Origin of the sequence: Streptococcus sp. 27098_8_91 (assembly GCF_041432385.1) — a bacterium.
Classification (GTDB): domain Bacteria; phylum Bacillota; class Bacilli; order Lactobacillales; family Streptococcaceae; genus Streptococcus.
The window spans coordinates 1-55923 of sequence record NZ_JAPVZN010000005.1 but is presented as its reverse complement, the minus strand read 5'-3'; the positions used below and the strand labels follow the sequence as shown (position 1 = coordinate 55923).

Sequence of the window (55923 nt, the reverse complement as noted above, 5' to 3'; positions counted from 1 at the left end):
AGAGATTTTCAGAGTTTTTTGAACAAACTTGTTATTAGTGAACAGATATGATAAACTATAGTAAATAAAAAAATTAGGGAGTAACTTATGATTAACGCATATAAAAGTTTTTTTAAAGGTTATGTAGATTTCACAGGCCGTTCAACACGTTCAGAGTATTGGTGGATTTGGCTAACAAACATACTACTTCTTATCCCTCTTTATTCAGCATACTTTAATGCTATATTTAGCGAAGGAGAAGAGGGTGCTTTTCTTGCCTTGGGTGGACTCGCTATTGTCTATATGATTTTCGGTCTTGCCCTAATCTTACCTATGTTAGCTTTGACAGTTCGCCGTCTCCGTGATGCTGGTTTTCACTGGGCTCTGATTTTTGTACATTTTATTCCCGTGGTTGGAGGAATTGCTTTACTAGTCTTGTTAGCTATGCCAAGCAAGGAAGTAGAGGTAGTAATCCTTAATAAAGCTGAAGAAGTTGAAGAAGTTGTGGAAGTTTCACCTTTCGAAGAACCAGACAACAAATAGGATAGTCAAACTTTACCATCTATTTAGCTGACTAGCCTTCTTCCTACTAGTAGGTAAATCACTAACACTCCCATATCCATTTGTGGATTGAGGAGTGTTTTATTTTGTAAATATTTGTGATTTCTAGCAGTATCTGATAGACTAAAATATACAACTAAACAATTAGGAGTAACTTATGATTCAAGCATATAAAAATTTCTTTAAAGGTTATGTAGATTTTACAGGCCGTTCAACACGTCCAGAATATTGGTGGGTTTGGCTGATGAATAATATTTTGTTCCTACCCCTGTATATATTCTATTTTCAAATGGCCTGGAATGATGCTGGAGAAACAGATCCTATTTTAGGAGTAGCAATCATAAGTATTTATATGATTTTAGGTATAGTGTTCTTTACACCAAGTCTTGCTGTAAAAGTTCGTCGGCTAAGAGATGCAGGCCTTCACTGGGCTTTCATCTTCCTTTACTTCGTTCCAATGGGTGGTATTGCTCTTTTAGTTCTGCTAGCCATGCCAAGTAAGGAAGTAGAAATAGTAACAATCAATAGATCTAAAGAAGTTGAAAGCGAAGAAGTTTCCCCTTTTGAATAATTGGACGAGTACGGGGAATGTCATTCTCCTCATTATGATCAGACAAAAAGCTCCCAAACCTAACTTTTAGGCTGGGAGTCTTTTGTTTAACGTTTTAATTGTAGATGCTGTAAAATGTCTGCCGGGTGGTGAGCAATCCAGTCAGGATTATAGCCCATGAGGTCTTTCTCCTCACCGAATCCCCAGGTTACCGCTAGTTTTTTAATGCCAGTTTCTTGGGCACCAATCATATCAAACTTGGTATCTCCGATAATAATGACTGTTTCGGGCGCTAGATGATGAGTTTCCAGAGCCTGACGAATGACATCAGCCTTGTGTAGGGCTTGAGGGCTTGAACCATAAATGCCATCAAAGAAGTGGTCAATCCCAAAATTGCTAGTCATATCAACTGCGGTTGGTGTATTCTTCGTAGTAGTGATATAAAGAGGATAATGCTCAGCTAGTTCTACAAGTAAATCTTTGATATGTGGAAAGAGTTGGGCTTCGTAAACACCCTTTTCCTTATAATAAGAACGATAGAGCTGGATGGCTTCCTCTATCTGCTCAGCTGGTAAACAACTAGCAAAGCTGGTTTCTAGTGGAGGTCCCATAAAACCTCGAATGGTTTTGGCACCAGGACTAGAAACTCCAAGTTGGTCAAAGGTATAGGTGAAACCATTATGGATACCGATAGAACTATCAACTAGCGTTCCATCTAAGTCAAAAAAGATAGCAGATATAGATGACATTGATTCTCCTCAAAATGATGAAATTATTCGCCGAAGATTTCTTTTTGAAGGCGACGACCTGTAGGTGTGGCAGCGAGCCCCCCTTCAGCAGTTTCACGAAAGGCAGTTGGTAAGCTAGATCCTACTTGATACATGGCGTCAATGACCTCATCAACTGGAATTTTTGATTCGATACCAGCCAGAGCCATATCGGCTGCGATGAAGGCAAAACTTGCTCCCATAGCGTTACGCTTGACGCAAGGAACTTCAACCAAACCTGCAACGGGGTCGCAAATGAGACCGAGCATGTTTTTGATAACGAAGGCGATAGCCTGGCTCGCTTGATAAGGCGTTCCGCCTGCAGCTAGAGTTAGGGCAGCGGCACTCATGGCTGAAGCTGAACCGACTTCGGCCTGGCAGCCACCTTCGGCTCCCGAGATAGAAGCGTTGTTAGCAATCACGAGTCCAAAAGCACCTGCAGCGAATAAGAAGTCTAGTTGTTGTTCATGAGTTAAATCCAACTTTTGGATAGCAGCAGTGAGAACGGCTGGAAGGCAGCCTGCACTACCAGCAGTAGGTGTTGCACAGACCAGTCCCATCTTGGCATTGTGTTCATTAACGGCGATAGCATTACGAGCTGCAGACAAGACAGTGAAGTCTGATAGGGTCTTTCCTTTTTTGATGTAGTGGTCAAGCTTGGCAGCATCTCCACCTGTCAAACCGCTACGAGATTTCTTTTCACTAAGACCAAGCTCAACTGAAGCTTTCATGACTTCAAGGTTGCGCTCCATGAGAAGGAGAACTTCTTCACGTTCACGACCTGTTAGCTCAAACTCGGTCGTAATCATGAGCTCAGCAACATTGCCTTGAAAATCAAGTTCGGCTTGTTCGACTAATTCTTTGATAGAGTAAAACATATTTTCTCCTATTGAAAGAAATTGACATTATGCAAATGAGGAATTTTACGAATCTCTTCGATAGATTCATCACAGTTGCGACTATCAACTTCGATAATCATAATGGCTTTCTCACCAGCTTTTTCTCGGGTTACATTCATTTGGGCGATGTTAATGTCAAAGCGAGAGAGGGCCTCTGTTACGTGAGCGATCATACCAGGAACATCCTGATGAACGATGATAATGGTAGGGGTGTTCATGTTGAGGGATACGGCAAAGCCATTGAGCTCTGTCACCTGGATGTTACCACCGCCGATTGAAATTCCTGTCACACTGATGGTCTTGTGCTCATTCTTAACAGTGATTTTCGTAGTATTTGGGTGAGGGGCGTTACTATCTTTCTGGATAGTCCAGACAATTTTGATGCCACGCTTGTGGGCAATTTCTAAACTATTTGGAATTTCTGGATCATCTGTGTCCATTCCCAGGATTCCAGCGACAAGGGCTAGGTCAGTTCCGTGCCCGCGATAGGTTTTTGCAAAAGAATTAAAAAGCTGGAACTCGACCTCGGTTGGAGTATCGTCAAAGATAGAAGAGACGATTTTACCGATACGAACAGCTCCTGCCGTGTGACTACTAGATGGGCCAATCATGACTGGCCCAATGATATCAAAGACAGATTGAAAACGAAGTGATTGCATCTGTTTCCCCTTAAAAAGATTCTTAACTCTATTATATCAAAGATTAGATGCAAGCGCTCAATTCCATGGTAAAATATCTAAAATCCCCATAAAGCCTATAAAATCAGGCCTTTTGTAACAAAAAGAGGCTGTTTAAGCGAAATAAAACATAGTCTTGTAACATTTCTACATAAAACCGTCAAGAAACAGTAATAATAGTAGGGTATGATGGAAATATAAGAAAGAAGGAGAATCTTTTAATATGAAATCAACAACTAACAAAATTAAAACAGGACTTGTAGGAGTAGCAGCAGCGCTTGCTTTCCTTGCACCATCACTTACTTTTGCACAAGAAACAACAACTTACACAGTAAAATCAGGTGACACTCTATCAGGAATCGCTGAAAAATACAATACAACTGTTGAAAAATTGGCAGAAAAAAATAAGATTAAAGATATTCATTTGATCTATGTAGACCAAGTATTGGTTATTGATGGTGAAGCACCAGCAACTTCAACTACTTCAACTGCGACAGCAGAAGCTCCAGTAACAGCACCTGCAGCTACTGAAACAACAACTTATGAAGCGCCAGCAGCAAGCGTAATTGTAGCAGAAGAAACTGTTGCTACAACAGAAACTTCAGCATCAACTTCAACTGTAAGCGGATCTGAAGCAGAAGCTAAAGAATGGATCGCTCAAAAAGAATCAGGCGGTAGCTACACAGCTACAAACGGACGTTACATCGGACGTTACCAATTGACAGATTCATACTTGAACGGTGACTACTCAGCAGAAAACCAAGAACGTGTAGCAGATGCTTATGTAGCAGGACGTTACGGTTCATGGACAGCTGCTAAGAACTTCTGGCTTAACAACGGTTGGTACTAAGAACTGACGAACAAAATAAGATGCAAAAGTCGAGGGATTTCCTCGACTTTTTTTATATTTCCTTTGCTTGATAACAGGTCTCTACTTCATTTTTGAGGTGAGATAGCATGGTTGTTTCATCAGTTAACTCCAGAAGGGAGAAGCCCTTTTGAATAAGATGTTCATTACTAGTACAAATACCTATTCGAGCATAAGTGATTGCTAAAATATCGTATCTTTTCTTTTTCTTAGCGTCCTCTAGTAAGGTGTAGCAGATTTGTTGACAGGTATTTTTATCTTGGTTGTACAAGTAAATGGTGGACAGATTGAGTAGGATTGCCATTCGTAATTCATATAAATGTCGATAGTTTTTATATTCTTCCAAGCGCTGCAAGATTTGTTCAGTGATGAGGTGGAGGTGTTCGATGGGAAAGCTAAAAAGTATGGTGTTGAGGATTTTTAGGTCGCTTTCATACCATGTATCTTGTTTTTCAATTTTTTCCCAAAGCTTTTTGACCGTTTGTTCCACTTGGATTGAAAGCTGTCCTGTTCCATGTTGACGGATATAAATAACAACTTCCAGCATATCTCTGATTTCCTCTATAGGGAGATCGTGATGGACCTTGAGATAGTCTTGGCATGTTTCAAATAAGTTGACTAGACTACTGGTACCAAAGATGGAACTCGTATTGAGATAGGTTTGCATGATTTCTGTTCGCTGGCTTGGCTGATAGAGATGGCAGATGTATTCAAACTCTTCAAAACTCATATTGACTTGATGGAGAAGAAACTCCATGTTTTCATATTTTGGAGTTGCCTTGCCACTTTCAAACTTGGAAAGACTGGTTCTTGAAAGGCCATTTCCACAGACCTCTTCTTGGGTCAATCCTTTTGACTCACGTATGTCTTTATATACTTTCCCGAAATCATAGCGCATGATGTTCTCCTTTTCGTGAAAAAAGTTAACAATAAATTGAATTTTATTAAACATATTGTATCATAAGAATATAGAAAGTAAATAAGAGGTATCATGTAGCTAGAAAATAATAGATTGGAGGTTGTTTCAATGCGTAAAAATAAAGATCTATTTCGGGTAATCATTGTCTTTGTGGCAGGGGTTATTTTGATTCTAGCAACACCAGTGTTATTTAGAGTTGTTATAGAACTACTGTCAAAATAAAATCTGCATTGATTAGATTCATTAGGATTTAAAATCATTACATGAGAGCTTCTGGATAAATTTAATTTGCTGTAAGATTTGCTTATTTCATCAATTGCTTTTAGTTAGAATCCTGATTTTTCATTTACCATATTTATATTCACAGAAGTTCTAATCAAGACATTAAAGTGGATATCATGAGAAGAAAATAAGAAAGGTGATTTTATCTATAGTAGGTAGAATCTAAAAAATAAATTATGACTCATTTAAAATTTTATATCAAATCCGTTCTTTGTTCATTGGTATTGTTTATCCTTTTAATTCTTTTTATTAAAAATATATATTACCCTGCTCTAAAGATAACTATTGAAGTTATTCTGTCATTTTCGATAGGTAGTCTTTGTTATTCCATTTTTTGTAAAACAAATCGAGCTGCTTTTCTGCCAATTTCGGTTGTTTTATTTTTGCTGACTCTTTATTTGCTGGGAGTATAGTGTTTTAGCAGGAACTTTGTCAGTTTGCATTTTTTCTTGGAGAAATTCTGTCCATTGAAATTTTAATGTCTTTAAGTGGAGTAAATTTGCTATCAAGATTTTTCAAAAAAAGAGAAGTCAATAGATTTGTTAGTGGATTATAAAGATGAAAGGTAAAATTGGGATATTTAAAATGAAACATTTTTTTGCAGGAATTGGTGAGATTCATTTTTTGTCACTTTTATTATATCTAGGCATGTCTACTAGCCCAATTATTGGACTAGTGATTGGACATACTAAAATAAATCTAATAAATTCTATTATTATAGCTCTTGGTATGATATTGACATTAATTTTGGTATTATCAAGAGTGTATAGAAAATATTTTTATAGAGACGATGATGACTAAAGTTTTTATCAATAAAATCAGAGGTTGGTAGATTATCAGCCTCTTTCTTGTCTTCTCCAACCAAGCATGTTATAATGAATACTGCTCAAGCGACCTTCAATCGTGAAGCACACACGACCTTCAATCGTGAATAAACGAATAGATGGGAGACTTATCATGAGTGATAACTCTAAAACACGTGTTGTCGTGGGGATGAGTGGTGGTGTTGATTCGTCGGTGACGGCTCTTTTGCTCAAGGAGCAGGGCTACGATGTGATCGGTATCTTCATGAAGAACTGGGATGACACAGATGAAAACGGCGTTTGTACGGCGACCGAAGATTACAAGGATGTGGCTGCGGTGGCAGATCAGATTGGCATTCCCTACTACTCTGTCAATTTTGAAAAAGAGTACTGGGACCGCGTTTTTGAGTATTTCCTAGCGGAATACCGTGCAGGGCGTACGCCAAATCCAGATGTTATGTGCAACAAGGAAATCAAGTTCAAGGCCTTTTTGGACTATGCCATGACCTTGGGGGCAGACTATGTAGCGACTGGGCATTATGCTAGAGTAGCGCGTGATGAAGATGGCACTGCTCACATGCTTCGTGGTGTGGACAATGGCAAGGACCAAACCTATTTCCTCAGCCAACTTTCGCAAGAACAACTTCAAAAAACCATGTTCCCACTAGGACATTTGGAAAAGCCCGAAGTTCGCAGATTAGCAGAAGAAGCAGGCCTTGCGACTGCCAAGAAGAAAGACTCGACAGGGATTTGCTTTATCGGAGAAAAGAACTTTAAAAACTTCCTCAGCAACTACCTACCAGCTCAGCCTGGTCGCATGATGACTGTAGATGGTCGCGATATGGGCGAGCATGCAGGACTTATGTATTATACAATCGGTCAGCGTGGAGGTCTCGGTATCGGTGGGCAACACGGTGGTGACAATGCCCCTTGGTTCGTTGTCGGAAAAGACCTGAGCAAGAATATCCTCTATGTCGGTCAAGGTTTCTACCATGACTCGCTCATGTCAACCAGCCTAGAGGCCAGTCAAGTCCACTTTACTCGTGACATGCCAGAGGAGTTTACGCTTGAATGTACGGCAAAATTCCGCTACCGTCAGCCTGATTCGAAGGTGACCGTCCATGTCAAAGGAGATAAGGCAGAGGTTATCTTTGCAGAATCGCAACGCGCCATCACACCAGGACAGGCAGTTGTCTTTTACGATGGCGAAGAGTGTCTCGGTGGTGGTTTGATTGACAATGCCTACCGCGATGGACAAGTTTGTCAGTACATTTAGATTGACAAATTTTCTCAATTTGCTACAATAATAAAAGCAATAGAAATGATGGTCAAAGCTCATGGATGTTGCAGGCTTTTTTGTCCTGCACTTCTTTGGAGTTTTGACTGTTTTTGTGTCGTTTAGAGGAAAGGATAAAAATGACTCAACAAGATTTTCGGACAAAAGTAGGAAATATAGTTTTTGGTGTTCGGGCGACAGCCTTGATTCTCCAAAATCGCAAGCTTCTAGTCACCAAAGATAAGGGCAAGTATTACACTATCGGTGGTGCGATTCAAGTCAATGAAAGAACGGAAGACGCAGTAGTCCGTGAAGTGAGGGAAGAACTGGGTGTCAAAGCTCAAGCTGGGCAACTAGCTTTCGTGGTTGAAAATCGTTTTGAACAGGAAGGTGTTTCCTATCACAATATCGAGTTTCATTATCTGGTGGACTTGCTTGAAGATGCCCCATTGACCATGCAGGAAGATGAGAAAAGGCAGCCCTGTGAGTGGATTGACTTGGATCAGCTTCAGGATTTCCAACTAGTCCCAGCCTTTCTAAAAACAGCCCTACCAGATTGGGACGGCCAACTAAGACACATCCATCTTGAGGAATAGGAGAGAAATATGACTTATAATTTTACTGAAGAATACGATATTATAGTTATCGGTGCGGGACACGCTGGGGTAGAAGCATCTCTAGCAGCTAGCCGTATGGGCTGCAAGGTCTTGCTTGCGACCATCAACATTGAAATGTTGGCTTTCATGCCATGTAATCCCTCTATCGGTGGTTCTGCCAAGGGAATTGTTGTGCGTGAAGTCGACGCTCTCGGTGGAGAAATGGCTAAGACCATTGACAAGACTTATATCCAGATGAAGATGCTTAACACTGGGAAAGGTCCAGCAGTTCGAGCTCTTCGTGCGCAGGCTGACAAGGAGCTTTACTCTAAGGAAATGCGCAAAACGGTTGAAAATCAAGAAAATCTCACTCTTCGCCAGACCATGATTGATGAGATTTTAGTAGAAGATGGCAAGGTTGTCGGTGTGCGTACAGCGACCCATCAAGAGTACGCTGCCAAGGCCGTTATCGTGACGACAGGGACAGCCCTCCGTGGGGAAATCATCATCGGAGACCTCAAGTACTCGTCAGGTCCTAACCACAGCCTAGCTTCTATTAACCTTGCTGACAATCTCAAGGAACTGGGGCTCGAAATCGGTCGTTTCAAGACAGGGACGCCTCCACGTGTCAAGGCCTCTTCTATCAACTACGATGTGACAGAGATTCAGCCAGGAGACGAAGCGCCAAATCACTTCTCATACACTTCACGTGATGAGGACTATGTCAAGGACCAAGTGCCATGCTGGTTGACCTATACCAATGGTACCAGCCATGAGATTATCCAAAACAACCTCCACCGTGCGCCTATGTTTACAGGTGTGGTCAAGGGAGTAGGGCCTCGTTACTGTCCGTCAATCGAGGACAAGATTGTGCGCTTTGCAGACAAGGAACGTCACCAACTCTTCCTTGAGCCAGAAGGGCGCAATACAGAGGAAGTCTATGTGCAAGGCCTCTCAACCAGTCTGCCTGAGGATGTCCAGCGTGAGCTGGTGCATTCTATCAAAGGTTTGGAAAATGCAGAAATGATGCGAACTGGTTATGCCATTGAGTATGATATGGTCTTACCACACCAGTTGCGTGCGACTCTGGAAACCAAGAAAATCTCAGGGCTTTTCACAGCTGGCCAGACAAATGGTACATCTGGTTACGAAGAGGCAGCAGGCCAAGGGATTATCGCAGGTATCAATGCGGCTCTGAAAATCCAAGGTAAGCCTGAGTTAATTTTGAAGCGCAGTGACGGTTATATCGGGGTTATGATTGATGACTTGGTGACCAAGGGAACCATCGAACCTTATCGTCTCTTGACCAGTCGTGCCGAATACCGTCTCATTCTCCGTCATGACAATGCCGATATGCGTTTGACTAAGATGGGACGTGAGATTGGGCTTGTGGATGATGAACGCTGGGCTCGCTTTGAAATCAAGAAAAATCAATTTGATAATGAGATGAAGCGCCTAGACAGCATCAAACTCAAGCCAGTCAAGGAAACCAATGCCAAGGTTGAGGAGATGGGATTCAAGCCGTTGACAGATGCAGTAACAGCCAAGGAATTCCTTCGCCGTCCAGAAGTCTCTTACCAAGATGTGGTTGCCTTCATCGGACCTGCTGCTGAAGAATTGGATGACAAAATTATCGAATTGATTGAAACGGAAATCAAGTACGAAGGATACATCTCAAAAGCCATGGATCAGGTTGCCAAGATGAAACGCATGGAAGAAAAACGCATTCCAGCCAACATCGACTGGGATGACATTGACTCTATCGCGACTGAGGCTCGCCAGAAGTTCAAACTCATTAATCCAGAAACCATCGGTCAAGCCAGCCGTATTTCTGGAGTTAACCCAGCAGATATTTCCATTCTCATGGTGTATCTAGAAGGTAAAAATCGAAGTATTTCAAAAAATCTAGAAAAAAAGGCTGACTAAAGACAAAGTGCTGAATTCTCTTTTAGGAATTCAGCTTTTTTGATAGAATCGTCCTCTATTTTCGAATAAAGAGAAAAGGAGGAATGATTATGCTGACGGTAGAAGAAAAAAATTTTTTAGATCACTATAAAAATGCTTCCTATCATCGTTTTTATGAGATTGAGCGCTTCACTAGTCTCTGTCAAAAGTTAGACAAATGGCCACCACAGGCTGACAAGCTTTAGACTTTTTGATATACTAGAACAAATTAAAACATAGGAGAGAATGAATGAACGTATATGGCAGATTAGAAGAGGAACCAACTCCATCTTGGACGGGAATTCAGGATGATTTAGTTGGGAGAGAGGAGCGCTTCGAGGATGAACCAAGTTCATTTGCTCCCTTACCATTATTTAAGATCCTAATCTGGAGCACTTTAGTTGTACTTGTATCTGTAGTTCTTCCTTTCTTGCTAGGACTAACTAGCCCAGAGCAGGCACAAGATTTTTATATGGGATGGGCGATGCACCAGGGGGGAGATATCTACACAGACTATTTTGGAACGAGTGGCCTTCTCTATTACTTTTTACAGTATCTAAGCAAGGGTAGTATTTTGTTTGCAGTCTTTACTTGGTTTGCTCTAGTGGGTGCTGGTATTTTTCTTTTCCGTTCAACTTATGCCTTGACGGAGGAGAACAAGCAGTCGCAACAAGTGTTGACCATCTTTTATCTTCTTGCTGGAGGACTTAGCTTTGGCGGTGGTTATGCCACCATTTTGGCCCTTCCATTCCTGTTTTACGCTCTTAGTTTAGTAACAAGGTATTTGGTAGAGTATAATCATGACAAAGGTTTCGTGCGTATTGGGATTAGCCTGGCTCTAGCATTTTTCTTTGCCCCTCTAGTTACAGCTCTATATGCTCTAGTCTTATTCTTTGCATTGTTAGCCTTTAATATTGGGCGTGGTCGCTTAGTTCATGGGCTCTATCAATTTTTTGCAGCTGGTCTTGGGTTCTCACTTTTCTTTTATTCAATTGGTTACTATACGGCTTATAATGGGAGTTTCGGAAGTGCTATCAGTCAAATTCTCTATCCAGTAGATAGTTTGAAGTTTATGTCCAATCCAGCCTTGCTGGACAACCTCCTTTTTTATGGATTATTAACAATTGGTCTTGGAGGATTAAGATTCGTATTTACAGGACTTTTCCAGTCTAAACCAAGTAAGCAATATGTCTTATCTATTTTTGCTTCAGTAGCTATCTTATTGTTACTAGGATTGGAAATTTTCTCTACAGAACCGATTCACGGTAGTCGTCTAGCTACTTTTCTTCCGTTCTTGTCCATTCTTCTATTGACTCACATTCGAACTGGGGAATTAGAAGGAGTCAATCGCCGTAGAAGACATCGAGAAGTACCCTCAATATGGGCAATATTTCTTCAGGGTAATGTCTATTTGCCAGTGTTAGCTTTGGCCTACCTATTTTTGGCTCCTCTGGTAGCCCGTTATGTTCTTCACTCAGAACAATATCTAGAACGAACTCGTATAGAAACTACGGTTAAAGGACAAACACAGGCAACAGATCGTATTTATATATGGGATGATCTTACTAATGGTTATAAGACTAGTGAACGTTTAGCAGCTAGTCAGTTGCTATCACCAAAATTATATACTGGCCTTGATGCAAATCGTAGCAAACTTGTCAATGATTTACGTGATAACCAGCCTAAAGTGATTGTGGTCAATACTAAAATAGCTCTCTGGACGGAAGTAGAACAGCTTCTAGCAGAAAGTTATCAACCAGTTCAAAGTGAATTCAAAGACTTTAAACTTTACAAATTAAAATAAAATAATCAATATCTAGTATAATTTTTATGAAAATAGGAATTTTAATACTAGATATTGATTTTTATTTTTTTAGTGATATAATATTTTTTAGATACTACTTTTAGAAAAGAGCCTGGATATGATTGTATTGGAAGAGAAAACAAACCCTGATCTAACCTTATTCGTCGAAAAGCGTGACGGTAGACGCGTCATTTTTGATGTAGATAAGATTGACAAAGCCTTGCATAAGGCTGCGGAAAAAGTCATGGATATAACCCCCTTGGTCGAAAAGCGTCTTAATACTCTAGTTGAACGTATTGTAGAAGAGATTCATAGTCGCTTTCCTCAAGGTGTAAAAATCTATGAAATCCAAAATATCGTAGAACATGAGTTATTGGAAGCTAAAGAATATGCCTTGGCAGAGGAATATATCACTTATCGAACTCAAAGGGATTTTGAGCGCTCAAAAGCAACAGATATCAACTTCAGTATCCATAAACTTCTCAACAAAGACCAGGCAGTTGTCAATGAGAATGCTAATAAAGATAGTGATGTTTTTAATACCCAGCGTGATTTGACGGCAGGAATTGTTGGGAAATCAATCGGTCTTCAAATGCTTCCTAAGCATGTGGCTAATGCCCACCAAAAAGGGGATATCCACTATCACGATTTGGACTATAGCCCTTACACTCCGATGACCAACTGCTGTCTGATTGATTTTAAGGGTATGTTGGAAAATGGTTTTAAGATTGGGAATGCTGAGGTAGAGAGTCCTAAGTCTATTCAGACTGCGACTGCTCAGATATCGCAAATCATCGCCAACGTTGCATCAAGTCAGTATGGAGGCTGTTCAGCAGACCGTATTGATGAAGTCTTGGCTCCTTATGCAGAAAAAAATTACCAAAAACACCTCAAGGATGCGGAAGAATGGGTGCTACCTGATAAGCGCGAAGAATATGCTTGGAAGAAAACCCAAAAAGACATCTATGATGCCATGCAATCTCTAGAGTACGAGATTAATACCCTCTTTACATCAAATGGACAAACACCCTTTACTTCCCTTGGTTTCGGTCTAGGAACCAATCGTTTTGAACGCGAAATTCAAAAGGCAATTTTAAACATTCGTATCAAGGGGCTTGGTTCAGAACACCGTACAGCTATCTTCCCTAAATTGATCTTCACTCTTAAAAGAGGACTTAATCTGGAGGAAGGTTCTCCTAACTACGATATCAAGCAGTTGGCCCTTGAGTGTGCAACTAAGCGCATGTATCCAGATGTCTTGTCTTATGATAAGATTATTGAGTTGACAGGTTCTTTCAAGGTTCCGATGGGGTGTCGTTCATTCCTTCAAGGATGGAAGGATGAAAATGGAGTAGAAGTCAATTCTGGTCGTATGAACCTAGGTGTGGTAACAGTCAATCTTCCTCGTATCGCCCTCGAGTCTGAAGGCGACCTGAACAAGTTCTGGGAAATCTTCAATGAGCGTATGAATATCGCTGAAGATGCACTGGTTTACCGTGTGGAGCGAACCAAGGAAGCCACTCCAGCTAATGCGCCTATCCTTTATCAATACGGAGCTTTTGGCCGTCGTCTTGGTAAAGAAGAAAGTGTCGACGAGCTCTTTAAGAATAGACGTGCCACAGTTTCGCTTGGCTACATTGGACTTTATGAAGTAGCGACAGTATTCTTTGGTAACAATTGGGAAACCAATCCAGAAGCTAAAGAATTCACCCTTGATATCATTCGAGACATGAAACATCGAGTAGAAGAGTGGTCAGACCAATATGGCTATCACTTCTCTATTTATTCAACACCGTCTGAAAGTCTGACGGACCGATTCTGCCGTTTAGATGCTGAGAAATTTGGTTCTATTCCAGATATTACAGATAAAGAATACTACACAAATTCCTTCCATTATGATGTTCGCAAAAATCCAACACCATTTGAAAAATTGGACTTTGAGAAAGTCTACCCAGAAGCGGGTGCATCAGGCGGCTTTATCCACTACTGCGAGTATCCAGTTCTTCAACAAAATCCAAAGGCCTTGGAAGCTGTTTGGGATTATGCTTATGACCGTGTAGGTTATCTCGGAACCAATACTCCAATTGACCGCTGTTACAAGTGTGATTTTGAAGGAGATTTTGAGCCGACAGAGAGAGGATTTGCTTGTCCTAACTGTGGGAACAACGATCCTAAAACAGTAGACGTGGTTAAACGAACCTGTGGTTATCTTGGGAATCCACAAGCTCGTCCGATGGTTAATGGTCGTCACAAGGAAATTGCTGCGCGTGTCAAACACATGAACGGTTCTACTATCAAAACAGCAGGACATGAAGTAAGAAGTTAGAAAGAGATAGCATGGGAAAATATCAATTAGATGATAAGGGCAAGGCCTTGGTTCAACGGTTCCACGAGAAACATTCAAAAGGTGGAGGCAATAAAAAAGACCGAGTGGCTAGCCTAAGAGAGCAATTTTTAAATAAGAATAAGAAAAAGTGAGAGTCCGCTCTCGCTTTTCTCTTAGTTGGAGGTAAAGATGATATTACGCAGACCAAGATTGGCAGATAAAGAAACAATTTTAGAGATGATGTCAGAGTTTGAGCAGACTCAATCAGCCCACAATGGAGGATTTTGGGATACTGAGAACTTTGACTATGAAAAGTGGTTGGAAACTAGCCATAATAAAGAAATGGGAATAGGATTGCTGGAAAATCGCGTTCCATCAATTCAGTTCGTATTGTTTGATGAATCAGGCCATGCTTTAGGTTTTTTAAATTTACGGTTGAGACTGAATGAGGGTTTACTGAATTATGCTGGCCATATTGGCTATTCTATCCGCCCTTCCGAAAGAGGCAAAGGATATGCCAAGGAAGCTCTCCGTCAAGGTCTACAAGTGGCTAAAGAAAAGAACATCCATCGTGCTCTGGTGAATTGTAGCGCGGAAAATCCAGCAAGCCGAGCTGTTATCTTAGCTAATGGTGGAGAGTTGGAGGATGTTCGAAATGGAACGGAGCGCTATTGGATAGAGTTGGAGTAGAAAGCATGACATGGAATACACCAAAACCAGGCGAGTGGAAGAGTGAGGAGCTTAGTCAAGGGCGTATCATTGACTATAAGGCTTTTAACTTTGTGGATGGAGAAGGGGTGCGCAATTCTCTCTATGTAGCCGGCTGCATGTTTCACTGTGAGGGCTGTTACAATGTAGCGACCTGGTCTTTCAATGCAGGAATTCCTTATACGCCAGAATTGGAAGAACAAATCATGGCAGACTTAGCCCAGCCCTATGTTCAAGGATTGACTTTGCTAGGAGGAGAGCCATTCCTCAATACAGGTATTCTTTTGCCCCTTGTAAAACGCATTCGAAAGGAATTGCCAGAAAAAGACATCTGGTCTTGGACAGGCTACACTTGGGAAGAAATGATGCTGGAAACTCCAGATAAGCTAGAGCTTTTATCTATGATTGATATCCTGGTCGATGGTCGCTATGATCGGAGCAAGAGAAATCTTATGCTTCAATTCCGCGGCTCTTCCAATCAACGAATTATCGATGTACAAAAGTCTCTCCAAAGTGGAAAGGTAGTCATTTGGGACAAGCTTAACGATGGAAAAGAAAGCTATGAACAGGTGAAGAGAGAATGAAGAAAAAAGAATTAATAGAAAGACTAGTATCAGAAATAGAGTCGGGAAAAGTAAAAACGCTGGGTATCTACGGTCACGGCGCTTCAGGAAAATCAACTTTTGCTCAAGAATTGTACCAAATATTGGATGCTGAAAAGGTAAATTTACTAGAGACAGATCCCTATATTACTTCGGGACGACATTTAGTAGTACCTAAAGAGATACCAGACCAAAAGGTGACAGCATGTTTACCGGTAGCGCATGAGCTGGCAAGTTTACAAAGAGATATTCTTGCTCTGCAAGCGGGTATGGACATCTTGACAATTGAGGAACCTTGGAAGGCTAGCGAGATCTTATCTGGAGCAAAACCAATTCTGATAGTCGAAGGGATGTCTGTGGTTTTTCTACCCAAGGAACTCTTTGACAAAACCATTTGTTTCTACACAGATGAGGAGACCGAATTAAAGAGACGTCTAGCTCGAGATACGACTGTGAGAAATGGCGATGCATCCATTATATTGGCTAGTCAGCAGATGAGACGAGAGCAGTATCTACAATACTATAAAGAAACCGAGTCAAGAGCTGATATCTTGGTAGATCAATCAGATGATAAATTTCAAATTAAAACTAACATTATATAGAAGAAAAGACAGATAATCTAGCACTTAAATATGAAAATTTATTAAAATGGAATAAGAAAACAGTTTCATCTAAAAAATTTAAAAAAACCTGTCAAATCCCTTGCAATCGCAGGGGCTTTGTGTTATTCTATTATGGTGCTGTAAATTACAGCTTTAGCTTTGATGCAAGAGGTTGCGACACGCTCGGTTGCATTGCCACGCAACGCGCGTCGGTTTTCTTGTGGAGCTAGCCTATTATCTTAAATAGACGAAAAGGAGAAAAAGATGGCAAACAAAAAAATCCGTATCCGTTTGAAAGCTTACGAACACCGTACGCTTGACACAGCGGCTGCAAAAATCGTAGAATCAGCTACTCGTACAGGTGCACAAGTTGCGGGTCCAATCCCACTTCCAACTGAGCGTAGCCTCTACACAATCATTCGTGCGACTCACAAATACAAAGACTCTCGCGAACAATTTGAAATGCGTACACACAAACGTTTGATCGATATCGTTAACCCAACTCAAAAAACAGTTGACGCTTTGATGAAATTGGATCTTCCAAGTGGTGTAAACGTAGAAATCAAACTTTAATTTAAAGCTTGATAACTTGAGCATAAAAAACGCTCGTTAAAAACTTTTTGAATAAAAAATATAGAAAAGGAACTATTTTCTCATGACAAAAGGAATCTTAGGGAAAAAAGTGGGAATGACTCAAATCTTCACTGAAGCTGGCGAATTGATCCCTGTAACAGTTATTGAAGCAACTCCAAACGTTGTTCTTCAAGTTAAAACTGTTGAAACAGACGGATACAACGCTATCCAAGTTGGTTTCGATGACAAACGCGAAGTATTGAGCAACAAACCTGCTAAAGGACATGTAGCAAAAGCTAACACGGCTCCTAAGCGCTTCATTCGTGAATTCAAAAACGTTGAAGGCTTGGAAGTTGGTGCTGAAATCACAGTTGAAACTTTCGCAGCTGGAGATGTTGTTGACGTAACTGGTACTTCTAAAGGTAAAGGTTTCCAAGGTGTTATCAAACGCCACGGACAATCACGTGGACCTATGGCTCACGGTTCTCGTTACCACCGTCGTCCAGGTTCTATGGGACCTGTTGCACCTAACCGCGTATTCAAAGGTAAAAACCTTGCAGGACGTATGGGTGGCGACCGTGTAACAATTCAAAACCTTGAAGTTGTACAAGTTGTTCCAGAAAAGAACGTTATCCTTATCAAAGGTAACGTACCAGGTGCTAAGAAATCTCTTATCACTATCAAATCAGCAGTTAAAGCTGGTAAATAATAAGGAAAGGGGAATACAGTCAAAATGGCAAATGTAACATTATTCGACCAAACTGGTAAACAAGCGGGCGAAGTTGTTCTTAACGATGCAATCTTTGGTATCGAACCAAACCAATCTGTTGTGTTTGATGTCATCATCAGCCAACGTGCTAGCCTTCGTCAAGGAACTCACGCTGTTAAAAACCGTTCAGCCGTTTCAGGTGGCGGACGCAAACCATGGCGTCAAAAAGGAACTGGACGTGCTCGTCAAGGTTCTATCCGCTCTCCACAATGGCGTGGTGGTGGAATTGTCTTCGGACCAACTCCACGTAGCTATGCGTACAAACTTCCTCAAAAAGTTCGTCGCCTTGCACTAAAATCTGTTTACTCAGAAAAAGTTGCTGAAAACAAATTTGTAGCCGTTGATTCTCTTGAATTTACAGCTCCAAAAACTGCTGAATTTGCAAAAGTTCTTGCAGCTTTGAGCATCGATTCTAAAGTCCTTGTTATTCTTGAAGAAGGAAACGAATTCGCAGCTCTTTCAGCTCGTAACCTTCCAAATGTGAAAGTTGCGACTGCTACAACTGCAAGTGTTCTTGACATCGCAAATAGTGACAAACTTCTTGTTACTCAAGCAGCTATCTCTAAAATCGAGGAGGTTCTTGCATAATGAATTTGTATGATGTTATCAAAAAACCTGTTATCACTGAAAGCTCAATGGCTCAACTTGAAGCAGGGAAATATGTATTTGAAGTTGACACTCGTGCACACAAACTTTTGATTAAACAAGCTGTTGAAGCTGCTTTCGAAGGTGTTAAAGTTGCAAATGTTAACACAATCAACGTAAAACCTAAAGCTAAACGTGTTGGACGTTACACTGGTTTTACTAACAAAACTAAAAAAGCTATCATCACACTTACAGCTGATTCAAAAGCAATCGAGTTGTTTGCTGCTGAAGCTGAATAATCTAAGGAGGAAATATCGTGGGAATTCGTGTTTATAAACCAACAACAAACGGTCGCCGTAATATGACTTCTTTGGATTTCGCTGAAATCACAACAAGCACACCAGAAAAAACTTTGCTTGTTGCTTTGAAGAACAAGGCTGGTCGTAACAACAACGGTCGTATCACAGTTCGTCACCAAGGTGGTGGACACAAACGTTTCTACCGTTTGGTTGACTTTAAACGTAACAAAGATAACGTTGAAGCAGTTGTTAAAACTATCGAGTACGATCCAAACCGTTCTGCAAACATCGCTCTTGTACACTACACTGACGGTGTGAAAGCATACATCATCGCTCCAAAAGGTCTTGAAGTTGGACAACGTATCGTTTCAGGTCCTGAAGCAGATATCAAAGTAGGTAACGCTCTTCCACTTGCTAATATCCCAGTTGGTACTTTGGTTCACAACATTGAGTTGAAACCAGGTCGTGGTGGTGAATTGGTTCGTGCTGCTGGAGCTTCTGCTCAAGTATTGGGACAAGAAGGTAAATACGTTCTTGTTCGTCTTCAATCAGGCGAAGTTCGTATGATTCTTGGAACTTGTCGTGCTACAGTTGGTGTTGTCGGAAACGAACAACATGGACTTGTAAACCTTGGTAAAGCAGGACGTAGCCGTTGGAAAGGTATCCGCCCAACAGTTCGTGGTTCTGTAATGAACCCTAACGATCACCCACACGGTGGTGGTGAAGGTAAAGCACCAGTTGGTCGTAAAGCACCATCTACTCCATGGGGCAAACCTGCTCTTGGTCTTAAAACTCGTAACAAGAAAGCGAAATCTGACAAACTTATCGTTCGTCGTCGCAACGAGAAATAATTTAAAACTAGTCGCTTAAGCAACTAGGAAATTCCGCCAGCTCGGTAGCGCTCCTTGTGAGCGCAAGCCGCTGTGGTACAAAATTTAAAGGAGAAAATATAAAAATGGGACGCAGTCTTAAAAAAGGACCTTTCGTCGATGAGCATTTGATGAAAAAAGTTGAAGCTCAAGCTAACGACGAAAAGAAAAAAGTTATCAAAACTTGGTCACGTCGTTCAACGATCTTCCCAAGTTTCATTGGTTACACAATCGCAGTTTATGATGGACGTAAACACGTACCTGTTTACATCCAAGAAGACATGGTAGGTCACAAACTTGGTGAATTCGCACCAACTCGTACTTACAAAGGTCACGCCGCAGACGACAAGAAGACACGTAGAAAATAAGGAGAACATAAATGGCAGAAATTACTTCAGCTAAAGCAATGGCTCGCACAGTACGTGTTTCACCTCGTAAATCACGTCTTGTTCTTGACAACATCCGTGGTAAAAGCGTAGCCGATGCAATCGCAATTTTGACATTCACTCCAAACAAAGCTGCTGAAATCATCTTGAAAGTTTTGAACTCAGCTGTAGCTAACGCTGAAAACAACTTTGGTTTGGATAAAGCTAACTTGGTAGTATCTGAAGCATTCGCAAACGAAGGACCAACTATGAAACGTTTCCGTCCACGTGCGAAAGGTTCAGCTTCACCAATCAACAAACGTACAGCTCACATCACTGTAGCTGTTGCAGAAAAATAAGGAGGTAAAATCGTGGGTCAAAAAGTACATCCAATTGGTATGCGTGTCGGCATCATCCGTGATTGGGATGCCAAATGGTATGCTGAAAAAGAATACGCGGATTACCTTCATGAAGATCTTGCAATCCGTAAATTCGTTCAAAAAGAACTTGCTGACGCAGCAGTTTCAACTATTGAAATCGAACGCGCAGTAAACAAAGTTAACGTTTCACTTCACACTGCTAAACCAGGTATGGTAATCGGTAAAGGTGGTGCTAACGTTGATGCACTCCGTGCAAAACTTAACAAATTGACTGGAAAACAAGTACACATCAACATCATCGAAATCAAACAACCTGATTTGGATGCTCACCTTGTTGGTGAAGGAATTGCTCGTCAATTGGAGCAACGTGTTGCTTTCCGTCGTGCACAAAAACAAGCAATCCAACGTGCAATGCGTGCTGGAGCTAAAGGAATCAAAACTCAAGTATCAGGTCGTTTGAACGGTGCAGATATCGCCCGTGCTGAAGGATACTCTGAAGGAACTGTTCCACTTCACACACTTCGTGCAGATATCGATTATGCTTGGGAAGAAGCAGACACTACATACGGTAAACTTGGTGTTAAAGTATGGATCTACCGTGGTGAAGTTCTTCCAGCTCGTAAAAACACTAAAGGAGGTAAATAACCAATGTTAGTACCTAAACGTGTTAAACACCGTCGTGAATTCCGTGGTAAAATGCGCGGTGAAGCTAAAGGTGGAAAAGAAGTAGCATTCGGTGAATACGGCCTTCAAGCTACAACTAGCCACTGGATCACTAACCGCCAAATCGAGGCTGCTCGTATCGCCATGACTCGTTACATGAAACGTGGTGGTAAAGTTTGGATTAAAATCTTCCCACACAAATCATACACAGCAAAAGCTATCGGGGTTCGTATGGGATCTGGTAAAGGGGCACCTGAAGGTTGGGTAGCACCAGTTAAACGTGGTAAAGTAATGTTTGAAGTTGCAGGTGTATCTGAAGAGATCGCTCGCGAAGCTCTTCGTCTTGCAAGCCACAAATTGCCAGTTAAATGTAAATTCGTAAAACGTGAAGCAGAATAAGGAGAAGGCATGAAACTTAATGAAGTAAAAGAATTTGTTAAAGAACTTCGTGGTCTTTCTCAAGAAGAACTCGCGAAGCGCGAAAACGAATTGAAAAAAGAATTGTTTGAACTTCGTTTCCAAGCTGCTACTGGTCAATTGGAACAAACAGCCCGCTTGAAAGAAGTTAAAAAACAAATCGCTCGTATCAAAACAGTTCAATCTGAAGCGAAATAATAGACTAGGGAAGGAGAAATTTCAATGGAACGCAATAATCGTAAAGTTCTTGTTGGACGTGTTGTATCTGACAAAATGGACAAGACAATCACAGTTGTAGTTGAAACAAAACGTAACCACCCAGTCTATGGTAAACGTATTAACTACTCTAAAAAATACAAAGCACATGATGAAAACAATGTTGCCAAAGAAGGCGATATCGTACGTATCATGGAAACTCGTCCGCTTTCAGCTACAAAACGTTTCCGTCTTGTAGAAGTCGTTGAAGAAGCGGTTATCATCTAATCAAACCTGAAAGGAGAAAACTGAAATGATTCAAACAGAAACTCGTTTGAAAGTCGCAGACAACAGCGGTGCACGCGAAATCTTGACTATCAAAGTTCTTGGTGGTTCTAAACGTAAATTTGCGAACATCGGTGATGTTATTGTGGCATCTGTAAAACAAGCTACTCCTGGTGGTGCGGTTAAAAAAGGTGACGTTGTTAAAGCAGTTATCGTTCGTACTAAATCAGGTGCTCGTCGTGCTGATGGTTCATACATCAAATTTGACGAAAACGCAGCAGTTATCATCCGTGAAGATAAAACTCCTCGCGGAACACGTATCTTTGGCCCAGTTGCACGTGAATTGCGTGAAGGTGGCTTCATGAAGATCGTGTCACTTGCTCCAGAAGTACTTTAATTTTCACAGAGCAAAAACAAACAAACACAGTCCCCTGGCTTAGCCAGGGTGCCCATTGGGCGTAAGAATAAAAGGAGAAAAAAATGTTTGTAAAAAAAGGCGACAAAGTTCGCGTAATCGCTGGTAAAGATAAGGGAACAGAAGCTGTTGTCCTTACTGCCCTTCCAAAAGTAAACAAAGTTATCGTTGAAGGTGTTAATATCGTTAAGAAACACCAACGTCCAACTAACGAACTTCCTCAAGGTGGTATCATCGAGAAGGAAGCAGCTATCCACGTATCAAACGTTCAAGTTTTGGACAAAAACGGTGTAGCTGGTCGTGTTGGTTACAAATTTGTAGACGGTAAAAAAGTTCGCTACAACAAAAAATCAGGCGAAGTGCTTGATTAATCACGAAGGAAAGGAGAAGTATAATGGCAAATCGTTTAAAAGAAAAATATCTTAATGAAGTAGTTCCTGCTTTGACAGAACAATTCAACTACTCATCAGTGATGGCTGTGCCTAAAGTAGATAAGATCGTTTTGAACATGGGTGTTGGTGAAGCTGTATCAAACGCTAAAAGCCTTGAAAAAGCTGCTGAAGAATTGGCGCTTATCTCAGGTCAAAAACCACTTATCACTAAAGCTAAAAAATCAATCGCCGGCTTCCGTCTTCGTGAAGGTGTTGCGATCGGTGCAAAAGTTACCCTTCGTGGTGAACGTATGTACGAATTCTTGGACAAATTGGTTTCAGTTTCACTTCCACGTGTACGTGACTTCCACGGTGTTCCTACAAAATCATTTGATGGACGCGGAAACTACACTCTTGGTGTGAAAGAACAATTGATCTTCCCAGAAATCAACTTTGATGACGTTGACAAAACTCGTGGTCTTGACATCGTTATCGTAACTACTGCTAACACTGACGAAGAGTCACGTGCATTGCTTACAGGCCTTGGAATGCCTTTTGCAAAATAATATAGGAGGTATAACTAATGGCTAAAAAATCTATGATTGCTAAGAACAAACGCCCAGCGAAGTTCTCTACTCAAGCATACACTCGCTGTGAACGTTGTGGACGTCCACACTCAGTTTACCGCAAGTTTAAACTTTGCCGTGTTTGCTTCCGTGAATTGGCATATAAAGGTCAAATCCCTGGTGTAACAAAAGCATCTTGGTAATTTAAGATATCAAGGGCGTCAAAACTCCAAGTGAAAATAGGAAACTTGACGAAGAAACTTTAGTTTCTAGAAAAGTTTATCTTTTTCACACAGAGTTTAGCCCGGGTTCAGTTGGGCTTGCCAATTTGAACACGAGCTACAGCTTTGGCAAAAAAGATCAATTTGCTTTGGAGCATCGCTCCTGCATCAAATTGTCTATTTTTGCTCTTGCTGTTACGCTCTTTGTATCATGTATTAACTAGCAAGTGCAACTTGCAAACTACTAGTAAGAGGAGAAAAATAAAATGGTTATGACTGACCCAATCGCAGACTTCCTAACTCGTATTCGTAACGCTAACCAAGCAAAACACGAAGTACTTGAAGTACCTGCATCAAACATCAAAAAAGGGATTGCTGAAATCCTTAAACGCGAAGGTTTTGTTAAGAACGTAGAAATCATCGAAGATGACAAACAAGGCATCATCCGTGTATTCCTTAAATACGGACCAAACGGTGAAAAAGTTATCACAAACTTGAAACGTGTTTCTAAACCAGGACTTCGTGTCTACAAAAAACGTGAAGACCTTCCAAAAGTACTTAACGGTCTTGGAATTGCTATCCTTTCAACTTCTGAAGGTTTGCTTACTGATAAAGAAGCACGCCAAAAGAACGTTGGTGGTGAGGTTATCGCTTACGTTTGGTAATATTTAGCTCCCAATTTCTTTGTGACTCGTCGTTATCGTCTCTTGCCTAACCCAAAGTTATGTCTGCGAGACGATGCCTAGATTCACTTTGAATTGAAACCTAAATGTTCCTTCAAATCGAGAAATCGATTTAACCCCGTGAAAACTGGCCGTTCTGGCCTGACAATTTAACAGGAGAATAAAAACATGTCACGTATTGGTAATAAAGTTATCGTGTTGCCTGCTGGTGTTGAAATCACTAACAATGACAACGTTGTAACTGTAAAAGGACCTAAAGGAGAACTTACTCGTGAGTTCTCAAAAGATATTGAAATTCGTGTGGAAGGTACTGAAGTAACTCTTCACCGTCCAAACGATTCAAAAGAAATGAAAACTATCCACGGAACTACTCGTGCTCTTTTGAACAACATGGTTATTGGTGTATCAGAAGGATTCAAGAAACAACTTGAAATGCGTGGGGTTGGTTACCGTGCACAACTTCAAGGATCAAAACTTGTTTTGGCTGTTGGTAAATCACATCCAGACGAAGTTGAGGCTCCAGAAGGAATTACTTTTGAACTTCCAAACCCAACAACAATCGTTGTTAGCGGAATTTCAAAAGAAGTAGTTGGTCAAACAGCTGCTTACGTACGTAGCCTTCGTTCACCAGAACCATACAAAGGTAAAGGTATCCGTTACGTTGGCGAATATGTTCGTCTTAAAGAAGGTAAAACAGGTAAATAATATTGAGTGGTTGATTTTCAGCCATCAATATCGTTTCCAACTTTGTGCATAGCACACGATTTAAAACTAAAGAGGTGAAAACTGTGATTTCTAAACCAGATAAAAACAAACTCCGCCAAAAACGCCACCGTCGCGTTCGCGGAAAACTCTCTGGAACTGCTGATCGCCCACGTTTGAACGTATTCCGTTCTAATACAGGCATCTACGCTCAAGTTATTGATGACGTAGCGGGTGTAACGCTCGCAAGTGCTTCAACTCTTGACAAAGAAGTTTCAAAAGGAACAAAAACTGAACAAGCCGTTGCTGTCGGTAAACTCGTTGCAGAACGTGCAAACGCTAAAGGTATTTCAGAAGTGGTGTTCGACCGCGGTGGATATCTATATCACGGACGTGTGAAAGCTTTGGCTGATGCAGCTCGTGAAAACGGATTGAAATTCTAATAGGAGGACACTAGAAAATGGCATTTAAAGACAATGCAGTTGAATTAGAAGAACGCGTAGTTGCTGTTAACCGTGTTACTAAAGTTGTTAAAGGTGGACGTCGTCTTCGTTTTGCAGCTCTTGTAGTCGTTGGTGACCACAACGGTCGCGTAGGATTTGGTACTGGTAAAGCTCAAGAAGTTCCAGAAGCAATCCGCAAAGCAGTAGAAGATGCTAAGAAAAACTTGATCGAAGTTCCTATGGTTGGAACAACAATCCCACACGAAGTTATTTCAGAATTCGGTGGAGCTAAAGTATTGTTGAAACCTGCTGTAGAAGGTTCTGGGGTTGCCGCTGGTGGTGCTGTTCGTGCCGTTATCGAGTTGGCAGGTGTAGCTGATGTTACATCTAAATCTCTTGGCTCAAATACTCCAATCAACATTGTTCGTGCAACTGTTGAAGGTTTGAAACAATTGAAACGCGCTGAAGAAGTTGCTGCCCTTCGTGGTATTTCAGTTTCTGATTTGGCATAAGAAAGGGGATAAAATGGCTCAAATTAAAATTACTTTGACTAAGTCTCCAATCGGACGCATTCCATCACAACGTAAAACTGTTGTAGCACTTGGACTTGGCAAATTGAACAGCTCTGTTATTAAAGAAGATAACCCAGCAGTACGTGGTATGATTACTGCAGTATCTCACTTGGTAACAGTTGAAGAAGTAAACTAATTAAATTTTAGGGGATGTGCAGTATACCATCCCCTAAAACTAGATATAGTCATCTTTGATGACAAACGTATAGGCGAGTTGATAGGAGAGACAACCTTTTCTCTCTTATCGGCGCTAGCATTTTACAAAAGAGGAGAAAATATATAATGAAACTTCATGAATTGAAACCTGCAGAAGGTTCTCGTAAAACTCGTAACCGTGTTGGTCGTGGTACTTCATCAGGTAACGGTAAAACATCTGGTCGTGGTCAAAAAGGTCAAAAAGCTCGTAGCGGTGGCGGAGTACGTCTTGGTTTTGAAGGTGGACAAACTCCATTGTTCCGTCGTCTTCCAAAACGTGGATTCACTAACATCAACGCTAAAGAATACGCAATTGTTAACCTTGACCAATTGAACGTCTTTGAAGATGGTGCAGAAGTAACTCCAGTTGTTCTTATCGAATCAGGAATTGTTAAAGCTGAAAAATCAGGTATCAAAATTCTTGGTAACGGTGAGTTGACTAAGAAATTGTCTGTAAAAGCAGCTAAATTCTCTAAATCAGCTGAAGAAGCTATCACTGCTAAAGGTGGTTCAGTAGAAGTCATCTAAGAGAGGTGACCTATGTTTTTTAAATTATTGAGAGAAGCCTTCAAAGTCAAGCAAGTTCGATCAAAAATTCTTTTTACAATTTTTATCGTCTTTGTCTTCCGTATCGGGACTAGCATTACGGTTCCATGGGTGAATGCCAATAGCTTGAATGCTTTGAGTGGTCTATCTTTTCTAAATATGTTAAGTTTGGTGTCTGGTAATGCCATGAAAAACTTTTCAGTTTTTGCACTTGGTGTTAGTCCATACATTACTGCTTCTATCGTTGTCCAACTCTTACAAATGGATTTATTACCAAAGTTTGTAGAGTGGGGCAAACAAGGGGAAGTTGGTCGTAGAAAGTTGAACCAGGCAACTCGATATATTGCCCTTGTTCTTGCATTCGTGCAATCTATCGGAATTACTGCTGGTTTTAATGCTTTATCTGGAGCCAAACTTTTGACTGTTCCTTTAACACCACAAGTTTTCCTTGTGATTGGAGCAATCCTAACAGCGGGTAGTATGATTGTAACTTGGTTGGGAGAGCAAATTACTGATAAGGGTTATGGAAATGGTGTTTCCATGATTATCTTTGCGGGGATTGTTGCTTCAATTCCTGATATGATCAAGGGAATTTATGTTGACTACTTTGTCAATGTACCAAGCAGTCGCTTGACTTCATCCCTCATTTTTGTTGCTATCTTAATTGTAGCAGTCTTATTGATTGTTTACTTTACAACTTATGTTCAACAAGCTGAATATAAGATACCAATTCAGTATACTAAGGTAGCTCAAGGAGCACCATCAAGTTCCTATCTTCCATTGAAGATTAACCCTGCAGGAGTTATTCCAGTTATCTTTGCTAGCTCAATTACAGCAGCACCAGCGGCAATTTTACAATTTGTAAGTGCATCTGGTCTTGATTGGGCTTGGGTACGTAGTGCTCAGGAGTTGCTATCTACAACAGCCCCTACAGGTATCGCTCTGTACGCTCTGTTGATTATCCTCTTTACATTCTTCTATACATTTGTACAGATTAATCCAGAGAAGGCAGCAGAAAATTTGCAAAAGAGCGGTGCTTATATCCACGGAGTCCGTCCTGGTAAAGGGACAGAAGAGTATATGTCAAAACTTCTTCGTCGTCTCGCAACAGTCGGTTCCCTCTTCCTAGGTGTCATTTCTATTTTACCTATTGTAGCTAAGGATTTATTCGGTCTTTCAGAAGTCGTTGCTTTTGGGGGAACAAGTCTTTTGATCATTATCTCAACAGGTATTGAAGGAATTAAACAATTGGAAGGTTATTTATTGAAACGTAAGTATGTTGGTTTCATGAATACAACAGAATAATTGTAATAGAAAAGAAAATTCACTATTGCTCAGAGAGTGGAGTTTAAAAATCAAAGACCTTGTCAGATTTTTATCTCCTCTCTTCTATTTTGTTTTTAAATAGGAGTTGAAATGAATTTTTGCTTCTATTTAAAAACAAAAAAGGAGTTTGAATCATGAATCTTTTGATTATGGGCTTACCTGGTGCAGGTAAGGGTACACAGGCAGCAAAAATTGTTGAACAATTTCATGTTGCTCATATCTCAACAGGAGATATGTTCCGTGCAGCAATGGCTAATCAAACTGAAATGGGTGTCTTAGCTAAGTCATATATCGACAAAGGCGAGTTGGTTCCAGATGAAGTTACAAATGGTATCGTGAAAGAGCGTCTCTCACAAGATGACATTAAAGAAACTGGTTTCTTGTTGGACGGGTACCCACGTACAATTGAACAAGCTCATGCCTTGGATAAAACTTTAGCTGAATTAGGGATTGAGCTTGAAGGTGTTATTAACATCGAAGTAAATCCAGATAGTCTTTTGGAGCGTTTGAGTGGTCGTATCATTCACCGTGAAACTGGCGAAACTTTCCATAAAGTTTTCAACCCACCAGTTGACTACAAAGAAGAAGACTATTACCAACGTGAAGATGACAAACCTGAAACAGTAAAACGTCGTTTGGATGTTAATATTGCCCAAGGTGAACCAATTATTGCCCACTATCGTGCAAAAGGTTTGGTACATGATATCGAAGGTAACCAAGATATCAATGATGTCTTTGCAGATATCGAAAAAGTATTGACAAAATTGAAATAAAAGCGTTTTTCATGCTTGCAAAATGTCTCTACAAATGTTATACTGAGTTAGTCTGACTTATAATTGTTGTCTCTGTGTCTAGAGGCATCAAATCGAAATTTATGGAGGTACTTTTGCGTGGCAAAAGACGATGTGATTGAAGTTGAAGGTAAAGTAGTTGATACTATGCCGAATGCAATGTTTACGGTTGAACTTGAAAATGGACATCAGATTTTAGCAACAGTTTCTGGTAAAATTCGTAAAAACTATATTCGTATTTTAGCGGGAGATCGTGTTACTGTCGAAATGAGTCCATATGACTTGACACGTGGACGTATCACTTACCGCTTTAAATAATCGAAAAACTTGGAGGGATAAGAAATGAAAGTAAGACCATCGGTCAAACCAATTTGCGAATACTGTAAAGTAATTCGTCGTAATGGTCGTGTTATGGTAATTTGCCCAGCAAATCCAAAACACAAACAACGTCAAGGATAAGATAGAAAGGAGAAAACATGGCTCGTATTGCTGGAGTTGACATTCCAAATGACAAACGCGTAGTAATTTCATTGACTTATGTGTACGGTATCGGACTTCCAACATCTAAGAAAATCTTGGCAGCTGCTGGAATTTCAGAAGATGTACGTGTTCGCGATCTTACACCAGATCAAGAAGATGCTATCCGTCGTGAAGTGGATGCAATTAAAGTTGAAGGTGACCTTCGTCGTGAAGTTAACTTGAATATCAAACGTTTGATGGAAATCGGTTCATACCGTGGTATCCGTCACCGTCGTGGACTTCCTGTCCGTGGACAAAACACTAAAAACAACGCTCGCACTCGTAAAGGTAAAGCTGTTGCGATTGCTGGTAAGAAAAAATAATATAGGAGGTAAAAGTCTTGGCTAAACCAACACGTAAACGTCGTGTGAAAAAGAATATCGAATCTGGTATTGCTCATATTCACGCTACATTTAATAACACTATTGTTATGATTACTGATGTGCATGGTAATGCAATTGCTTGGTCATCAGCTGGTGCTCTTGGTTTTAAAGGTTCTCGTAAATCTACACCATTTGCTGCTCAAATGGCTTCAGAAGCTGCTGCTAAATCTGCACAAGAACACGGTCTTAAGTCAGTTGAAGTTACTGTTAAAGGTCCAGGTTCTGGTCGTGAGTCAGCTATTCGTGCTCTTGCTGCCGCTGGTCTTGAAGTAACAGCAATTCGTGATGTGACTCCAGTGCCACACAATGGTGCTCGTCCTCCAAAACGTCGCCGTGTATAATCATAACCTTACACTGCTTTTCGTTTAAGAGGGAGTAACTAAATGATCGAGTTTGAAAAACCAAATATAACAAAAATTGATGAAAATAAAGATTATGGCAAGTTTGTAATCGAACCGCTTGAACGTGGTTACGGTACAACACTTGGTAACTCTCTTCGTCGTGTACTTCTAGCTTCTCTTCCAGGGGCTGCTGTAACATCTATCAATATCGAAGGTGTATTGCATGAATTTGATACAGTTCCGGGTGTTCGCGAAGACGTGATGCAAATCATTCTGAACATCAAAGGTATTGCAGTAAAATCTTACGTTAAAGACGAAAAGATCATTGAACTAGATGTGCAAGGTCCTGCTGAAATTACAGCTGGAGATATCTTGACAGATAGCGACATTGAAATTGTAAATCCAGATCATTATCTCTTTACAATCGGTGAAGGTTCTTCTCTAAAGGCGACAATGACTGTTAACAGTGGTCGTGGATATGTACCTGCTGATGAAAATAAAAAAGATAATGCACCAGTTGGAACACTTGCTGTAGATTCTATTTATACACCAGTTACAAAAGTCAACTATCAAGTTGAACCTGCTCGTGTAGGTAGCAATGATGGTTTCGACAAATTAACCCTTGAAATCTTGACTAATGGAACAATTATTCCAGAAGATGCTTTAGGGCTTTCAGCACGTATCTTGACAGAGCACCTTGATTTGTTTACAAATCTTACAGAGATTGCTAAGTCAGCAGAAGTGATGAAAGAAGCTGATACTGAATCGGACGACCGTATCTTGGAACGTACGATTGAGGAACTTGACTTGTCTGTGCGTTCATATAACTGTTTGAAACGTGCCGGTATTAACACTGTGCATGATTTGACAGAAAAATCTGAAGCAGAGATGATGAAAGTAAGAAATCTTGGACGCAAGAGTTTGGAAGAAGTGAAAGTCAAACTCATTGATTTGGGTCTTGGATTAAAAGATAAATAAAGGAGGAATAAATGGCTTACCGTAAACTAGGACGCACTAGCTCACAACGTAAAGCAATGCTTCGCGATTTGACAACTGACCTTTTGATCAACGAATCAATCGTGACAACTGAAGCTCGTGCTAAAGAAATCCGTAAAACTGTTGAAAAAATGATTACTCTAGGTAAACGTGGTGATTTGCATGCACGTCGTCAAGCAGCTGCTTTCGTACGTAATGAAATCGCATCTGAAAACTATGATGAAGCAACTGATAAGTACACTTCTACTACAGCACTTCAAAAATTGTTCTCAGAAATCGCACCTCGTTATGCTGAGCGTAACGGTGGATACACTCGTATCCTTAAAACTGAACCACGTCGTGGTGATGCAGCGCCAATGGCGATCATCGAATTAGTATAAAATCATCAATTTTGTTGAGTGTTATGATGATGGAGTCTTGTGCTCTTAGTCTAGCTCTGGTCTACCGCTAGGACTTATGTCCTAGCGGGAACACTCATCATAAGATGATAAGGTAGACGCTTGTTTACGAAATTGTTTTTTACTTAAGAACAATTTCGTAAGCAGGCGTTTTTGAGTATTTTATTAAGAAATATGCTATACTATTGAAAAAGAAAATCGACAATGTTCATTTTTTCAAAAATATTCTATAAAGAGGTTATGAGCCAATATATTATCAGTTTCAAGTTCTAAACTAGCGACTTGGTAAAAAATACTAGCCTGGTACAAGATCAACTAAGAGATTTTTTTAGGATTTCAACTTGGATAATTGTTCACTATTAAGTGATTTAGTTATTCTATCCTCCTTTTTCATTTTATTTTTGTCCAAAATGGATATCGTTCTGTGTTAGAAATGGAGTTTAATCATGAAAGCTATTATTACTGTTGTTGGTAAAGATAAATCTGGAATTGTTGCAGGTGTTGCGACAAAAATTGCTGAATTAGGCTTAAATATTGATGATATCTCACAAACAGTCTTAGACGAATTCTTTACTATGATGGCTGTGGTATCTAGTGATGAAAAACAAGATTTTACACATCTTAGAAACGAATTTGAGGTTTTTGGTCAGACTTTGAATGTCAAAATCAATATTCAAAGTGCAGCTATTTTTGATGCTATGTACAATATCTAGGAGGTATTTATGGATATTAGACAAGTTACCGAAACAATCGCCATGATTGAGGAGCAAAACTTTGACATTAGAACCATTACCATGGGGATTTCCCTTTTGGACTGTATCGATCCAGATATCAATCGTGCTGCAGAAAAAATATATGAAAAGATTACTACAAAAGCAGCTAATTTAGTAGCTGTTGGGGATGAAATTGCGGCTGAGTTGGGCATTCCCATCGTAAATAAACGGGTATCAGTTACTCCAATTTCCTTGATTGGTGCTGCTACCGATGCGACGGATTATGTAGTCTTGGCTAAAGCACTGGATAAAGCTGCGAAAGAAATTGGTGTTGACTTCATTGGTGGTTTTTCAGCCTTGGTACAAAAGGGTTATCAAAAAGGTGATGAAATCCTTATCAACTCCATTCCTCGTGCTTTGGCAGAAACGGATAAGGTTTGTTCATCAGTAAATATCGGTTCTACCAAATCGGGCATCAATATGACTGCAGTAGCGGATATGGGACGCATTATCAAGGAAACAGCTTCTTTATCTGATATGGGGGCGGCTAAATTGGTTGTATTTGCCAACGCGGTAGAGGACAATCCTTTTATGGCAGGCGCTTTTCATGGTGTAGGTGAAGCAGATGTCATCATCAATGTAGGTGTTTCAGGACCGGGTGTTGTCAAACGTGCCTTGGAAAAGGTTCGAGGTCAGAGCTTTGATGTTGTTGCTGAAACTGTTAAAAAAACAGCTTTCAAGATTACCCGTATTGGTCAATTGGTTGGTCAAATGGCTAGTGAGCGCCTCGGAGTTGATTTTGGGATTGTAGATTTGAGTTTAGCTCCAACTCCGGCAGTGGGTGATTCTGTAGCTCGTGTTCTTGAAGAAATGGGGCTAGAGACAGTTGGGACTCATGGAACGACTGCTGCCTTGGCTCTCTTGAACGACCAAGTTAAGAAGGGCGGAGTTATGGCCTGCAATCAAGTGGGTGGTTTGTCTGGTGCCTTTATCCCTGTTTCTGAGGATGAGGGAATGATTGCTGCTGTGCAAAATGGCTCTCTTAATTTGGAAAAACTAGAAGCTATGACGGCTATCTGTTCAGTTGGTTTGGATATGATTGCCATTCCTGAGGATACACCTGCAGAAACGATTGCGGCAATGATTGCGGATGAAGCTGCTATCGGAGTCATCAACATGAAAACAACTGCTGTACGTATTATTCCAAAAGGAAAAGAAGGCGATATGATTGAATTTGGTGGCCTTTTAGGAACAGCTCCAGTCATGAAGGTCAACGGTGCATCATCTGTTGATTTTATTGCACGTGGAGGACAAATCCCGGCTCCAATCCATAGTTTTAAAAATTAAAAAGAAGTGGAATCTGTTTAAGTTGGATTTAAGGATAGACCTGTATACTACTATTATTAAATAAAGACCTCCTAACTTTATTTAATTAAAATCCTAACTTTTTCATAATAATCTCCTACAAAAGTCACTCCAAAGGGTGACTTTTGTTTTATCTCAAGAGAAAGTAGCATGTTCAAATTTATAAATTTATTCAAGAATAAGATGATTTAAAGGATAAAACTAGTTTTTTCATTCTGTAAAATGGGCTAAAACCTTGCTATGATTGGCTTTTTGAAAAATTATGGTATAATAGTAGTAGTTTTAATAGATGGAGTTGAATTTTGAAAAAACGCTTTCGTGTAAAAAAAGAGAAAGATTTTAGTGCAATATTTAAAAAAGGGGAGAGTTTTGCTAATCGTAAATTTGTTATTTATCGATTAGAAAATAATGAGCAGCATTTTCGAGTTGGACTATCTGTCAGTAAAAAATTAGGAAACGCTGTCACGAGGAATCAGATCAAGAGAAGAATTCGACATATTCTGATTGAACATAAAGATCAGCTGGTTGAAAATGTAGATTTTGTTGTGATTGCTCGAAAAGGTGTTGAAATCTTGGACTACGCGGAAATGGAAAAAAATCTACTTCACGTATTAAAGTTATCAAAGATTTACCAGGAAGGAAATGGGAGTGAAAAAGAAATTACAGTTGACTAGCTTAATGGTGCTTGCTTTATTTGTGATGAGCGCCTGCACGGCTAGTGGTACGACGAGTGAGATTACAGCTGAATCAACAGGTTTTTGGAGTAAATTTGTTTATTTTTTTGCTGAAACTATTCGCTTTTTATCATTTGATACAAGTATTGGTCTGGGGATTATTTTATTTACCCTTTTAATCAGAACCATTCTTTTACCAGTCTTTCAGATACAAATGGTGGCATCTAGAAAGATGCAAGAAGTACAACCACTTGTTAAGGAGTTGCGAGAACGTTATCCGGGACGGGATATGGAGAGCCGTACCAAGCTGGATCAAGAAATGCGTCAGTTGTTCAAGCAACATGGTGTGAAGCAGTCAGCTTCTCTTTGGCCAATCTTAATCCAAATGCCAGTCTTGTTGGCCTTGTTCCAAGCTTTGAGTAGGGTAGAATTTCTAAAAACGGGTCATTTCTTATGGATTAACCTTGGTGGTGTTGATACGACCTTTGTTTTGCCTATTCTGGCAGCTATCTTTACTTTCCTTAGCACCTGGTTATCCAATAAGGCCATGGTTGAGAAAAATGGTGCTATGACAGGAATGATGTATGCAATGCCAGTCATGATTTTCTTCTTTGCCATGTATTCACCAAGTGGGGTTGCCTTATACTGGGCGGTATCCAATGCTTATCAGGTGCTCCAAACCTATTTGCTCAACAATCCATTTAAGATTATTGCAGAGCGTGAGGCGGGAGTACAGGCTAGGAAGGATTTAGAAATCAAGAAGAGAAAAGCTCTCAAGAAAGCACAGAAAAAGAAAAAGTAAGGAGGAATCTTGTAATGGTATTATTTACAGGTTCAACTGTTGAGGAAGCAATCCAAACGGGATTAAAGGAATTGGGGATTCCTAGAATGAAGGCGCATATCAAGGTTGTCTCAAGGGAGAAAAAAGGTTTCTTTGGCCTTTTTGGGAAGAAACCAGCGCAAGTTGATATCGAAGCAATTAGTGAGACAACTGTTGTGAAGGCAAATCAGCAAGCAGTTAAGGGAGTTCCAAAGGAAGTTAATGCTAAGAACGAACCCGTTAAGACTGTTAGTGAAGCAACAGTAGACTTAGGCCATGTTGTTGAAGCAATCAAAAAAATCGAGGAAGAAGGACAAGGGATCTCTGAAGAAGTTAAGGCCGAAATTCTTAAAAATGAGAAAGAAGCTAGTACAATTTTAGAGGAGACTGGTCATATTGCCATTCTAAAAGATTTACTGCCAGAAGAATCTAAAGAGCAGGAAGAAGTCGAGCAGAATGATGATTTAGAAAATCTAGGTTTGAAGATTGAACCGACCTATGATATTGACCAGGTGGTCGAAGAAGTAACCAACTATGTTCAAGGTATTATTGATGATATGGATGTTGAGGGAGCAATCTCAAGCACTTCAAATCGCCGTTCTATCAATATGCAAATTGATACCAATGAACCGGGTCGTATTATCGGTTACCATGGTAAGGTTTTGAAATCTCTTCAGCTCTTAGCACAAAATTATCTTTATAACCGCTATTCAAGAACCTTCTATATTACCATCAATGTTAATGATTATGTAGAGCACCGTGCAGAAGTCTTGCAGAGCTATGCACAGAAGTTAGCTACACGTGTCCTAGAAGAGGGGCGTAGTCAGGTGACTGATCCAATGTCTAGCAGCGAACGTAAAATCATCCATCGTATTATTTCACGTATGGAGGGTATCACTAGTTATTCAGAAGGTGATGAGCCAAATCGTTACGTTGTGGTTGATACAGAATAATCAAAGCAAAATCAGGGGCACCCTGATTTTTTGCTATCTAAGGGAGGTTGATCTTATGTTGAATACAATGAGAGAATATCTAGCTTTCTCTGGCTTACAGTATCAAAAACCAGAGAAGGCAGGTCAAGAAGTTGAAAAAATGCTTTATTTGAGGAGTAAGGGGCAGGAGGCTAGAAAGGTCTTTACACACTTAGCCAAGGCTTTTCAAGAAGGACATCCAGAATGGAACCTTCAAGGGACGAGTCAGTGGATGAATCAAGCCCAACGTTTGCGACCGCATTTCTGGGCCTATCTACAGCGTGAGGGGGAAGTGTCAGAACCTATGTTGGCCCTTCGTTTGTATGGAAACCCTTCTGATTTTGGAGTTTCACTAGAAGTGAGTTTTATTGAACGTAAGAAGGATGAGCGAACATTAGGCAAACAAGCCAAGGTCCTAGAAGTTCCAGTGGTAGAAGGAATTTATTATTTAGTATACTCAGAGGGAGAAAGTCAAAGGATGGAGGCTACTGAGGAAAATCGCCGAGTTTTAAGGAAAAAAATCTCCCATCAGGAAGTTCGCAAAGTTTTAGTTAAATCGGATGTTCCAGTGGCCGAAAATTCATCTGAAGAAGAAATCCTAGAAGCTCTACTGGAATCTTATGAAACAATTCTTCCCTTTTATCTAGCTACGAGAAAATAAGATAAGCCGTAAAATATCATAAATCATACAGTCCAAGAGTGAACAGTCCGCTGTGTAATTCTTGGTCTTTTTGTTTCCGTTTTCACATTATATAATAAACTTACAAAAACAATTCAAAAGGAGAACAATTATGGAAGTCATTTCAAGTGTTCTAAATTGGTTTTCTAGCAATATTTTGCAGAATCCCGCATTTTTCGTAGGTTTATTGGTGTTGATAGGATATGCACTTTTGAAAAAACCTGCTCATGACGTTTTCTCAGGTTTCGTTAAAGCAACAGTAGGATATATGTTGCTCAACGTGGGTGCTGGTGGTTTGGTTACAACCTTCCGTCCAATCTTGGCAGCCCTTAACTACAAATTCCAAATTGGTGCAGCGGTTATCGACCCTTACTTTGGACTTGCTGCAGCAAACAACAAAATTGCAGCTGAATTTCCAGATTTTGTCGGAACTGCAACTACAGCTCTGTTGATCGGTTTTGGAGTAAATATCTTGCTTGTAGCTCTACGCAAGATTACGAAAGTAAGAACCCTCTTTATTACTGGTCACATCATGGTACAACAAGCTGCGACTGTATCTCTTATGGTTCTATTCTTAGTCCCACAATTGCGAAATGCTTATGGTACAGCAGCAATCGGTATCATCTGTGGCCTTTACTGGGCAGTTAGTTCAAATATGACTGTTGAGGCAACTCAACGTCTGACTGGTGGTGGCGGATTTGCGATTGGTCACCAACAACAATTTGCAATCTGGTTTGTAGATAAAGTGGCAGGACGCTTTGGTAAGAAAGAAGAAAGTCTAGACAATCTTAAATTGCCTAAGTTCCTCTCAATCTTCCATGATACTGTTGTTGCATCTGCTACTTTGATGCTCGTATTCTTTGGAGCCATTCTGTTAATCTTGGGTCCAGATATTATGTCTAATAAAGAAGTCATCACTTCAGGAACTCTATTCAATCCTGCAAAACAAGATTTCTTTATGTACATTATCCAAACAGCCTTCACCTTCTCAGTTTACTTGTTTGTTTTGATGCAAGGTGTCCGCATGTTCGTATCTGAGTTGACAAATGCCTTCCAAGGTATTTCAAACAAATTGTTGCCAGGTTCATTCCCAGCGGTCGACGTTGCAGCTTCTTATGGATTTGGTTCTCCAAACGCGGTCTTGTCAGGATTTGCCTTTGGTTTGATTGGTCAATTGATCACAATTGTCTTGCTTATCGTCTTTAAAAACCCTATCCTTATTATTACAGGATTTGTACCAGTGTTCTTTGATAATGCAGCCATCGCGGTCTATGCTGATAAGCGTGGCGGATGGAAAGCAGCCGTTATCCTATCCTTCATTTCAGGTGTCCTCCAAGTTGCTCTAGGAGCTCTCTGTGTAGCCCTTCTCGACTTAGCATCTTACGGTGGTTACCATGGAAATATCGACTTTGAATTCCCATGGCTTGGATTTGGTTATATCTTCAAATATCTCGGTATTGTTGGTTATGTACTTGTATGTCTCTTCTTGCTCGTTATTCCTCAACTTCAATTTGCAAAAGCAAAAGATAAAGAGAAATATTACAAGGGTGAAGTTCAAGAAGAAGCTTAGTGTCTAGAAAAGGAGAAATAAAATGGTTAAAGTATTAGCAGCGTGCGGAAATGGAATGGGTTCATCTATGGTTATCAAGATGAAGGTTGAAAATGCCCTCCGTAAGCTTAATCAAACAGACTTTACAGTCAATTCATGCAGTGTCGGTGAAGCAAAAGGTTTAGCAGCAGGCTATGACATCGTAATCGCTTCTCTTCATTTAATCCAAGAATTGGAAGGTCGGACTAATGGGAAGTTAATTGGGCTTGACAACTTGATGGATGATAAAGAAATCACAGAAAAACTCAGTCAAGCGCTACAGTAAAAGGTTGGAGGGGGCTGGACAGAAACTGAGAGTTATCGTTTCTGTCCTTCTCCCTCTTTAAATAAAGGAGGCAGATATGAATTTAAAACAAGCTTTAATTGACAATGACTCGATCCGACTAGGTTTAGAGGCTAACGATTGGAAAGAAGCAGTCAAGGTAGCAGTAGATCCCTTGATTGAAAGTGGGGCGATTTTGCCAGAGTATTACGATGCTATTATCGAATCGACTGAAGAGTATGGTCCTTACTATATCTTGATGCCAGGTATGGCTATGCCCCATGCTAGACCTGAAGCTGGAGTGCAAAGAGATGCCTTTTCATTGATTACCTTGCAAAATCCTGTTGTATTTTCAGATGGGAAAGAGGTCTCTGTTTTGTTGGCACTAGCTGCAACAAGCTCAAAAATTCACACAAGTGTAGCCATTCCACAAATCATTGCCTTATTTGAATTAGAAGATTCTATCGCACGTTTACAGGCTTGCCAAACTAAAGAAGATGTCTTGGCGATGATTGAAGAATCTAAGGATAGCCCTTATCTCGAAGGATTGGATTTGGAAAGTTAGAAAGAGGAATAAAGAGATGACAAAAAGAATACCTAATTTACAAGTTGCATTAGACCATTCAGACTTGCAAGGAGCAATTAAAGCAGCTATTTCTGTTGGTCAGGAAGTAGATATTATCGAAGCTGGAACTGTTTGCTTGCTTCAAGTTGGAAGTGAACTGGTTGAAGTCTTACGTAGCCTTTTCCCAGATAAGATTATTGTGGCAGACACAAAATGTGCCGATGCTGGTGGAACAGTTGCCAAAAATAATGCCGTTCGTGGAGCAGATTGGATGACTTGTATCTGTTGTGCAACCATCCCTACTATGGAAGCAGCTCTAAAGGCTATCAAGGCTGAACGTGGAGACCGAGGAGAAATCCAAATCGAGCTTTATGGTGATTGGACTTTTGAACAAGCTCAGCTTTGGCTAGATGCAGGTATCTCACAAGCTATCTATCACCAATCTCGTGATGCCCTTCTTGCTGGTGAAACTTGGGGTGAAAAAGACCTTAATAAGGTTAAAAAACTCATTGACATGGGCTTCCGTGTTTCTGTAACAGGTGGTCTAGATGTAGATACTCTCAAACTCTTTGAAGGCGTTGATGTCTTTACCTTTATTGCAGGTCGTGGAATTACAGAGGCTCCCGATCCAGCAGGAGCAGCGCGTGCCTTCAAGGATGAAATCAAACGAATTTGGGGGTAAACCATGGCACGTCCAATTGGAATTTATGAAAAGGCAACCCCGATACACTTTACCTGGCTAGAACGTTTGAATTTTGCCAAGGAGTTAGGTTTTGATTTTGTCGAGATGTCTATTGACGAGCGAGACGAGCGTTTAGCCAGACTTGACTGGAGTAAGGACGAGCGCTTGGATATTGTCAAAGCGATCTATGAGACTGGAGTTCGTATTCCTTCGATCTGTTTTTCAGGTCATCGTCGTTACCCATTGGGATCAAATGATCCAGTTCTAGAGGAAAAATCTCTGGAACTCATGAAAAAATGTATCGAATTAGCTCAGGATTTGGGAGTTCGCACGATTCAATTAGCTGGTTACGATGTTTACTATGAGGAAAAGTCACCCCAGACACGCCAACGTTTTATTAAAAATTTGAGAAAAGCTTGTGACTGGGCAGAAGAAGCTCAGGTGGTACTTGCCATCGAAATTATGGATGATCCTTTCATCAATAGCATCGAAAAATACTTGGCTGTAGAAAAAGAGATTGACTCTCCCTACCTCTTTGTCTATCCAGATATTGGTAATGTGTCTGCATGGCATAATGATGTCTACAGTGAGTTTTATCTCGGCCATCATGCCATCGCAGCTCTCCATCTCAAGGATACTTATGCAGTGACAGAAAGTTCAAAGGGCCAGTTCCGAGATGTACCTTTTGGGCAAGGTTGTGTCAAATGGGAAGAAGCTTTCGATATTTTAAAACAAACTAATTATAATGGACCTTTCCTAATCGAAATGTGGTCTGAAAATTGTGAAACTGTAGAAGAGACACGCGCAGCCATTCAAGAGGCCCAAGCCTTTCTCTACCCACTTATTAAGAAAGCAGGTCTGATGTAAGATGAATCAAGTAATTAATGATATGCGTAAACGAGTCTGTGATGCCAATCAATCATTGCCAAAACATGGACTTGTTAAATTTACCTGGGGCAATGTATCGGAAGTCAATCGCGAACTCGGTGTCATTGTTATCAAACCATCAGGTGTAGATTATGACGAATTGACACCTGAAAATATGGTGGTAACTGACCTGGATGGCAAGGTTCTAGAAGGAGATTTAAGACCATCTTCTGATCTTCCAACTCATGTGCAGTTATATAAGGCTTGGCCAGAGATTGCTAGTGTGGTCCATACCCATTCGACTGAAGCCGTTGGTTGGGCTCAGGCAGGTCGTGATATTCCTTTCTACGGAACAACCCATGCAGACTACTTCTACGGTTCAATCCCTTGCGCTCGTAGTTTGACTAAGGATGAAGTAGAAGTGGCCTATGAAAAAGATACTGGCCTGGTTATCGTAGAAGAGTTTGAACGTCGTGGTCTCAACCCTGTTGAAGTACCAGGGATTGTCGTACGTAATCACGGTCCATTCACCTGGGGCAAAAACCCAGAGAATGCTGTCTATCACTCTGTTGTACTAGAGGAAGTATCTAAGATGAATCGCTTTACAGAGCAAATCAATCCAAGAGTTGAACCTGCTCCTCGGTACATCCTAGAAAAACACTACCAACGTAAACATGGACCAAATGCTTATTACGGTCAAAAAAAATAAGAAATTGAATTGAAAAGAGGCTAGGACCTTTCGATCCAAGCCTCGCTTTTGTAGTTGTAAGTATCCACTGTTAGGAGTTTACAGCATATAATTGCAAAGTCTGTACGAATGTGATACCATTATAAAGTTGTTTTGGAAGCGATTGACAAATATAGGAGTATGAATTATGGTTTTAGATAAGGCGAGCTGTGACTTGCTTCAATATTTGATGGATCAAGAAACGTCCAAAACGATTATGACGATTTCGAAAGATCTAGCTCAATCTCGAAGAAAAATCTACTATCACATTGATAAAATCAATGATGCTTTGGATGATGAGAATTTGCATATCATCAGTCTGCCTCGGATTGGTATTTACTTGACCGATGAACAAAGAGAAGCTTGTCGTCAATTATTAGACGAAGTTGATTCTTATGATTACATCATGAGTGCCAACGAGCGGATGCAGCTGATGCTCCTTCTGATTGGTATTTCCAAAGAGAGAATCACGCTTGAAAAACTCATGGAATTAACAGAAGTCTCTCGAAATACGGTCCTAAATGATTTAAATACTATTCGTTACCAGCTGACACTAGAGCAGTATCAAGTAACGCTTCAAGTTAGTAAATCTCGCGGTTACTATCTAAATGCACATCCTCTAAATAAAATCCAGTATCTTCAATCCCTTCTCTATCATATCTTTATGGAAGAAAATCCAGCCTTTGTTGCTATTTTAGAGGAAAAGATCAAGGAACGATTAGACGGTGAGATGCTTCTTTCCGATGAGATCAATCAATTTCTCAAAAAACAGGTTCCGTTGGTTGAGCAAGATTTGGGGAAAAAAATAAACCATCACGAAGTCACATTTATGTTACAGGTTCTTCCCTATCTTCTACTAGGGTGTGATACCGTTACTCGAAATCAAGATAAACATCAAGAAATTGATCAAGAATTTTCATTGATTCGAAAGAGGATAGAATACCAGGTGTCTAAGAAACTAGGAGAACGCTTGTTTGAAACATTTGGAATCTCATTTTCAGAATTAGATAGATCTCTGTTAGCCATTCTTTTGTTATCCTATCGAAAAGATCGAGACATCCATGCAGAAAGTAAAGATTTTCAGCATTTGAGAATGGCTTTAGAAGAGTTTATTTGGTATTTTGAATCCCAAACCAGAATGGAGATTGAACAGAAAGAAGACTTGTTGAGGAATCTCGTGATTCATTGTAAGGCTCTACTATTTAGAAAAAATTATGGGATCTTCTCAAAAAATCCTTTAACTAGGCAGATTCGTTCCAAGTATAGTGAGCTTTTCGTAATTACAAAAAAATGTGCTGAAGTGCTAGAAGAAGCCTGGCAGATTCGATTGACGGATGATGAGATTGCCTATCTGACCATTCACGTTGGAGGATTTTTAAAGTATACTCCATCGATTCAAAACAATACCAAGAAGATTTATATTGTGTGTGATGAAGGTGTGGGCGTTTCTAAACTCTTACTTAAACAATGTCGCTTCTATCTTCCAAACGAACAGATTGGGGCAGTCTTTACCACTGAGCAGTTCAAAAGCGTGGAGGATATTACTCAGGTTGATTTACTGATCACAACAAACGATGAACTTGAGAGTCGCTTCCCTGTATTAAAGGTAAATCCTATACTTGAGGCAGAAGATATTTTACGCATAACAGACTTTATGAAGAATAAGGTCCTTAGAAAAGACGGTCGAACCTTCAAGGACAATCTATCAACCATTATCGGCACCTATATATCTGATAAACACGTTGCAGCAAAATTACAGGAAGAAATTCAACTCTTAATCAACCAAGAATTAGTCATACAAGCTTTTTTAGATGAATCATAAATATCACAGTCCAATGATGAACACAAACCTGTGTTTTTCTTGGTCTTTTTTAATATTTCGGTCGGTGTTATACTAAGTATGAAATGAAAACTTGAACAAAATATGGAGGATTTCAAATGCCAAACGTAAAAGAAATTACAAGAGAATCATGGATTTTAGCTACTTTCCCAGAGTGGGGAACATGGTTGAACGAAGAAATCGAAGAAGAAGTCGTGCCTGAAGGCAACTTTGCCATGTGGTGGCTAGGTAACTGTGGTACTTGGATTAAGACACCAGGTGGTGCTAACGTTGTCATGGACCTTTGGTCAAACCGTGGAAAATCAACCAAAAAAGTGAAAGATATGGTTCGTGGACACCAAATGGCAAATATGGCAGGTGTTCGTAAATTGCAACCAAACTTGCGTGTTCAACCAATGGTTATTGATCCATTTGCAATTAACGAACTAGATTACTACTTGGTTTCACACTTCCACAGTGACCATATCGACCCATACACAGCTGCAGCGATTCTCAACAATCCTAAGTTAGAGCATGTTAAGTTTATCGGTCCTTACCATTGTGGTCGAATCTGGGAAGGCTGGGGTGTTCCAAAAGAACGAATCATCGTTGTGAAGCCAGGTGATACTATCGAACTAAAAGACATGAAGATTCATGCAGTAGAATCATTTGACCGTACTTGCTTGGTAACTCTACCAGTAAATGGAGCTGACGAAACAGGTGGTGAACTTGCTGGGTTGGCTGTTACAGATGAAGAAATGGCTCAAAAGGCTGTTAACTATGTCTTTGAAACACCAGGTGGAACCATCTATCATGGTGCGGATTCTCACTTCTCAAACTACTTTGCGAAACATGGTAAAGACTTCAAAATTGATGTTGCTTTGAATAACTATGGTGAAAACCCAGTAGGTATCCAAGATAAAATGACTTCTATCGACCTTCTTCGCATGGCAGAAAATCTACGTGCCAAAGTCATTATCCCAGTTCACTATGATATCTGGTCTAACTTCATGGCTTCTACCAATGAAATCCTAGAACTTTGGAAAATGAGAAAAGATCGCTTGCAATACGATTTCCATCCATTTATCTGGGAAGTTGGTGGTAAATACACTTATCCTCAAGACCAACACTTAATAGAATATCATCACCCACGTGGTTTTGATGACTGCTTCGAACAAGACTCAAATATCCAATTCAAAGCCTTGCTTTAATATAAAAATTTTTTCTGGAGGTTATCCGTATGTTGCACGATACGGATAATTTTCATATAATAGTACAAATAGAATATGTGATAGACCTATCACCTCAAAGAGAAAGGAAATTCTATGTCAAATCTATCTGTTAATGCGATTCGTTTTCTAGGTATTGACGCTATCAATAAAGCCAACTCAGGTCACCCAGGGGTGGTTATGGGAGCTGCACCGATGGCATACAGCCTATTCACTAAAGAACTTCGTATCAATCCAGCTCAACCAAACTGGATTAACCGCGACCGTTTCATTCTTTCAGCTGGTCACGGATCAATGCTTCTTTATGCCCTTCTCCACCTTTCTGGTTTTGAAGATGTGAGTATGGATGAAGTGAAGAACTTCCGTCAATGGGGCTCTAAAACTCCAGGTCACCCAGAATTTGGTCATACAGCAGGGGTTGATGCAACAACAGGTCCTCTAGGACAAGGGATTGCGACTGCGACAGGTTTTGCACAAGCAGAACGTTTCCTTGCAGCTAAGTACAACCGTGAAGGTTATAACATCTTTGACCACTATACTTACGTTATCTGTGGAGATGGTGACTTGATGGAAGGTGTCTCAAGTGAAGCTGCTTCTTATGCAGGCTTGCAAAAACTAGACAAGTTGGTTGTTCTTTATGATTCAAATGATATCAACTTGGATGGTGAGACAAAAGATTCATTCACAGAAAGTGTTCGCGATCGTTACAATGCCTACGGTTGGCATACAGCCTTGGTAGAAGATGGAACAGATTTAGAAGCTATTCATGCTGCTATTGAAGAAGCTAAGGCTTCAGGCAAACCATCTTTGATCGAAGTGAAAACTGTTATTGGATATGGTTCTCCAAACAAACAAGGGACTAATGCCGTACACGGTGCTCCTCTTGGTGCAGACGAAACTGCAGCAACTCGCCAGGCACTTGGTTGGAACTATGAACCATTTGAAATCCCAGCAGAAGTTTATGATGATTTCAAAGAAAATGTTGCAGACCGTGGAGCATCAGCCTATGAATCATGGACAAAATTAGTCGCAGATTACAAAGAAGCTCATCCAGAACTTGCTGCAGAAGTGGAAGCAATTATCGAAGGACGCGATCCAGTTGAATTGACTCCAGAAGACTTCCCAGCTTTAGAAAATGGTTTCTCTCAAGCAACTCGTAACTCAAGTCAGGATGCTTTAAATGTAGTGGCTGCTAAATTGCCAACCTTCCTTGGCGGATCAGCTGACCTTGCACATTCAAATATGACTTACATCAAAACGGATGGACTTCAAGATGATGCAAATCGCTTAAATCGTAACATCCAGTTTGGTGTTCGTGAATTTGCAATGGGTACTGTCTTGAACGGAATGGCTCTTCACGGTGGACTTCGTGTTTATGGTGGAACATTCTTCGTATTCTCAGACTATCTTAAGGCAGCGGTTCGATTGTCAGCTCTACAAGGTCTTCCTGTAACTTATGTCTTCACCCACGATTCAATCGCAGTCGGAGAAGATGGTCCAACTCATGAACCAATTGAGCACTTGGCAGGTCTTCGTGCGATTCCAAACCTCAATGTTTTCCGTCCAGCAGATGCGCGTGAAACTCAAGCAGCTTGGTATCAAGCAGTGAAGAGCGAGAAAACACCAACTGTTCTTGTCTTGACTCGTCAAAACTTGACTGTTGAAGAAGGAACAGACTTTGACAAGGTTGCGAAAGGTGCTTATGTTGTCTATGAAAATGCAACTGATTTTGACACTATCTTGATTGCAACAGGTTCAGAGGTTAATCTGGCTGTTGCAGCTGCTAAAGAATTGGCAAGTCAAGGTGGAAAAGTTCGCGTAGTCAGCATGCCATCTACAGATGTTTTTGACGCACAGGATGAAGCCTACAAAGAAGAAATCTTACCAAATGCAGTTCGTCGCCGTGTAGCAGTCGAAATGGGAGCAACTCAAAACTGGTATAAATACGTTGGTCTTGATGGAGCAGTTCTTGGTATTGATACCTTTGGAGCGTCTGCACCAGCACCAAAAGTTTTAGCAGAATATGGATTTACAGTTGAAAACTTAGTAGAACTTGTAAACAACTTGAAATAAGAAAATCAGGGCATTTGCTCTGGTTTTTTATTGACCTAAAATCAAGGTGCAATCTTGTAAAAACAAGTGAAATTTGATATAGTAGTTTTATCTGAATTACAAAGGAGAAAAAATAATGGGTGGGAATTTAACATTCTTGATTATGCTTGTTTTGATGTTTGGCTTGATGTTTTTCATGCAACGTTCTCAAAAGAAACAAGCTGAAAAACGTATGGAGAGCCTCAACAAACTTCAAAAAGGCTACGAAGTAATCACTATCGGTGGTCTCTACGGTACAGTCGACGAAGTTGATACTGAAAACAAAACGATTGTACTTGATGTAGACGGAGTATACTTGACTTTCGAATTAGGTGCAATTAGAACAGTTTTGCCAGCCAAAGAAGCTGTCACACCTGAAGGTGCAGTTATCGAAGAAGGCAGTGCTATTGAAGAATAAAACGGGGTGGAATGCATTCCCGTTTTTCTATAAATGAGAGGAACAATGATGAAAAAAGTTGTCTTTGTCTGTCTTGGCAATATTTGTCGTAGTCCTATGGCGGAATTTGTAATGAAATTCCTGACCGATAAATATGAGATTCAAAGTCGAGCGACTTCTTCCTGGGAACACGGTAATCCAATCCACAAAGGGACACAAGGCATCTTTCGAAGTCATGGCGTTCCTTATGATACTTCGAAAACTTCCCAACAAATTTCTAAAAAAGATTTTGAGTATTTTGACTATATCATTGGGATGGATGAGTCTAATCTCGCTGATTTGCATCAGATGTGTCCACAGGATCAACAATATAAGATACAGCCTTTTGCATCTGAAAGCGTTCCAGATCCCTGGTATACAGGTGATTTTGAAGAAACTTATGACCGAGTTTTAACTGGTTGCCAGGCTTGGTTAAGTCGCTTAGAAAATGAGAGTGAACATGGAAAATTTAAAAAAACTCTATGAAAAATATAGTGTCTATTTAACACGTCCCCGTTTAGAAATTGCGACAGTGATCGTCATTGTTGTCTGTGCAGGTCTCGTATTTCTGACTAATCTTCCAAAACAGGGCGTTCTTAAGCTTGATAACGATGCTATTATTTATGACGGGAGCCTAGTTCGTGGTAAGATGAATGGTCAGGGCACTGTTACCTTCTCAAACGGTGATACCTATACTGGAGAATTTAGCAATGGTGCCTTCAATGGTAAAGGTACCTACCAAGCTAAAGCAGGTTGGGTATATGAGGGAGACTTTGTAAATGGCCAAGCTGAAGGAAAAGGAAAACTGACTACCGAACAAGAAGTAGTCTATGAAGGGGATTTCAAACAAGGTTTATTTCAACAAGCACAATAACCTCCTCCTAGAAGGAGGTATTCTTCCAGAGTCTAAGAAAGCGCTTACATGGAAATAAAAACGGCTTACAAGACTGTTTTACAACTAAGTTTGTGAAAAATAAAACTTTTACGGAATAATTCACAAACTTTAAGTGAAAAAGTGCATGTGCGGGTATGTTTGAAATTATTTTCACAAACAAATAAAAAAAGTTTGTGAAATATCTATGAAACTGTTTACAAACGTTTAAAAAAGAGTTATAATAAACTTGTGAAAAAATTAACAAAGGACTTACAATCCTTGAAAGCTATGGAGGAAAATATGGCTGATAAAAAAACTGTAACACCAGAAGAAAAGAAACTCGCTGCTGAAAAGCATGTCGATGGTTTGGTGCAAAAAGCTTTAGTTGCCCTTGAAGAAATGCGTAAACTTGACCAAGATCAAGTCGATTATATCGTAGCAAAAGCTTCAGTTGCAGCACTTGATGCTCACGGAGAATTGGCTTTACATGCCTTTGAAGAAACAGGACGTGGAGTATTTGAAGATAAAGCAACTAAAAACCTATTTGCTTGTGAGCACGTAGTAAACAACATGCGCCACACTAAAACAGTTGGTGTTATCGAAGAAGATGATGTAACAGGATTGACTCTTATCGCTGAACCAGTTGGTGTTGTTTGTGGTATCACTCCAACAACAAACCCTACTTCAACAGCAATCTTTAAAGCGTTGATTTCATTGAAGACTCGTAATCCTATTGTCTTTGCATTCCACCCATCAGCTCAAGAATCATCAGCTCATGCAGCTCAAATCGTGCGTGACGCAGCGATTAAAGCGGGTGCTCCTGAAAACTGTGTACAGTGGATTACTGAACCATCTATGGAAGCAACTAGTGCATTGATGAACCACGAAGGTATTGCAACAATCCTTGCAACAGGTGGTAATGCCATGGTTAAAGCGGCATACTCATGTGGTAAACCAGCTCTTGGGGTAGGTGCCGGAAACGTTCCAGCTTATGTTGAAAAATCAGCTAACATCCGCCAAGCTGCTCACGATATCGTAATGTCTAAATCATTTGACAATGGTATGGTCTGTGCATCTGAACAAGCGGTTATCATTGATAAAGAAATTTACGATGAATTTGTAGCAGAGTTCAAATCTTACCATACTTACTTTGTAAACAAAAAAGAAAAAGCACTTCTTGAAGAGTTCTGCTTCGGCGTGAAAGCAAATAGCAAAAACTGTGCTGGTGCAAAATTGAACGCTGACATCGTTGGTAAACCAGCAACTTGGATTGCAGAACAAGCAGGATTTACTGTTCCAGAAGGAACAAACATTCTTGCTGCAGAATGTAAAGAAGTTGGTGAAAACGAGCCATTGACTCGTGAAAAATTGTCACCAGTTATCGCAGTTTTGAAATCTGAAAGCCGTGAAGATGGTATTGCTAAAGCTCGTCAAATGGTTGAATTTAACGGTCTTGGACACTCAGCTGCCATCCATACTGCTGATGAAGAATTGACTAAAGAATTTGGTAAAGCTGTTAAAGCTATTCGTGTTATCTGTAACTCACCTTCTACTTTCGGTGGTATCGGGGACGTTTATAATGCCTTCTTGCCATCATTGACACTCGGATGTGGTTCTTACGGACGTAACTCAGTTGGGGATAACGTTAGCGCCATTAACCTCTTGAATATCAAAAAAGTCGGAAGACGGAGAAATAACATGCAATGGATGAAACTTCCTTCAAAAACATACTTTGAACGTGATTCAATTCAATACCTTCAAAAATGTCGTGACGTTGAGCGTGTCATGATCGTTACTGACCACGCTATGGTAGAGCTTGGCTTCCTTGATCGTATCATCGAACAACTTGACCTTCGTCGCAATAAGGTTGTTTACCAAATCTTTGCAGATGTAGAACCAGATCCAGATATCACTACAGTTGAACGTGGTACTGAGATTATGCGCTCTTTCAAACCAGATACAATCATCGCTCTTGGTGGTGGTTCACCAATGGATGCTGCTAAAGTAATGTGGCTCTTCTATGAGCAACCAGAAGTGGACTTCCGTGACCTTGTACAAAAATTCATGGATATCCGTAAACGTGCCTTCAAATTCCCATTGCTTGGTAAGAAGACTAAATTCATCGCGATCCCAACTACATCTGGTACAGGATCTGAAGTAACTCCATTTGCCGTTATCTCTGATAAAGCAAACAACCGTAAATACCCAATCGCTGACTACTCATTGACACCAACTGTGGCAATCGTAGACCCTGCCTTGGTATTGACAGTTCCTGGATTTGTTGCTGCTGACACTGGTATGGACGTATTGACTCACGCGACTGAAGCTTACGTATCACAAATGGCTAGCGACTACACTGACGGTCTTGCTCTTCAAGCGATCAAACTCGTATTCGAAAACCTTGAAAGCTCAGTTAAGAATGCAGACTTCCACTCACGTGAGAAAATGCATAACGCTTCAACAATCGCTGGTATGGCCTTTGCGAATGCCTTCCTAGGTATTTCTCACTCAATGGCCCATAAGATTGGTGCGCAATTCCACACAATCCATGGTCGTACAAATGCAATCTTGCTTCCATACGTTATCCGTTACAATGGTACTCGCCCAGCTAAGACAGCTACATGGCCTAAGTACAACTACTACCGTGCAGACGAGAAATATCAAGATATCGCTCGTATGCTTGGACTTCCAGCTTCTACACCAGAAGAAGGGGTTGAATCTTTCGCAAAAGCTGTTTACGAACTCGGTGAGCGCGTAGGTATCGAAATGAACTTCAAAGCACAAGGTGTTGACGAAAAAGAATGGAAAGAACATTCACGTGAATTGGCCTTCCTTGCTTATGAAGACCAATGTTCACCTGCAAACCCACGTCTTCCAATGGTTGACCATATGCAAGAAATCATCGAAGATGCTTACTATGGTTACAAAGAAAGACCAGGACGCCGTAAATAATTGATTATCAGCCAAAACCGAGGGTAAACCTCGGTTTTTTTATGATTAGAGAATATATTTTTTATTAAGAAATGCATAGAATTGGAGTAGGCTGCAAGGCTAAGTAAAGAAATGAAAATATTATCAAAGCTTATCAGAAAAACAAGGCCAGCGCTTGCAATTAAACTCAAATAGTTATATAATAGGTATGTTGAAAGGTGATTTGTAGTGATTCAAGTTACTCTTTTCACAATAAAATTTTCATGATTTTCATAAGGAGGAAATCACTAATGGTAGTTAAAGTTGGTATTAACGGTTTCGGACGTATCGGTCGTCTTGCTTTCCGCCGTATCCAAAACGTAGAAGGTGTTGAAGTTACTCGCATCAACGACCTTACAGATCCAGTTATGCTTGCACACTTGTTGAAATATGACACAACTCAAGGTCGTTTCGACGGAACTGTGGAAGTTAAAGAAGGTGGATTTGAAGTTAACGGTAAATTCATCCGTGTTTCTGCTGAACGTGATCCAGAACAAATCGACTGGGCTAACGACGGTGTAGAAATCGTTCTTGAAGCTACTGGTTTCTTTGCTAAGAAAGCAGCTGCTGAAAAACACTTGCACCCAGGTGGAGCTAAGAAAGTTGTTATCACTGCTCCTGGTGGAAACGACGTTAAAACAGTTGTATTCAACACTAACCACGATGTCCTTGATGGTACTGAAACAGTTATCTCAGGTGCTTCATGTACTACAAACTGCTTGGCTCCAATGGCTAAAGCTCTTCAAGACAACTTTGGTGTTGTAGAAGGATTGATGACTACTATCCACGCTTACACTGGTGACCAAATGATCCTTGATGGACCACACCGTGGTGGTGACCTTCGTCGTGCTCGCGCTGGTGCAGCAAACATCGTTCCTAACTCAACTGGTGCTGCTAAAGCTATCGGTCTTGTAATCCCAGAGTTGAACGGTAAACTTGACGGATCTGCACAACGCGTTCCAACTCCAACTGGATCAGTTACTGAATTGGTAGCTGTTCTTGAAAAGAACGTTACTGTTGATGAAGTGAACGCAGCTATGAAAGCAGCTTCAAACGAATCATACGGTTACACAGAAGATCCAATCGTATCTTCAGATATCGTAGGTATGTCTTACGGATCATTGTTTGACGCAACTCAAACTAAAGTTCTTGACGTTGATGGTAAACAATTGGTTAAAGTTGTTTCATGGTACGACAACGAAATGTCATACACTGCACAACTTGTACGTACTCTTGAATACTTCGCTAAAATCGCTAAATAATTCTTGAGTTGATAAAAGCAAGGCCAACTGGTCTTGCTTTTTTTTGGTATCTATAAGAAAAAATGGATGATAGTGTCATCCATTTTGGTTTAATTCTCTTTCAAATGTATCTGATAGCGCAGTAAAGCTTAATTTGTTTAAGGTCAGAGGATGGACAAAAGAAAGTTTAAATGCATGAAGCATTAGTCTTTTAGTTTTTGAATGTGGATTGTAGAGAGGGTCTCCAAGGATTGGATGACCGTGGTGAGATAAATGAACTCGAATCTGATGAGTACGTCCTGTTTTTAATCGACAACGAAGAAGACTGGTCTTGTTTTGAAATTGTTTCAATCGAGTTACATGAGTTTCAGCATATTGCCCATTTTTTGTATCGACTATTCTTTTTCTGCGATCATGACGATCACGTCCGATTTTGTCCTTGAAAACAAGCTCTTTGCTGCTGATATTTCCGTTAACAAGTGCCCAATATTCTCTAGAAATCTCTTTTTTCTCCAATAAGCGATTGAGAATAGGCAGGATAAAAGGATTTTTAGCGAAGAGAACTAAACCGCTGGTTTCCATGTCTAGACGATGAACGACATAACAGGTCTGGCCAACGTAGGCACTGACATGGTTAAGAAGAGCAATCTCATCTGGTTGATTCCCGTGAGTTTTCATTCCTTCAGGTTTGTTGACGATGATTAAATGTTGGTCCTGATAAACTTCTTGGACAAGATTAGGATTCCCCCAAACAATTTCTTTTGTAGGATAATCCTCCTCATCGAAAATCAGTTGACATTCATCTCCGGATTTGACAGTTTGATGCCAGTGGACTTCTTCTTGATTGATGAGAATGTGCTTTTTAATTCTCAAGAAATGCCGTATTTTTCTCGGAATGAGTAGTTGCTCCTCCAAGAAGATTTTGACAGTCATTTCAGGAAGAGAATCAGGGATAACAAAGGTAAATTTCATACAGATATTGTAACAAAAAATAGATTATTTGGATAGAGAATCTAGCTAAATTCTTGTCTTCCTATGGGGAAGATGATAAAATAAACGCATGAAATTAGATACATTATTTGAAAAGTTTCTTTCTTTATTTAAAAAAGAAGAAGCTGAAATGGAAGAAATAGAAATCGACGAAGCTAATAATGAAGAAAATACCTCGACTAATTTAAGACGGTCAAGAGGTGGGCGAAAGAAAGTTGGGCAAGTCGGACCCATTCGAAAATTTTGGCGTCGCTATCATCTGACCAAAATCTTTCTAATTCTTGGACTAAGTGCAAGCTTGTTTGTTGGGGTTTATCTATTTGCCTTGGCTAAATCGACAAATGTTACAGACTTGCAGAATGCTTTGAAAACACGAACGGTGATTTTTGATAGAGAAGAGAATGAGGCTGGTGCCTTGTCAGGCCAAAAAGGAACCTATGTTGAGCTCTCGGAAATTAGTGAAGATTTGCAGAATGCTGTTATTGCGACAGAAGATAGAAGCTTCTATAAAAATAGTGGAATTAACTATGGTCGCTTTTTCCTAGCAATCCTAACAGCTGGTCGCTCGGGTGGTGGTTCTACAATTACCCAACAGTTAGCGAAAAATGCTTATCTTTCACAAGACCAAACTGTTCAGAGAAAGGCTAAAGAATTCTTTCTTGCTTTAGAATTAACCAAAAAATACAGTAAAAAAGAAATTCTAACCATGTATTTGAACAATGCCTACTTTGGTAATGGAGTTTGGGGTGTTGAGGATGCTAGTAAAAAGTACTTTGGTGTTTCAGCATCGGAATTAACTCTTGATGAAGCCGCCACTTTAGCAGGTATGCTTAAAGGCCCAGAGTTGTACAATCCTCTGAATTCTATTGAGCATTCAACTAATCGAAGAGATACTGTCTTGCAAAATATGGTGGCTGCAGGTTACCTTGATAAAAATAAGGAAGCAGAAGCAGCAAGTGTTGATATGGCTTCTCAATTGAAAGATAGTTATGAAGGGAAAATATCAGACTACCGTTATCCTTCCTATTTTGATGCAGTTGTTAATGAAGCTATTGAAAAGTATAATCTAACAGAGGAAGAAATCGTTAATAACGGTTATCGAATTTATACGGAGCTAGATCAAAATTACCAAGCAAATATGCAGGTTATCTATCAAAATACTTCGCTCTTTCCGACAGCTGAAGATGGGACACATGCAGAGTCTGGTAGTGTCGCTTTGGAGCCAAAAACGGGTGGAGTTCGAGGAGTTGTTGGTCGAGTGGCAGGGGATGATAAGACAGGTTTCAGAAATTTTAACTATGCAACCCAGACCAAAAGAAGTCCAGGTTCAACGATTAAACCTTTAGTAGTCTATACACCAGCAGTCGAAGCGGGTTGGGCTTTAAATAAAGAATTGGATAATCATACCATGGAATATGGAGACTATAAGGTTGACAACTACGCTGGGATCAAAACATCACCAGAAGTTCCAATGTATCAAGCCTTAGCCGAGTCTCTAAATCTTCCTGCTGTAGCGACAGTTAAGCAACTTGGTATCGATAAGGCTTTTGAATCAGGTGAAAGATTCGGACTTGATTTAACGAATGTTGATCGTGTGCTAGGTGTAGCTCTAGGTGGTGGGGTGGAGACAAGTCCGCTACAAATGGCGCAGGCTTATGCAGCGTTTGCAAATGAAGGTTTGATACCTGAAGCGCATTTTATTACTCGTATTGAAAATGCGAGTGGCCAAGTCATTGCAACTCACAAAAATTCTCAAAAACGTATAATAGATAAGTCAGTAGCCGATAAAATGACCAGTATGATGTTAGGTACTTTTACAAACGGTACAGGAATAAGCTCCTCGCCAGATGACTATGTTATGGCTGGGAAAACTGGTACAACTGAAGCAGCTTTTAACCCAGTATATACAAGTGACCAGTGGGTTATCGGATATACGCCTGATGTGGTGATAAGTCATTGGCTTGGTTTCCCGACTACGGACGAAAATCATTATCTGGCAGGTTCGACTTCGAATGGTGCTGCTCACATTTTTAGAAGTATGGCGGAAACAATTCTTCCTTATACACCAGGTAGTACCTTTACAGTTGAAAATGCCTATAAGTTGAATGGTATTGAACCAGAAAACACACGGAAACAAACTACAAGTGATACTAGTACGCAGTCGGATGATATATTAGCAGATATTCGTGGACGAGCACAAAATCTGGTCGATGAAGCAGGCAAAGCTATTTCAGATGCTAAGATTAAAGAAAAAGCCCAGACAGTTTGGGATACCATTGTAGATCTGTTTCACTAATACGTTTATAAGCTAAAAGACAAGGATTCAAATCTTTGTCTTTTTTCACTCTCACTTGTCAGCATTTACAACTTCCATAACATTACAGACTTGAAAAAACACAAGATAGGAAAGACAGCCCCTCTTTCCTCCTTTCTCTGCTATACTACAAGCAGAGAAAGGGGGAAAGCAAATGCTTGAAAAGAATTATGCAAAGGTAAAAGGAATTGTTCATAGATGCCGAAAAGATTATTATCTTCATCTATGGGAAAAAGAAGACTGGGACCAAGAAGGCATGATCTGTCTCCATGAACTTCTAGAACACCATCCAGAACTAGTGGAAGAAGAAAAGAAACTCTACGTCTACTTTAAAACAAAATTTCGGAATCGAATCCTTGATAGCGTCAGAAAACAAGAGAGTCAAAAGCGTCGCCTAGACCGAATGTCCTACGAAGAAGTAGGGGAGATTAGCCATCGCCTACCAGAAGGAGGTTTATGGCTGGATGATTATTATGCCTTTCATGACTTGTTAGGTAATTATAGAAGAAAGTTGCCCCAAGATAAGCAAGAAGCCTACGAACGTCTATGGGCAGACGAACGATTTAAAGGTCGCAAAGCCCTTCTCAGAGAGCTGAAGGAATTAATTCAGGAGAAATGAAAAAAATTTTAAAAAAGGTGTTGACAAAGTAAGAAAAGTCGGTATAATAGTAAGAGTTGAAAATAACAACTCCGGTCCGTTGGTCAAGGGGTTAAGACACCGCCTTTTCACGGCGGTAACACGGGTTCGAATCCCGTACGGACTATAGTATGTTACAGATGAAACACTAGATGAAAAAAATTAAAAAAAGTTTCAAAAAAGTGTTGACAAGCGAAAGCGACTGTGATATACTAATATAGTTGTCACTTGAGAGAAGCGAGTGACAAAGACCTTTGAAAACTGAACAAGACGAACCAATGTGCAGGGCACTACAACTAAGGTTGTAGTACTGAACAATGAAAAAAACAATAAATCTGTCAGTGACAGAAATGAGTG

The 55923-nt window shown here is 40.3% G+C and carries 70 protein-coding genes and 1 tRNA gene; 66 read left to right on the top strand and 5 right to left on the bottom strand.

Annotated elements, in window-relative coordinates; genetic code table 11:
- The first annotated feature begins 87 nt into the window (after positions 1 to 87).
- Complete coding sequence (locus O3611_RS05855; RefSeq protein WP_371608069.1) at positions 88 to 522, top strand: DUF805 domain-containing protein; 435 nt, start codon at positions 88 to 90, stop codon at positions 520 to 522.
- Positions 523 to 697: 175 nt separating this feature from the next.
- Positions 698 to 1111: a DUF805 domain-containing protein gene (locus O3611_RS05850; RefSeq protein WP_371608068.1), complete on the top strand. Its 414-nt coding sequence runs from the start codon at positions 698 to 700 to the stop codon at positions 1109 to 1111.
- A gap of 86 nt (positions 1112 to 1197) precedes the next feature.
- Here O3611_RS05850 and O3611_RS05845 read toward each other — a convergent pair whose 3' ends face one another.
- Genes O3611_RS05845 through sdaAB form a run of 3 tightly spaced genes read right to left on the bottom strand, consistent with a single transcriptional unit; the run spans position 1198 to position 3415 of the window.
- Positions 1198 to 1839, bottom strand: a complete 642-nt coding sequence (locus O3611_RS05845; protein WP_371608067.1) for an HAD hydrolase-like protein — start codon at positions 1837 to 1839, stop codon at positions 1198 to 1200.
- Positions 1840 to 1862: 23 nt separating this feature from the next.
- Entirely contained in the window at positions 1863 to 2735 is an 873-nt protein-coding gene (gene sdaAA / locus O3611_RS05840) for an L-serine ammonia-lyase, iron-sulfur-dependent, subunit alpha (protein ID WP_045762454.1), read from the bottom strand.
- An 8-nt stretch (positions 2736 to 2743) separates the two neighbouring features.
- Positions 2744 to 3415 (bottom strand): L-serine ammonia-lyase, iron-sulfur-dependent subunit beta, encoded by a 672-nt coding sequence (gene sdaAB, locus O3611_RS05835; RefSeq protein WP_001191178.1) that lies wholly within the window; start codon positions 3413 to 3415, stop codon positions 2744 to 2746.
- 241 nt (positions 3416 to 3656) lie between these two features.
- Here sdaAB and O3611_RS05830 point away from each other — a divergent pair, with 241 nt between their 5' ends.
- Positions 3657 to 4283, top strand: coding sequence for a LysM peptidoglycan-binding domain-containing protein (locus tag O3611_RS05830; protein ID WP_371608066.1), 627 nt, complete (start codon positions 3657 to 3659; stop codon positions 4281 to 4283).
- Positions 4284 to 4335: 52 nt separating this feature from the next.
- Here O3611_RS05830 and O3611_RS05825 read toward each other — a convergent pair whose 3' ends face one another.
- Positions 4336 to 5199, bottom strand: a complete 864-nt coding sequence (locus tag O3611_RS05825) for a helix-turn-helix domain-containing protein (RefSeq protein WP_371608065.1) — start codon at positions 5197 to 5199, stop codon at positions 4336 to 4338.
- Positions 5200 to 6087: 888 nt separating this feature from the next.
- On the opposite strand from O3611_RS05825, the gene O3611_RS05820 reads away from it, so the two are divergent.
- From O3611_RS05820 to gap, 60 genes are all read left to right on the top strand, one after another.
- Positions 6088 to 6303: a hypothetical protein gene (locus O3611_RS05820; RefSeq protein WP_042901781.1), complete on the top strand. Its 216-nt coding sequence runs from the start codon at positions 6088 to 6090 to the stop codon at positions 6301 to 6303.
- Between the two features lie 156 nt (positions 6304 to 6459).
- On the top strand, positions 6460 to 7581 hold the full coding sequence (gene mnmA, locus O3611_RS05815; RefSeq protein ID WP_371608064.1) for a tRNA 2-thiouridine(34) synthase MnmA: 1122 nt from the start codon (positions 6460 to 6462) through the stop codon (positions 7579 to 7581).
- Between the two features lie 140 nt (positions 7582 to 7721).
- Entirely contained in the window at positions 7722 to 8177 is a 456-nt protein-coding gene (locus O3611_RS05810) for an NUDIX hydrolase (protein WP_371608063.1), read from the top strand.
- A gap of 9 nt (positions 8178 to 8186) precedes the next feature.
- Complete coding sequence (mnmG, locus tag O3611_RS05805; RefSeq protein WP_371608062.1) at positions 8187 to 10103, top strand: tRNA uridine-5-carboxymethylaminomethyl(34) synthesis enzyme MnmG; 1917 nt, start codon at positions 8187 to 8189, stop codon at positions 10101 to 10103.
- 89 nt (positions 10104 to 10192) lie between these two features.
- Positions 10193 to 10327 (top strand): hypothetical protein, encoded by a 135-nt coding sequence (locus O3611_RS05800; protein WP_265586415.1) that lies wholly within the window; start codon positions 10193 to 10195, stop codon positions 10325 to 10327.
- 44 nt (positions 10328 to 10371) lie between these two features.
- Positions 10372 to 11925 carry a damage-inducible protein CinA gene (locus O3611_RS05795; RefSeq protein ID WP_371608061.1) on the top strand — a complete coding sequence of 518 codons (1554 nt, stop codon included), beginning with the start codon at positions 10372 to 10374 and terminating at the stop codon, positions 11923 to 11925.
- A 118-nt stretch (positions 11926 to 12043) separates the two neighbouring features.
- Positions 12044 to 14251: an anaerobic ribonucleoside-triphosphate reductase gene (nrdD, locus tag O3611_RS05790; RefSeq protein WP_248035747.1), complete on the top strand. Its 2208-nt coding sequence runs from the start codon at positions 12044 to 12046 to the stop codon at positions 14249 to 14251.
- A gap of 11 nt (positions 14252 to 14262) precedes the next feature.
- A complete protein-coding gene (locus tag O3611_RS05785; protein ID WP_000521609.1) occupies positions 14263 to 14403 on the top strand; it encodes a hypothetical protein in 141 nt (46 codons plus the stop codon).
- Positions 14404 to 14440: 37 nt separating this feature from the next.
- The gene (locus O3611_RS05780) at positions 14441 to 14941 is read left to right on the top strand and encodes a GNAT family N-acetyltransferase (protein ID WP_075230998.1); all 501 of its coding nucleotides are present in this window, start codon (positions 14441 to 14443) and stop codon (positions 14939 to 14941) included.
- A gap of 5 nt (positions 14942 to 14946) precedes the next feature.
- Complete coding sequence (gene nrdG, locus O3611_RS05775) at positions 14947 to 15543, top strand: anaerobic ribonucleoside-triphosphate reductase activating protein (protein WP_075230997.1); 597 nt, start codon at positions 14947 to 14949, stop codon at positions 15541 to 15543.
- Positions 15540 to 16163, top strand: a complete 624-nt coding sequence (locus O3611_RS05770) for a uridine kinase (RefSeq protein WP_371608060.1) — start codon at positions 15540 to 15542, stop codon at positions 16161 to 16163. The genes nrdG and O3611_RS05770 overlap by 4 nt, the downstream gene beginning before the upstream one ends.
- Before the next feature lie 264 nt (positions 16164 to 16427).
- Positions 16428 to 16736, top strand: a complete 309-nt coding sequence (rpsJ, locus tag O3611_RS05765; protein WP_001284513.1) for a 30S ribosomal protein S10 — start codon at positions 16428 to 16430, stop codon at positions 16734 to 16736.
- An 82-nt stretch (positions 16737 to 16818) separates the two neighbouring features.
- Complete coding sequence (gene rplC / locus O3611_RS05760) at positions 16819 to 17445, top strand: 50S ribosomal protein L3 (RefSeq protein ID WP_000160197.1); 627 nt, start codon at positions 16819 to 16821, stop codon at positions 17443 to 17445.
- 24 nt (positions 17446 to 17469) lie between these two features.
- A complete protein-coding gene (rplD, locus tag O3611_RS05755; RefSeq protein WP_000024549.1) occupies positions 17470 to 18093 on the top strand; it encodes a 50S ribosomal protein L4 in 624 nt (207 codons plus the stop codon).
- On the top strand, positions 18093 to 18389 hold the full coding sequence (locus tag O3611_RS05750) for a 50S ribosomal protein L23 (RefSeq protein WP_001055347.1): 297 nt from the start codon (positions 18093 to 18095) through the stop codon (positions 18387 to 18389). Before rplD ends, O3611_RS05750 begins: the two co-directional genes overlap by 1 nt.
- Before the next feature lie 17 nt (positions 18390 to 18406).
- Positions 18407 to 19240, top strand: a complete 834-nt coding sequence (rplB, locus tag O3611_RS05745) for a 50S ribosomal protein L2 (RefSeq protein ID WP_000512914.1) — start codon at positions 18407 to 18409, stop codon at positions 19238 to 19240.
- Between the two features lie 104 nt (positions 19241 to 19344).
- Entirely contained in the window at positions 19345 to 19626 is a 282-nt protein-coding gene (gene rpsS / locus O3611_RS05740) for a 30S ribosomal protein S19 (protein ID WP_000533766.1), read from the top strand.
- Between the two features lie 11 nt (positions 19627 to 19637).
- On the top strand, positions 19638 to 19982 hold the full coding sequence (gene rplV / locus O3611_RS05735; RefSeq protein WP_000818137.1) for a 50S ribosomal protein L22: 345 nt from the start codon (positions 19638 to 19640) through the stop codon (positions 19980 to 19982).
- Positions 19983 to 19994: 12 nt separating this feature from the next.
- Positions 19995 to 20648 carry a 30S ribosomal protein S3 gene (gene rpsC, locus O3611_RS05730; protein WP_000529936.1) on the top strand — a complete coding sequence of 218 codons (654 nt, stop codon included), beginning with the start codon at positions 19995 to 19997 and terminating at the stop codon, positions 20646 to 20648.
- A 3-nt stretch (positions 20649 to 20651) separates the two neighbouring features.
- Positions 20652 to 21065 (top strand): 50S ribosomal protein L16, encoded by a 414-nt coding sequence (gene rplP, locus O3611_RS05725; RefSeq protein ID WP_000960948.1) that lies wholly within the window; start codon positions 20652 to 20654, stop codon positions 21063 to 21065.
- 9 nt (positions 21066 to 21074) lie between these two features.
- Positions 21075 to 21281, top strand: coding sequence for a 50S ribosomal protein L29 (gene rpmC / locus O3611_RS05720; protein ID WP_000772918.1), 207 nt, complete (start codon positions 21075 to 21077; stop codon positions 21279 to 21281).
- 24 nt (positions 21282 to 21305) lie between these two features.
- On the top strand, positions 21306 to 21566 hold the full coding sequence (rpsQ, locus tag O3611_RS05715; RefSeq protein WP_000440801.1) for a 30S ribosomal protein S17: 261 nt from the start codon (positions 21306 to 21308) through the stop codon (positions 21564 to 21566).
- Between the two features lie 25 nt (positions 21567 to 21591).
- Positions 21592 to 21960, top strand: coding sequence for a 50S ribosomal protein L14 (gene rplN, locus O3611_RS05710; RefSeq protein ID WP_000616548.1), 369 nt, complete (start codon positions 21592 to 21594; stop codon positions 21958 to 21960).
- A gap of 83 nt (positions 21961 to 22043) precedes the next feature.
- Positions 22044 to 22349 carry a 50S ribosomal protein L24 gene (gene rplX / locus O3611_RS05705; RefSeq protein WP_000497691.1) on the top strand — a complete coding sequence of 102 codons (306 nt, stop codon included), beginning with the start codon at positions 22044 to 22046 and terminating at the stop codon, positions 22347 to 22349.
- A 23-nt stretch (positions 22350 to 22372) separates the two neighbouring features.
- On the top strand, positions 22373 to 22915 hold the full coding sequence (rplE, locus tag O3611_RS05700; protein WP_000013542.1) for a 50S ribosomal protein L5: 543 nt from the start codon (positions 22373 to 22375) through the stop codon (positions 22913 to 22915).
- A 17-nt stretch (positions 22916 to 22932) separates the two neighbouring features.
- A complete protein-coding gene (locus O3611_RS05695) occupies positions 22933 to 23118 on the top strand; it encodes a type Z 30S ribosomal protein S14 (RefSeq protein WP_001085699.1) in 186 nt (61 codons plus the stop codon).
- A 284-nt stretch (positions 23119 to 23402) separates the two neighbouring features.
- The gene (gene rpsH, locus O3611_RS05690) at positions 23403 to 23801 is read left to right on the top strand and encodes a 30S ribosomal protein S8 (RefSeq protein WP_000245504.1); all 399 of its coding nucleotides are present in this window, start codon (positions 23403 to 23405) and stop codon (positions 23799 to 23801) included.
- Positions 23802 to 23987: 186 nt separating this feature from the next.
- A complete protein-coding gene (rplF, locus tag O3611_RS05685; protein WP_000086625.1) occupies positions 23988 to 24524 on the top strand; it encodes a 50S ribosomal protein L6 in 537 nt (178 codons plus the stop codon).
- A gap of 83 nt (positions 24525 to 24607) precedes the next feature.
- On the top strand, positions 24608 to 24964 hold the full coding sequence (gene rplR / locus O3611_RS05680) for a 50S ribosomal protein L18 (protein WP_000624044.1): 357 nt from the start codon (positions 24608 to 24610) through the stop codon (positions 24962 to 24964).
- 17 nt (positions 24965 to 24981) lie between these two features.
- A complete protein-coding gene (rpsE, locus tag O3611_RS05675) occupies positions 24982 to 25476 on the top strand; it encodes a 30S ribosomal protein S5 (RefSeq protein ID WP_000874203.1) in 495 nt (164 codons plus the stop codon).
- 13 nt (positions 25477 to 25489) lie between these two features.
- Entirely contained in the window at positions 25490 to 25672 is a 183-nt protein-coding gene (gene rpmD / locus O3611_RS05670; protein ID WP_000057243.1) for a 50S ribosomal protein L30, read from the top strand.
- Between the two features lie 146 nt (positions 25673 to 25818).
- Complete coding sequence (gene rplO / locus O3611_RS05665; protein ID WP_000766079.1) at positions 25819 to 26259, top strand: 50S ribosomal protein L15; 441 nt, start codon at positions 25819 to 25821, stop codon at positions 26257 to 26259.
- Between the two features lie 12 nt (positions 26260 to 26271).
- Positions 26272 to 27582 carry a preprotein translocase subunit SecY gene (gene secY, locus O3611_RS05660; protein WP_000465391.1) on the top strand — a complete coding sequence of 437 codons (1311 nt, stop codon included), beginning with the start codon at positions 26272 to 26274 and terminating at the stop codon, positions 27580 to 27582.
- A gap of 155 nt (positions 27583 to 27737) precedes the next feature.
- Positions 27738 to 28376 (top strand): adenylate kinase, encoded by a 639-nt coding sequence (locus tag O3611_RS05655; protein WP_248035749.1) that lies wholly within the window; start codon positions 27738 to 27740, stop codon positions 28374 to 28376.
- 117 nt (positions 28377 to 28493) lie between these two features.
- Positions 28494 to 28712: a translation initiation factor IF-1 gene (gene infA, locus O3611_RS05650; protein WP_001029883.1), complete on the top strand. Its 219-nt coding sequence runs from the start codon at positions 28494 to 28496 to the stop codon at positions 28710 to 28712.
- 24 nt (positions 28713 to 28736) lie between these two features.
- Positions 28737 to 28853 carry a 50S ribosomal protein L36 gene (gene rpmJ / locus O3611_RS05645; RefSeq protein ID WP_001808836.1) on the top strand — a complete coding sequence of 39 codons (117 nt, stop codon included), beginning with the start codon at positions 28737 to 28739 and terminating at the stop codon, positions 28851 to 28853.
- Positions 28854 to 28870: 17 nt separating this feature from the next.
- On the top strand, positions 28871 to 29236 hold the full coding sequence (rpsM, locus tag O3611_RS05640; protein ID WP_000090783.1) for a 30S ribosomal protein S13: 366 nt from the start codon (positions 28871 to 28873) through the stop codon (positions 29234 to 29236).
- A gap of 17 nt (positions 29237 to 29253) precedes the next feature.
- Entirely contained in the window at positions 29254 to 29637 is a 384-nt protein-coding gene (gene rpsK, locus O3611_RS05635; RefSeq protein WP_001118385.1) for a 30S ribosomal protein S11, read from the top strand.
- 42 nt (positions 29638 to 29679) lie between these two features.
- Positions 29680 to 30615: a DNA-directed RNA polymerase subunit alpha gene (locus tag O3611_RS05630; RefSeq protein WP_000568996.1), complete on the top strand. Its 936-nt coding sequence runs from the start codon at positions 29680 to 29682 to the stop codon at positions 30613 to 30615.
- An 11-nt stretch (positions 30616 to 30626) separates the two neighbouring features.
- Complete coding sequence (gene rplQ / locus O3611_RS05625) at positions 30627 to 31013, top strand: 50S ribosomal protein L17 (RefSeq protein WP_000331493.1); 387 nt, start codon at positions 30627 to 30629, stop codon at positions 31011 to 31013.
- A gap of 464 nt (positions 31014 to 31477) precedes the next feature.
- A complete protein-coding gene (locus O3611_RS05620) occupies positions 31478 to 31744 on the top strand; it encodes an ACT domain-containing protein (RefSeq protein ID WP_000644115.1) in 267 nt (88 codons plus the stop codon).
- A gap of 9 nt (positions 31745 to 31753) precedes the next feature.
- Positions 31754 to 33091: a PFL family protein gene (locus O3611_RS05615; protein ID WP_049504880.1), complete on the top strand. Its 1338-nt coding sequence runs from the start codon at positions 31754 to 31756 to the stop codon at positions 33089 to 33091.
- 320 nt (positions 33092 to 33411) lie between these two features.
- A complete protein-coding gene (gene rnpA / locus O3611_RS05610) occupies positions 33412 to 33783 on the top strand; it encodes a ribonuclease P protein component (RefSeq protein WP_371608059.1) in 372 nt (123 codons plus the stop codon).
- Complete coding sequence (locus O3611_RS05605) at positions 33758 to 34585, top strand: YidC/Oxa1 family membrane protein insertase (protein WP_371608058.1); 828 nt, start codon at positions 33758 to 33760, stop codon at positions 34583 to 34585. Before rnpA ends, O3611_RS05605 begins: the two co-directional genes overlap by 26 nt.
- A 14-nt stretch (positions 34586 to 34599) precedes the next feature.
- Positions 34600 to 35556, top strand: coding sequence for an RNA-binding cell elongation regulator Jag/EloR (gene jag / locus O3611_RS05600; protein WP_371608057.1), 957 nt, complete (start codon positions 34600 to 34602; stop codon positions 35554 to 35556).
- A 55-nt stretch (positions 35557 to 35611) separates the two neighbouring features.
- Positions 35612 to 36235, top strand: a complete 624-nt coding sequence (locus O3611_RS05595) for an HI_0552 family protein (RefSeq protein WP_315640102.1) — start codon at positions 35612 to 35614, stop codon at positions 36233 to 36235.
- A 130-nt stretch (positions 36236 to 36365) separates the two neighbouring features.
- Positions 36366 to 37823 carry a PTS ascorbate transporter subunit IIC gene (locus O3611_RS05590; protein WP_049548841.1) on the top strand — a complete coding sequence of 486 codons (1458 nt, stop codon included), beginning with the start codon at positions 36366 to 36368 and terminating at the stop codon, positions 37821 to 37823.
- Between the two features lie 22 nt (positions 37824 to 37845).
- Positions 37846 to 38127 carry a PTS sugar transporter subunit IIB gene (locus tag O3611_RS05585; RefSeq protein WP_000241466.1) on the top strand — a complete coding sequence of 94 codons (282 nt, stop codon included), beginning with the start codon at positions 37846 to 37848 and terminating at the stop codon, positions 38125 to 38127.
- A 76-nt stretch (positions 38128 to 38203) separates the two neighbouring features.
- Positions 38204 to 38689 (top strand): PTS sugar transporter subunit IIA, encoded by a 486-nt coding sequence (locus O3611_RS05580; protein WP_061863925.1) that lies wholly within the window; start codon positions 38204 to 38206, stop codon positions 38687 to 38689.
- A gap of 16 nt (positions 38690 to 38705) precedes the next feature.
- Positions 38706 to 39371 (top strand): 3-keto-L-gulonate-6-phosphate decarboxylase UlaD, encoded by a 666-nt coding sequence (locus O3611_RS05575; RefSeq protein WP_371608056.1) that lies wholly within the window; start codon positions 38706 to 38708, stop codon positions 39369 to 39371.
- Between the two features lie 3 nt (positions 39372 to 39374).
- Entirely contained in the window at positions 39375 to 40238 is an 864-nt protein-coding gene (locus O3611_RS05570) for an L-ribulose-5-phosphate 3-epimerase (protein ID WP_371608055.1), read from the top strand.
- Position 40239: 1 nt separating this feature from the next.
- Positions 40240 to 40947 carry an L-ribulose-5-phosphate 4-epimerase gene (locus O3611_RS05565; protein WP_371608054.1) on the top strand — a complete coding sequence of 236 codons (708 nt, stop codon included), beginning with the start codon at positions 40240 to 40242 and terminating at the stop codon, positions 40945 to 40947.
- Between the two features lie 166 nt (positions 40948 to 41113).
- The gene (locus O3611_RS05560; protein WP_371608053.1) at positions 41114 to 42787 is read left to right on the top strand and encodes a transcription antiterminator; all 1674 of its coding nucleotides are present in this window, start codon (positions 41114 to 41116) and stop codon (positions 42785 to 42787) included.
- A 116-nt stretch (positions 42788 to 42903) separates the two neighbouring features.
- Complete coding sequence (gene ulaG / locus O3611_RS05555) at positions 42904 to 43995, top strand: L-ascorbate 6-phosphate lactonase (protein ID WP_006153413.1); 1092 nt, start codon at positions 42904 to 42906, stop codon at positions 43993 to 43995.
- A 114-nt stretch (positions 43996 to 44109) separates the two neighbouring features.
- Positions 44110 to 46086 (top strand): transketolase, encoded by a 1977-nt coding sequence (tkt, locus tag O3611_RS05550; RefSeq protein WP_371608052.1) that lies wholly within the window; start codon positions 44110 to 44112, stop codon positions 46084 to 46086.
- A 115-nt stretch (positions 46087 to 46201) separates the two neighbouring features.
- Positions 46202 to 46522, top strand: a complete 321-nt coding sequence (gene yajC, locus O3611_RS05545; protein WP_371608051.1) for a preprotein translocase subunit YajC — start codon at positions 46202 to 46204, stop codon at positions 46520 to 46522.
- Between the two features lie 48 nt (positions 46523 to 46570).
- Entirely contained in the window at positions 46571 to 47026 is a 456-nt protein-coding gene (locus tag O3611_RS05540) for a low molecular weight protein-tyrosine-phosphatase (protein ID WP_371608121.1), read from the top strand.
- Positions 47001 to 47414: an MORN repeat-containing protein gene (locus O3611_RS05535; protein ID WP_049504892.1), complete on the top strand. Its 414-nt coding sequence runs from the start codon at positions 47001 to 47003 to the stop codon at positions 47412 to 47414. Before O3611_RS05540 ends, O3611_RS05535 begins: the two co-directional genes overlap by 26 nt.
- 300 nt (positions 47415 to 47714) lie before the next feature.
- Entirely contained in the window at positions 47715 to 50366 is a 2652-nt protein-coding gene (gene adhE, locus O3611_RS05530) for a bifunctional acetaldehyde-CoA/alcohol dehydrogenase (RefSeq protein ID WP_000763948.1), read from the top strand.
- A 269-nt stretch (positions 50367 to 50635) separates the two neighbouring features.
- Positions 50636 to 51646 (top strand): type I glyceraldehyde-3-phosphate dehydrogenase, encoded by a 1011-nt coding sequence (gene gap / locus O3611_RS05525; RefSeq protein ID WP_000260668.1) that lies wholly within the window; start codon positions 50636 to 50638, stop codon positions 51644 to 51646.
- 75 nt (positions 51647 to 51721) lie between these two features.
- Here gap and O3611_RS05520 read toward each other — a convergent pair whose 3' ends face one another.
- Entirely contained in the window at positions 51722 to 52597 is an 876-nt protein-coding gene (locus O3611_RS05520) for an RluA family pseudouridine synthase (RefSeq protein WP_153224702.1), read from the bottom strand.
- 88 nt (positions 52598 to 52685) lie between these two features.
- Here O3611_RS05520 and pbp2a point away from each other — a divergent pair, with 88 nt between their 5' ends.
- From pbp2a to O3611_RS05505, 3 genes are all read left to right on the top strand, one after another.
- Positions 52686 to 54911, top strand: a complete 2226-nt coding sequence (pbp2a, locus tag O3611_RS05515; protein WP_371608050.1) for a penicillin-binding protein PBP2A — start codon at positions 52686 to 52688, stop codon at positions 54909 to 54911.
- Positions 54912 to 55083: 172 nt separating this feature from the next.
- Positions 55084 to 55548 carry a sigma-70 family RNA polymerase sigma factor gene (locus tag O3611_RS05510; RefSeq protein WP_371608049.1) on the top strand — a complete coding sequence of 155 codons (465 nt, stop codon included), beginning with the start codon at positions 55084 to 55086 and terminating at the stop codon, positions 55546 to 55548.
- A 73-nt stretch (positions 55549 to 55621) separates the two neighbouring features.
- Positions 55622 to 55693, top strand: a tRNA-Glu gene (locus O3611_RS05505).
- The last annotated feature ends 230 nt before the right edge of the window (positions 55694 to 55923 follow it).

Bases quoted from the DNA above. Each gene is read 5' to 3' on its own strand.
- rpmC (WP_000772918.1), top strand. From the start codon at position 21,075: ATGAAACTTAATGAAGTAAAAGAATTTGTTAAAGAACTTCGTGGTCTT.
- tkt (WP_371608052.1), top strand. From the start codon at position 44,110: ATGTCAAATCTATCTGTTAATGCGATTCGTTTTCTAGGTATTGACGCT.
- O3611_RS05575 (WP_371608056.1), top strand. From the start codon at position 38,706: ATGACAAAAAGAATACCTAATTTACAAGTTGCATTAGACCATTCAGAC.
- jag (WP_371608057.1), top strand. From the start codon at position 34,600: ATGGTATTATTTACAGGTTCAACTGTTGAGGAAGCAATCCAAACGGGA.
- secY (WP_000465391.1), top strand. From the start codon at position 26,272: ATGTTTTTTAAATTATTGAGAGAAGCCTTCAAAGTCAAGCAAGTTCGA.
- rpmD (WP_000057243.1), top strand. From the start codon at position 25,490: ATGGCTCAAATTAAAATTACTTTGACTAAGTCTCCAATCGGACGCATT.
- rplP (WP_000960948.1), top strand. From the start codon at position 20,652: ATGTTAGTACCTAAACGTGTTAAACACCGTCGTGAATTCCGTGGTAAA.
- rpsM (WP_000090783.1), top strand. From the start codon at position 28,871: ATGGCTCGTATTGCTGGAGTTGACATTCCAAATGACAAACGCGTAGTA.
- O3611_RS05590 (WP_049548841.1), top strand. From the start codon at position 36,366: ATGGAAGTCATTTCAAGTGTTCTAAATTGGTTTTCTAGCAATATTTTG.
- O3611_RS05825 (WP_371608065.1), bottom strand. From the start codon at position 5,199: ATGCGCTATGATTTCGGGAAAGTATATAAAGACATACGTGAGTCAAAA.
- O3611_RS05845 (WP_371608067.1), bottom strand. From the start codon at position 1,839: ATGTCATCTATATCTGCTATCTTTTTTGACTTAGATGGAACGCTAGTT.
- O3611_RS05535 (WP_049504892.1), top strand. From the start codon at position 47,001: ATGGAAAATTTAAAAAAACTCTATGAAAAATATAGTGTCTATTTAACA.
- O3611_RS05615 (WP_049504880.1), top strand. From the start codon at position 31,754: ATGGATATTAGACAAGTTACCGAAACAATCGCCATGATTGAGGAGCAA.
- rpmJ (WP_001808836.1), top strand. From the start codon at position 28,737: ATGAAAGTAAGACCATCGGTCAAACCAATTTGCGAATACTGTAAAGTA.
- O3611_RS05780 (WP_075230998.1), top strand. From the start codon at position 14,441: ATGATATTACGCAGACCAAGATTGGCAGATAAAGAAACAATTTTAGAG.
- rplF (WP_000086625.1), top strand. From the start codon at position 23,988: ATGTCACGTATTGGTAATAAAGTTATCGTGTTGCCTGCTGGTGTTGAA.
- O3611_RS05855 (WP_371608069.1), top strand. From the start codon at position 88: ATGATTAACGCATATAAAAGTTTTTTTAAAGGTTATGTAGATTTCACA.
- O3611_RS05510 (WP_371608049.1), top strand. From the start codon at position 55,084: ATGCTTGAAAAGAATTATGCAAAGGTAAAAGGAATTGTTCATAGATGC.
- O3611_RS05565 (WP_371608054.1), top strand. From the start codon at position 40,240: ATGAATCAAGTAATTAATGATATGCGTAAACGAGTCTGTGATGCCAAT.
- rpsS (WP_000533766.1), top strand. From the start codon at position 19,345: ATGGGACGCAGTCTTAAAAAAGGACCTTTCGTCGATGAGCATTTGATG.
- rpsH (WP_000245504.1), top strand. From the start codon at position 23,403: ATGGTTATGACTGACCCAATCGCAGACTTCCTAACTCGTATTCGTAAC.
- O3611_RS05810 (WP_371608063.1), top strand. From the start codon at position 7,722: ATGACTCAACAAGATTTTCGGACAAAAGTAGGAAATATAGTTTTTGGT.
- O3611_RS05695 (WP_001085699.1), top strand. From the start codon at position 22,933: ATGGCTAAAAAATCTATGATTGCTAAGAACAAACGCCCAGCGAAGTTC.
- adhE (WP_000763948.1), top strand. From the start codon at position 47,715: ATGGCTGATAAAAAAACTGTAACACCAGAAGAAAAGAAACTCGCTGCT.
- O3611_RS05655 (WP_248035749.1), top strand. From the start codon at position 27,738: ATGAATCTTTTGATTATGGGCTTACCTGGTGCAGGTAAGGGTACACAG.
- O3611_RS05630 (WP_000568996.1), top strand. From the start codon at position 29,680: ATGATCGAGTTTGAAAAACCAAATATAACAAAAATTGATGAAAATAAA.
- nrdG (WP_075230997.1), top strand. From the start codon at position 14,947: ATGACATGGAATACACCAAAACCAGGCGAGTGGAAGAGTGAGGAGCTT.
- sdaAA (WP_045762454.1), bottom strand. From the start codon at position 2,735: ATGTTTTACTCTATCAAAGAATTAGTCGAACAAGCCGAACTTGATTTT.
- O3611_RS05570 (WP_371608055.1), top strand. From the start codon at position 39,375: ATGGCACGTCCAATTGGAATTTATGAAAAGGCAACCCCGATACACTTT.
- O3611_RS05750 (WP_001055347.1), top strand. From the start codon at position 18,093: ATGAATTTGTATGATGTTATCAAAAAACCTGTTATCACTGAAAGCTCA.
- rpsQ (WP_000440801.1), top strand. From the start codon at position 21,306: ATGGAACGCAATAATCGTAAAGTTCTTGTTGGACGTGTTGTATCTGAC.
- pbp2a (WP_371608050.1), top strand. From the start codon at position 52,686: ATGAAATTAGATACATTATTTGAAAAGTTTCTTTCTTTATTTAAAAAA.
- sdaAB (WP_001191178.1), bottom strand. From the start codon at position 3,415: ATGCAATCACTTCGTTTTCAATCTGTCTTTGATATCATTGGGCCAGTC.
- gap (WP_000260668.1), top strand. From the start codon at position 50,636: ATGGTAGTTAAAGTTGGTATTAACGGTTTCGGACGTATCGGTCGTCTT.
- O3611_RS05620 (WP_000644115.1), top strand. From the start codon at position 31,478: ATGAAAGCTATTATTACTGTTGTTGGTAAAGATAAATCTGGAATTGTT.
- O3611_RS05820 (WP_042901781.1), top strand. From the start codon at position 6,088: ATGAAACATTTTTTTGCAGGAATTGGTGAGATTCATTTTTTGTCACTT.
- rpsJ (WP_001284513.1), top strand. From the start codon at position 16,428: ATGGCAAACAAAAAAATCCGTATCCGTTTGAAAGCTTACGAACACCGT.
- mnmG (WP_371608062.1), top strand. From the start codon at position 8,187: ATGACTTATAATTTTACTGAAGAATACGATATTATAGTTATCGGTGCG.
- rplC (WP_000160197.1), top strand. From the start codon at position 16,819: ATGACAAAAGGAATCTTAGGGAAAAAAGTGGGAATGACTCAAATCTTC.
- rplV (WP_000818137.1), top strand. From the start codon at position 19,638: ATGGCAGAAATTACTTCAGCTAAAGCAATGGCTCGCACAGTACGTGTT.
- rplX (WP_000497691.1), top strand. From the start codon at position 22,044: ATGTTTGTAAAAAAAGGCGACAAAGTTCGCGTAATCGCTGGTAAAGAT.
- nrdD (WP_248035747.1), top strand. From the start codon at position 12,044: ATGATTGTATTGGAAGAGAAAACAAACCCTGATCTAACCTTATTCGTC.
- rpsE (WP_000874203.1), top strand. From the start codon at position 24,982: ATGGCATTTAAAGACAATGCAGTTGAATTAGAAGAACGCGTAGTTGCT.
- rplO (WP_000766079.1), top strand. From the start codon at position 25,819: ATGAAACTTCATGAATTGAAACCTGCAGAAGGTTCTCGTAAAACTCGT.
- O3611_RS05795 (WP_371608061.1), top strand. From the start codon at position 10,372: ATGAACGTATATGGCAGATTAGAAGAGGAACCAACTCCATCTTGGACG.
- yajC (WP_371608051.1), top strand. From the start codon at position 46,202: ATGGGTGGGAATTTAACATTCTTGATTATGCTTGTTTTGATGTTTGGC.
- O3611_RS05520 (WP_153224702.1), bottom strand. From the start codon at position 52,597: ATGAAATTTACCTTTGTTATCCCTGATTCTCTTCCTGAAATGACTGTC.
- O3611_RS05595 (WP_315640102.1), top strand. From the start codon at position 35,612: ATGTTGAATACAATGAGAGAATATCTAGCTTTCTCTGGCTTACAGTAT.
- O3611_RS05850 (WP_371608068.1), top strand. From the start codon at position 698: ATGATTCAAGCATATAAAAATTTCTTTAAAGGTTATGTAGATTTTACA.
- O3611_RS05785 (WP_000521609.1), top strand. From the start codon at position 14,263: ATGGGAAAATATCAATTAGATGATAAGGGCAAGGCCTTGGTTCAACGG.
- rplD (WP_000024549.1), top strand. From the start codon at position 17,470: ATGGCAAATGTAACATTATTCGACCAAACTGGTAAACAAGCGGGCGAA.
- rplN (WP_000616548.1), top strand. From the start codon at position 21,592: ATGATTCAAACAGAAACTCGTTTGAAAGTCGCAGACAACAGCGGTGCA.
- O3611_RS05585 (WP_000241466.1), top strand. From the start codon at position 37,846: ATGGTTAAAGTATTAGCAGCGTGCGGAAATGGAATGGGTTCATCTATG.
- O3611_RS05830 (WP_371608066.1), top strand. From the start codon at position 3,657: ATGAAATCAACAACTAACAAAATTAAAACAGGACTTGTAGGAGTAGCA.
- rplE (WP_000013542.1), top strand. From the start codon at position 22,373: ATGGCAAATCGTTTAAAAGAAAAATATCTTAATGAAGTAGTTCCTGCT.
- O3611_RS05560 (WP_371608053.1), top strand. From the start codon at position 41,114: ATGGTTTTAGATAAGGCGAGCTGTGACTTGCTTCAATATTTGATGGAT.
- O3611_RS05800 (WP_265586415.1), top strand. From the start codon at position 10,193: ATGCTGACGGTAGAAGAAAAAAATTTTTTAGATCACTATAAAAATGCT.
- O3611_RS05770 (WP_371608060.1), top strand. From the start codon at position 15,540: ATGAAGAAAAAAGAATTAATAGAAAGACTAGTATCAGAAATAGAGTCG.
- O3611_RS05540 (WP_371608121.1), top strand. From the start codon at position 46,571: ATGAAAAAAGTTGTCTTTGTCTGTCTTGGCAATATTTGTCGTAGTCCT.
- O3611_RS05580 (WP_061863925.1), top strand. From the start codon at position 38,204: ATGAATTTAAAACAAGCTTTAATTGACAATGACTCGATCCGACTAGGT.
- mnmA (WP_371608064.1), top strand. From the start codon at position 6,460: ATGAGTGATAACTCTAAAACACGTGTTGTCGTGGGGATGAGTGGTGGT.
- ulaG (WP_006153413.1), top strand. From the start codon at position 42,904: ATGCCAAACGTAAAAGAAATTACAAGAGAATCATGGATTTTAGCTACT.
- rplQ (WP_000331493.1), top strand. From the start codon at position 30,627: ATGGCTTACCGTAAACTAGGACGCACTAGCTCACAACGTAAAGCAATG.